Below are 57,671 nucleotides of genomic sequence, written 5' to 3'. Positions count from 1 at the left end.
TTAAGTGTGGCCATTACCACATTATGACCTATGAGCGTACCATCTCCAATTTCAATTCCACCTTGGTCTTGAAACATACAAGCAGCATTGATAAAAACATTCTTACCTAATTTGATATTTTTCCCACAATCCGTATAAAAAGGGGGGAACATCCTAAAGCTTTCATCTATTTTTCTACCAGTCAATTTTTCCATCAATACTCTAATTTCCTCACTGGTATGATATTTATTATTCAACTCCATCGTGACTTTAAGAGCCTCTTGCGATAAATAAGACATGAATTGATGTTCTTTTGAGCCTGCAATAACCTCTTTTTCAGCCGCCATAGCTTCTAAAAAATTTGCTAACTCCATCTTAACCCCTCCTTGTAAGCGTATTATATACTTCTATCTTTAAAATATAAAATACTTATAATTTATTATTAGATATTCATTTTGTCTATATCTAGACATATAATAACCTAAGGGGGAATCAATATGGAAATCAGAGTTTTAAAGCATTTTGTAGAAATGGCTAATCAACAAAACATGACCAAAGCAGCTAAAAAATTGCATCTTACACAACCAACACTTTCAAAACAATTAAAAGATTTAGAAAGTGAACTTGGTCAAAAATTATTTAACCGTTCCAACCACAGTATCAACCTTACGCCTGAAGGAAAAATCCTTTACAAAAGAGCACTGGATATTTTGGAAATTGTCCAAAAAACCAAGACTGAATTTCAAGCTATGAGCGCTTTTAATGGAGGCGATTTATATATTGGCTGCGCCGAATCTTACGGGATAACCATTATTGCTAAAGCCGTCAAAGTACTGAAACAAAAATATCCCAACATTAAGTTTCATATTTACAGCGGCAACTTCCAAACAGTAGTTGAAAGACTAAATAATGGCCTATTAGACTTTGCTGTAACCGTACAGAGCCTTGACACTTCTTCCTTTAACTCATTAAGTTTACCCTACCTAGATACTTGGGGACTTTTAATGCGGAGAGACAGTCCTTTAGCAGCTAAAAACAACGTAAGTATTGCTGATATTTCAAAATTACCTCTAATCATTTCAAGACAAGGCTTTTCTGACGAGATGCCCAATGATTTAAAAAGCATCCAAGCTCATTTGAACATCGTTGGAACATATGACTTGCTATACAATGCTAGCCTCTTTGTAAAAGAAGGTTTAGGTTATGCCCTTTGCTTTAAGCATTTAGTAAACACTAACGCGAGTGAACTTATTTTCAAAGAAATAACTCCTACTATTTCCTCACCTATGAAGATTATTTGGTCAAGGAATCAAACTTTATCTAAAACCGCTACGTTACTTTTGACAGAACTAAAAAAACTAATCTCTAGTTAAACATTTATATCAACCTAAAATAACCCGCTGAATGTCCAGTAGCTTGGACTTCAGCGGGCTATTTCTACGATTAACTTAGTCTACCTCCGCGCTATTTTTAAGCATAACATCTAATACAACAGTTGCTCATAAGGTAAATCCAGTATATCAAACACATAATACTCTGGTTCCCAACCATACTCGAGCAACAGGTCTAGCACTACCTTTAACTGCTCAGTTTGTGGCCCAGTTAAGCTAAGGTTTGCTTGCATACAGTTAAGTGCTAAGGTATTGGTAACCGAAAGCAATGACTTGTAGTAAGAGTCCGGTCCGTCAAAACTTTCCAAAAATCCAGCCAGATTAGTTACATAGATTAGTTCTAAGTCTATCACCTTTTCTGCAGGCGGATTAAATTTTTTAAAGTCGCTAATATTTCGTTTAACAGTGCTTAAGTTGGGAATTTTACTAGGATTATCAAAAGCCTTTGTGATCCGTTTTTTAGCTTCCTGATACTCATCCTCAAGTGAATTAGCGTTAAAGAACACATCAATTTGCCGACTAGCTGTAGTATTAGTCCGGTACAGCTCAACCAAAAGGTTTTCAATCTCTTTTGGTTGACTGCTGCTGATTTTCTTTCTCAAAGCCGCAATGGTAAAAGCCTTTTTCATGAAACATTCCTACCTTTTCAATGGATTTTGCTTTAGTCAAAATATATTTCTCTTTCTAACTTTGCATCTTTATTAAGCCCGCTTATAAGTTTTAGAATATGTCAAAATCTGAACGACTATGCATCCAAGAATCAGTAGCAAAACATATCCCATCATTTGAGACACATCAAGCTGATAACCAAGTATTTTGGCCTTAAATGAAAATAGATTTTTCATACTTGCTACAAACATTCCCTGGTCTATTCCACCAAGGGACTTATTAATATGACTTAATTGTCCATTAATAAGCACATTTCTCAAAATAATTGTAAGGCGAGTTCTATAATGAACTTAGCCACTTTTTGTAATTTTAATTATTCAGTTGAATAACAAACTCTGATGCATTCTTCTCAATTTCAGCGTTGTACCTTATCACTGTTTCAGCGTTAATATGGCTAACATAGAAATTAGAATCTTAATTTTTATTTATAACTGGCTAATCGGAACTTTAACGGTTCAAAATTCCAATAAATGCTTATTTTACAGGCCAATTTTTTTAAAAATCTGACTTAAAATCTCTTCTTACTGGTTTGGAGAACGTAAATTTATTAGTTGGAGCCACTCCCCAGCGTGGATTGCTATATAAAATAGCTTCAAGCCGGAAAATTTTGTTTATGGGGATGAAAGTTACTAGACTATTGTCACTTCTTAACTCACCGGTATTTTCGTCTAAATCATACTTACTAATTTCAATCAAATCCAAAAAAAGTATCCCAAAAGCCTATGTACTGCTTTTCGTCATTTAGCGTAACCCTTACCTTTTGTCCTAAAGGTGGACACTTTAACTGATTTAACTCACAAATACATCTTTTGGCAATTTTTCCTGCTTTATTGTACTGAATAAATTCCACAAACCACTTCTCCATAAAAAAATAAATCATTATAATCGCACCCTATTGTTAGGGTACGATTCACAACTAGCAAACTTTAATCGCTCTCTATCCGTTCCAGCACAGCCACTCTTGCTATGTGTTGTTTGCCTTAATCAAATACCGAAGTAATGCGATTTGTTGCTACTTTCTAGGGATGAATTTCTACAGCAATTTAACTAAGATAAGTGCTAACTCACCATATCCAAGTTCGAACAAACTCCCTATTTGCTACATTTCGTCAATTAAATCACTATCTCCAAAAACAAAATTGGTTTTACTTTCAAGGACAAAGGTGTGCAATTTTAGCTACCACCGTTCAAACAATCGGTAACCTGGTCTTCCAAGATAAATTCTTCCTGATTTAATTCCGCTAGCCGTTGTTTAATATTGACCAATAAATCTAAAAGTTCTTGCTTATGATTTGCTAGGGTAACCTTGTTAAAATAGCAAGCCTGCTCATGGGAGTTAAATTCATAACATTCATCCCAAAACTCTGAACACCGAGTATTCCATGATTTTAAGTCCGGGTCATTATCAACTAACTTAATATCTGTCATTGGTTGACCGGTAAACGGGTCCGAAGGCCAAATAGGACCGTGCATAAATTCAAACATCAATTTGATTTTCTGCATTGTGTTTCCCCTTTGATTTGTAAATTAGGCCCTAAAATCAGTACTCAGCAATTTTAGCTAGCACCCTTTATATTCAGTAGCCTAATTCTCATCTGGAGCCTGTCCATCATGAGCTAACCATTTACAATCTGTCACTTCAAAGTTAGTAAATGTCGCTTTAAAAGACGATTCTTCCGGTGAACAAGCGTAGATGCCAAATTGAATTTCATCATTAGCTTTCGCCATGTGACAAATCCGCATCTGCTTATACTTAACGCCATCTTCTGAACATTCTAAACAAAAATCATCTTCCCGACGGCTTAACCGATACCACATTTGTTTGATATTAGCATCAATCTCAGTCGTTGCCCAATCTGAGTAACCATTGTTGGTAACTACACTGCCTAGGTGCTGAAATTCTTCATTCTCATATTCAATTGATGACTTCAACCAATTTTCGGAATTTAAATACATAACTACACCACATTGATCGAAGCGGACCTTACTATCGAATTCTGTTTTTACTACAAAAGAGAAGTATTTATCTGTCGTTTTAACTTGAAGAACTGGAGCGTTGTCATTTCTAAAATGGTAATAAGTACGTTGCCATAAATCGGTGTGGGGATTGGTAGTAATTTCAATTTTATCATCTGTAATTGTGTACGCTTTGGGTTTTCTGGTCCATTGCCATTCACTTGTTTTGATTTTCATTGTTATTTCTTCCTTTTGTAATTCAAGTATGCTGTGAGTGTACAATCTTTATTTACCATTTTCTTGCAAAAAATTTTTTAGCCGATAATGCCAATAGCCCATAGAAATCGTAGTCGCGACAAAAAGAATGACAAAAAGATAGTGCAACCAAATTAACTGATGGGCCAACGAATAGTCAGTTGGCGCAATTGCGGCAATAAACAGAACTAACCACGCCGCCTGGTGCCTTTTAATGATGCGACGATACTGTTTTTCACGTTCAGTCCGCAAATCATCACTATTTACCTCAGCTCGTTCTTTCATAGCGCTTACCTACCTCTTTCAAGTAATAAAATCACATTAATTATATCACGTGGAATCCGCACTTGCTTGTAGTAACTTGATCAAAATCTACGATTTATTCTCACTAAGAACAAAACTTATTAAATTAGCTTTTCTCGCCACATATGAAAAAGTGCATCTGTCTGTGAACATTGGTCCACAAAAAGATACACATTTGGTAATTTTATAAACGACGTAATGACGCGGTTCCTGGCACCCTACTTTACTCGTTCCAGCACCGTCACACTCTCAACATGCAACGAGCGGGGTGGATTGATGTCTTTTACATTGTCGGTAGTCGGAAACACGTCATCGGCACTTTTTGCACTATCGGTAGGCGGGAACATATCGACCTAATCTTTGCAAATAATAATAGTACCTTCCATAGCATAATAATTTAATGTCACTCGGGGATATTCATTTGCGAAGTTTAAAATATACCTATGATATTCTTCAATACCACATGGATGAACTTCAAAAACTCTATAAAACTCATTTGTCTCTAATCCATTTTTTAGCTCTGCATACCCCACTATGCCATCTTCTTCGCTGCCTTTTTTCCTTATAAAAATCTTTTTAATTCTAAAATCAAAACTATATATCTCATCATTTGGTTTTACTAACAACGGTAATACTTTTATTTCATTAGGTAGCTCATTTATGTCATTCTGAACATCAATAAAAAATGATATATATTCAACAGCATGAGATTGAGCATTTTCTTTAATAACCTGCTTAAAAGTAATGTTTTGAATTCTTTGACTATTATTTAGACAATTTGGCAACTGATTCTTAACCTCAGTAAGAATAGCTTCTGCAGTTTGTTGAACATAATCATTTACTTCTTTAACCTTATCCAAAGCATTCACCATCGGATAAAGTGTACCATCATATACGAAATCTTTAATAAAGAACTCATCTTTAGAACCTAAAAGAAAGCTGGTCTTAATCGTAACAAGAATTGTCTTTATATGCTTAATGTAGTTATCAAAAGCTTGCAAATATAAAAATGTTGGATTAATTTTATTCGCATCCAATAATACCTTTAACTTTGAAAATGATGCAACAGTGCCTAGCTTTCTGTTTACTTTTCCTATTAACCGCCTATCCGTAATATCAAAGGATTCATCGCCAAACAAAGCAGCATTAATAATTTGAAACATGATGTCCATACTCATTCTAGCATAGTGAAAAAACTCTACTATGGTTTTCCTTAAAAATATACCATCATCAATAGTTAAACCTGCAATTTTTAGATCTGTACAATGCAAGTCACTTTCCTTTACTGATGCCGAACCGGTTTCAATTGCCTGTTGTAAAATCTTTGACTGTTGTGTTTTTAACGAATCCACTCTGTTTTTATGAACATTTACTAACAGTTGGTATGACAGTTCCATATAAGAGAGCATCTCTCTTAAACTATCAATATATTGCCATGTGTCATATACTTTTTGATGTGCCAATTCTTTTTGAAACTCTTTAAGATTTAAGCTCATTTTATATTTCCTCCTCTTCGCATCCATCAAATATAAATAATTGGTTAATCGGCAAGTATCTCCTTAAAAATCTTGTTATATCAATATCTCCAACAGTCACTCCACCGCAAAGTGAACCTTTGAAAATATGTACCTCACCTTTGGTATCTGTAATTTTCATTTCCCAAGTTCCTATATCGGTAGCATAGCAAGTCAATTGATCGCTATCTAGATACTGGGAGAAAAGCTCCAATATTTCCTTAACTACGGGTTTCCCAATATTAAACTGTTGCTTTCTAGAAATCTCGAACCGACCAAAACCATTTCCATATTTATATCCTGTAAACCATATTCCACCATTAGCAGATATGGTCAAATGCTGTTCTACTTCGTCATCAGGAAGTGGTTCTGGACCGAAGCATATATTATTTGAAATAATTCTTACTTTTTGTATCTGCAATTGGAACACCTCCTCCGTAACTACTTAATACTTCTTCGGAAACTTTTCTTTTCCAAGCTGCCATAGGTATTTGTCTATGTCTTTTAGGTTATAGGATTCAAGATTATAAAACTTACTGAATTCCAGCAATATTTTTTTGAATTTAACATAGTCCTTTATGTCGTGATTATTAAAACTATAAAACCCATCAACATCCCGAAAATAACGAAGAAGCCTATCTACATAACTGTCATAGATAGGGAAGTCCAGGGGTTTATGATGGCTACAATATTTTGTTGCAAAGGAATAAAAATTTTTTACCGTACCGTTATCCATATCGACTCTTGCTATTTCATTTACTAAAGTAATATCACCCGCCGCCAGTCTTTCATCAATATCTAAATCGATGATGTGCTTTGCTACTTTAAATGGTGAGAATATATTTGTACTGTAAAAGTCATTTAAGACCGATACTTTTACAAGAACATCATCTATATCTTTATTGTCAGGGTAAGTCTGGTAAAAGAGTTTGTTTAAAGCACTTTCCTGTAATGCGTAGTTTTCTAATTGCTCCCAAGCTAATAAATACCTATCCACTTCCTCACAACTTGGCCGCAATACATCAGGTCTTGCGTCTTTTGCTTTTTTGGTTCTAGGAACTTTTTCAATAACCATTTTTTCAATCTTGGGAGGCTGATTTGTCTTAGCAAATTCTATGTAGCCGCCTACACTTCCATAGGTATTGTCGATAAACTCCTTAAATATTTTGAATGTACGCATATAGCCATAAGAATTCCTTCTAGGGTTCTTGTGGGATTTTTCATTGCTGAACTTAATTTCTAATAGTTCACGTGCTTTTCTTAAAGAATTATCGTCAATAAATATATCCCAAAAATCCATGCCAATGTCATGGCGATAAGGATAAAAGGAATCACTGTAAATTACACTTTTATCTTTCAGATGTTCATAGTTATCATTTAAATATTTCTTGAACTGCTTCCTTAGTGCTTCTATGTGTGAATTGCCGATTCTATTCTTCAATTTTTCTCACCCTCAGCAAGCCTTAAAGTATAACTACTGCCTTTCTTTTCTTTAATAATCTTTCCATCTTTAGCAAGCCCATCTACCGCCTTACGTATAGTGGCTTGTGGTACCTCTGGAATTAACGGGTAAAGTTTGCGTTGAGAAATACCATTATCGTTACTAATAATATCCAATAAAATCGTATCAAGCCGACTCTCTTTCTCAAAACGAATTTTGTATGTATCATAATTTTCTGTAAGCTCTATAAGGTAATCCTTAGTGCTTTGAATGTAACTAAAACAAGGATCTTTAGAATTGTGACAGTGTTCCCACATATCATCAAAATAGATTTGACCGCCTTTACTCTTTTTATAACAGTAATTCCTAAAAGCTTCGAAAGCATCTATAGCTTTATGACATTGCTCAATATTCTTATCTATAGAATCCAGCGTACCTACTTTAGCTGTCTCAGAATATATGGCATCCTCATATTTCTGGATTGCCGATGCCCATTTTTGTGAGAAATTAAATGACAACTCTTCTTCCTTTTCTGTTCTGTGGAACTTTGGATTTATACTTTTTTTCTCATCGGCTATAGCTTTTTTCAAATCATGCTCTAATTGATCTACAGAAGTCCTACCTGTCTGCAAGATTTCTTTATTCCCGCTTATTGCTGCTTGAACTTTATCATCATACTCAGCTTTCTTCTTATTACAGCGATTACAAACTCCATCTTTCCACTTGTGACCAAACAGCCTACATATTAATGACAAAACGATCCCCCCCTCATGAATAGTTAAATTATTTACAAACCTTTTCGTACCTCTGCTGGTTAGATGAGGTCTTTTCAATTGCCTTTATATTACCTTCCATTTTATTTACGTAGTTTAAAAATAAAGTCCCAAGCAGAAGTCGATCCTTTCTGGGTATTCTATTCCATACATAACCCTTGAACAGATCTTTAACAAGAAAGACTTCACCTTCATTCAAGTTTTCAGTTTCCTTAATAGCTTCTTCTAGTAACTCATTAACATCACCCATGTTGTCATCTCCTTATCAATAACAATATCAACAACATTGTTAATAAGATTATATGCCTTTTACCAATTCCAGTCAATGAAAGAAAACCACCTATCAAGAGAATATATCTCCTGAATGGTGGTCATTCATGAAGGTTATGTTTATACATCTACTTCTACACCAGATTTAAATTCAATAGTTAGTTTGTCATCATAAACCGTTATTTTCTCTATAAGTCTCCTTACTAGTTGCTCATCATACTCCTCAAGGAGGGTGGATTGTTCATTTAGGAATTTTTCCATCTCTTCTAGTCTTTGCTTGGAACCTTTTTTGCCTGCTTCTTCTGCTAAAGCCTTATGTCTTTCCTTTCTGAGCCTGTAAATCTCATCAGCTATATCGTTATAATCCTCTTTGGAATTGGCCAGTCTCAAAAGGTCTTTTTGTAATTCCTCTAGCTTTTTATCTATCTCGGAAACAATATTATTGTCCGTTTCACTTATCACTGTTTCTATATTTTCCTTTAAGATAGTTAAAAAGCCATCCTTTTGCCCTATTAGTTTATTAATTGCCTCCACCGTAGCAAGGCCTATCATATCCTCCAGCACGGTTCGGGAATGACAAGTTAACCCTGTATTCTCAAGTCTACTGACGCATCTCCAAACAATTGATTTTTTACCTCGGTTATTCCAATGAACTCTACGGTATATTTCGCCACACTCACCACAGAAGATAATTTGTGAAAATACATGATTTGAACTAAAGTTTCTTTTCTTTCCGCTAGTACTTATATGTCCTCTACTTCTACGAACTAACTCTTCTTGTACCTGCATGAAAATTTCACGCGGGATAATGGCTTCATGGTTATTCTCTACATAATACTGAGGTACGATTCCGTTATTCACAACCCTCTTTTTTGTAAGAAAATCTACCGTATAAGTTTTTTGGAGCAGTGCATCACCAATGTATTTTTCATTGCTTAATATTTTCCTTATAGTACTGGTATGCCACCTTTTTTTCCCCGCACCTGTAAGTATGCCATCAGCTTCAAGTCCTTTTTTGATTTTATCCATACTGGAGCCTTCAAGATACTCTCGGTAAATCCTTTTAACTATTTCAGCTTCCTCCGGCACAATTACTAATCGCTTATTTTCATCTTTGGTATATCCTAAAAACCTAGAACAATTGACCATTACCTCTCCCTGTTGGTATCGGTATTGATAGCCAAGCTTTACATTCTGGCTTAATGACTGGCTCTCTTGTTGCGCCAAAGATGCCATAATGGTAAGCATAATTTCACCTTTGGCATCCAGTGTATTGATATTTTCTTTCTCAAAATATACCGCTACATTTTTATCTTTAAGTTTCCTGATGTATTGTAGACAGTCCAAGGTATTTCTAGCAAATCGGCTTATTGATTTGGTAATAACCATATCAATTTTCCCAGCCATGCACTCATCAATCATTCGATTAAATTCATCACGATTTTTTGTATTTGTACCGCTGATACCATCATCAGCAAAGATCCCTGCAAATTCCCACTCTGAATTTTTCTTAATAAATTCAGTATAATGTTCAATCTGCACTTCGTAACTACTAGCTTGTTCATCACTGTCGGTAGAAACTCGACAATAAGCAGCAACCCGAAGTTTTGGTGTTTCATCTTCTTTTCGATTGTTGCCCATGCGTTTTATTGCAGGTATAATCATTACATTTTTACTAACTGCCATCTTACTGTCCCTCACTTTCTATTAAGCTATAAACATACTCCGCTTGTGTAAAAGGATTTGTATACTTCTGAATTACTTGTCCTATGGTAAACTTCTTAGAAATAGTAGGTTTGTCTTCTTTCTTGGGTTCAAAGATTCTACCTAGCTTTTTCGCTCTCTTTACCCTCTCTGCTTCTGCTTTTTCGTAGGTCTCTTTATCAATGATGGCAGGGTAATAATCATCACCAAGATAACGTTCGTTTCTTAGCATCCTTCCAGCAGTTCCATGATAAGCATCTATTCCAGCAGTCTTTGCTGCGACCGATAAAGAAAGGCCTGATAAGTATCCCCTATACAAACTCCTAACCTTTTCAGCTTTTTCTTCATCGATAACTGCTCTACCATTCTCTATCCTATAGCCGTAAGGCGTATGTGCCACTTTTCTCACATCCTTTCCCTTAGTGTGATTCCGCATTTTAAAATGAAACCTATCTCTACTCTTGAGAAGACAATTATTTTTTCAACATAATCATTAAAAAGTTGGTCGTTAAAGTCACTTAACATTTCAGCCTTATTTGTAAATTTTATTAAGTTACTGACTTCCTGCACCTTTGATAATTCTCCATTTAAGGCATGAATTAATGCTTCTTTTTGCTCCATATAGTTGTTTGCTTCCATTTGCAGTTCATTGTTTTCTCGATTAAAAAGGGCAGGTTCTAGATATCCCTTCGCCATAAGCTTTACAAGCAGTTCTCTCTGTTCCGCGTTTTTTTCAATTTGCTTCTCTAATTCCTGAATTCTTGAAAGGTTATCAGACTTGTTCATTCCACGTAAAGCCTCTAATAGTGGTTGTAGAATAAGTTTTCTGCCGAAAATCAGCTTATTCATCATCGTAACAAATGCCTTCTTTATATCCTCATCTCGAATAAACTGCATGGAACATTCTGTTATCTGCTTTAAGTGTTTGCTACAACACCAGGCTACGTATTTTCTTGCACCAGATGAATGAATTCGCCTTTTAAAGGTACTACCACATTCCGAGCAAATAATTTTTCCAGAGAAAGAATACCGGTTTTGGTATTTATTGTTACGCTTTTCTATGCCCTTTTCTTTTGCCCTTTGATTTAAGGCAGCTTCTACTGCTTCAAATACTTCATGGCTGATAATTGCCTCATGGTGATTTTCTATTAAATATTTATTTTTCTCACCATAATTGGTGCGCTTATTAAATCGGGAATCTGTATAAGTTTTTTGCAGTATAGCATCCCCAGTATATTTCTCATTTTTTAATATCCCTCGAATTGTAGTAGCAGTCCAACGAGCACCTCTTTTAGTAGGTATACCCATTTGATTAAGATCATCTGCAACTTTCTGTGTACCTTTGCCCGATAATACTTCTGCGAAAATATACTTCACGATTTCTGCCTGCTCAGGGTTTACCACCATTTGACCATCAATGTTGTCATAACCAAATGGTGGGTATGAAATCTTAAAAGTTCCGTTTTGAAATCTCCTTTGAACTGCCCATTTGTTGTTTTCCGAAATGGAAATGGACTCGCTTTCTGCAAGTCCACTTAATATAGAAAGCATCAACTCACTTTCCATTGATTGGGTATTGATATTCTCTTTCTCAAAATAGATGTAAATACCCAGGTCCAACAGTTTACGAACCATCTCTAAACAATCCGTTGTGTTTCTTGCAAACCTACTAATGGACTTTGTAATAATTAAGTCAATCTTCTTGCTTTCGCAATCTGATAGCATTCTAAGAAGTTCTGACCGGTTTTCTTTTTTAGTCCCACTGATCCCCTCATCATAATACAAGCCAACATATTCCCATTCTGGGTTTGCCTTTATGTAAGTCTCATAATGGGATTTTTGTGCTTCTAGGCTCACTAACTGTTCATCACTGTCCGTAGAAACACGACAATAAGCAGCTACTCGTAATTTTGGCTTGATAATTGATGTACCCTTATTCCCGTCTATTTTTGTTATCTTTTTCATCGACTCACCTCCTTTTTGGTAGGTCACATATTACCTCTGAACGCCCAGTATATCAAGGAATATCGGGCATTATCTGTGCTAACATAGGTGAGAAAGTTTCGCGGTTTAATAGCATAATTTTGTTGAACTCTTCCTTTGAAATAAGACCCTTATCAAGCATTTGATGTAATAGCTTTTCCGCCCTATAATAATCAAATTCTCTTTGAAGAGCCTCGGCACTTAGATATTTCCTTTTTGGATTTAATAGTAGATCCTGTTTATCTGTAATTTTAGTAATCTGCATATAGGTAACCTCCATTTCTACAGGTAGACCCCTGCACCTATATGCAAAAATCCCTAATGATTCGAACCCCTAAAGGTCAAAAAAAAATGACCCGAAGAGCTATTACACTCCTCAGGTCATAGGTAAAAGTGTTAATCATACTTTATAAACGCATCCGTAAAGCCAGCCTTTTTCGCTTTGGCAAGCTGGGCCTCTGCATTGGCTTTTACGGAATAAGCACCGATTTGAACGCGGTAGTATTTCTTTTTCTCTGTTTCTCCAGATTTAGCTCCTTCACTTAAGAGGCTTTTTACATCTGCACGAAATGTATCCATGCTCTTTCCATGCTTAGGAAACCAGTTTTTCGGATCACCATGATTACTTGCGATTCCTCTTTGATAGCCTTCATAATGGCCAATAATATCTTTTTCAGTTAGATTGTATAATTTGCAAAGATAAACACAAAGCTCTACCGCTTCTTTATAAACCGCATTAAAATACGAGGCATCGGTCAATCCATCCTCGCATATTTCAAAACCAATATGTGTATCATTTGCACTTCCTCCAGCATGCCACCCTCGATGGTCCCATGGTAGAGTTTGATAGGTAGCAATTGAACCATCCTTAAGTTTTCCAATGAAAGCATGGACACAAACCTGTTTTCCATCGGGCCTATCCTGATTCCAGTGATTATTGTACTGATTTACACCTAATAAACCATCATCCGGCCCAACATATCTACGAAGATAAGGATTGTTGGCACCGGTGCTATGAACCATGATACCTTTCGGTGTAATCTTTTTACCTGCCTTATAACAAGCATTTTCAGTCAGAATAAGTTTTCTTAGATTCAATATTCCTTACCTCCTTTATTATGCAACTGAACAAGGATATCTTTTAATTTTTCTGGTATTGGTAGTCCTAATCGACCAGCATTTTCTAGCATAGATACACCTTCATTGGAGCAATAGAAAAAGATGATAGCAGTCCGAAGCACGCTCCCATCTCCGATCAGATTTGTATCAATCAAATGTCCAACTCCAACTAGAATAAAAATAAGTACTTTTTTGAATATGCCCTTAAACCCTATTTCACTTGATAGTTTCTTTTCAACAATGGCACACATGACACCGGTGATATAATCAGCCACCATTAATGCCACTAATGCATATAAAAATCCATCAAAACCTCCTAAAAACCATCCTAAAAGTCCACCAAGTACAGTAAACGCAGTTTGTATCCAACTCCAAATTTCCTTCATTATTTTTACCTCCTTCATGATTGGTGCATATATAAAAAGAGTGTCTGCATTATCGCAAACACTCTTGGTTCAGTGTGTTAATTATATTTGTTTAGGTAAGGCTTCCCATAACCTCATATCCTCCTGTCCCAGAGACCATATCGCAATCCCCCTAAGCTTCCATCGATACGCTGCCTCATTTGCCCAATAGACTAGGCTATCCACGTCTTGGTAGTAAAGAATTGAGAAGCCATCAGCATCCCCGAGAAATAGGCGTGAAATCCATACATTAATGTCCTTAGGCACAATCTTTACTGAATAGTCATTTCCACAGACCAATGATAAAAGCTCTGAGTGAAAAAAATCATAATCCATGGAAATATCCTGACTTCTTGTTGAAGCTTCCTCCACATCACTGTTAACTGTAAAAACCTGAAACTCACTATCCCATGTAACACCAGTTCTTTCTAGTCTCCCATACTCCGTTCTAGTTCCATCTGGGAAGATTACATCAAATCTTTCATAAGGTTCATAAGTCCAGGCATCTCCTAATCTTATTAATTCACATAGAATACGTCCATCCGATTGAATTCCGGCATAACCACCTGAATAACCATCAAGCGACGCTGTGAATCGCAAAATACTACTTGCTCCAGAATAAACCCTTACAGAATTACTACGTATCCTCATTTCAATGGTGTACATTCTTGGATTTGAGCGAAGATCTGATGATGGAGTTTTAGAAATTTCGGTTGCATAGCTTCCGATTAGAGTAGAACCATTATATAGTTCAATACGCTGTGAATTAATATTTAAACAGCAAAAGAGTTCTCCACAAAAAATGCCAGCTCGACCACTTCCATCTGAAGGAAAAGCTAATCTCGCTCTTAAATGAACATCTGAGAAACCATTATATTTCCACGCCAACCTCCCATGTCCATCAAGCTGTGAATAAGGGCGAGTAGCTGGATCATTCTTGTTCTGCCACACCTCCCACTCTCCGCTTAATGTTGTCCAATAGCTGGATGGAAGCGGATTTTCATCTCGAAAGTCCTCATACCAAATTAGTGCTGAATCAGGCTTTCTACGAAGTACTTCCGTTGTCAATTTAAATCCTCGATCGGGCTGAACCATTAAACCGTTCACATCTTTAAACTGGCGAGGGGATAACATGAAGTCAGCCTCTCCAGCAGAAGGCTCTTCACTAAAGCTTGAACATACCCGAAATCCATAGAACTGTACTCCTGTTACTGAGGAACTAACTGTGACAGTATGAGTTCCAGCTGAAAGATATACACTCGAAGCCAAAGAGCTCCAGCAAGTTGTTCTCCAATATGGCCACCATAACCTACTCTCACTAAATACCTTATTTATTCCGTCAAGCGAAACATGGATAGTATTCTTGTCCCAAAAAGGAAAAGAAAAGCGAATAGCTACATCATAAAAACCAGCAGATTCTATTTCAAATTCGTAGGTGGCTTCACCTTCATCTCCAAGTGTAATAAATTGAGATGAAACTGATACATTACCAAAATAATTATCAGGTGTTCCACCACTACGGTCTATAAAGATTGTGCCAAATTCAGTTTTTTGTTGCTTACTATAGGCGGTCAAATATCTGCGACGACTATAGGATTCCTCAAGTAATGGGTATGTTCTTGAAACAGCATCCCAGCCTTCCATGTAGTCATACACATGTGGTAACGCCCAAGGAACCTTATCATAATCATCCCAATACGCAATGATTGGAATCATTGGTTGAGGTGGCCCGTCATCAGTAAAGTTATATCCTCCTGTCATCCAAAGCTTTGCTGCATAATAAGTGTTTGAAATCCCACGATATGTTATTCCAAGGTTCTCTGGTGTATCATGTATCCTCCAGTTCCAGCCATAGGCGGGCAATCCCAAAAATATTTTTTCAGGATTCATAACCCGAACAGCATAATCATAAATACCTTCCAACCAATCCCTCGGAGAAACCGGTCCCGGAGCAGAACCAGCCCATGCCATGCCATAACTCATAATCGCTGCCGTATCACAGTACGGATTTAAGTCTTCATAGACACACCAATTTTCGCCACCAACCGAGCCTTGTACTCCCGTCATTCCTGGTAAACAAATATTAACGAGTTTAGAAGAATCATAGGCTTTGACAGTATTATATATGTCACGAAATAGGGCATTGGCAGCATCCTTGTTCTCGTAGCCACCTCCACGTTCCAAGTCTATATCAACCCCTGCACACCATGGATACTTTTCCATAATGCGAATGATCTCAGTAAGAAATTTATCCTTCGCACCACTGGTATTATTTCTAAGGGCAGTAAAAATAGAAGCTGTACCATGATTCATAATAGTCAGTAGCCATTTGATATGAGGCCAACGGTTAATATAGGTAAGCATACTGGATATGCTTGTTCCTGTTTCTGTTATTGTCCCGGTGATATCCACTTCAAAAGTAAAAATACCCACCGTATCAATTCGATCACCATAGTCTCGTAATGCTTGATACATGCGGGTATTCCCCATGAAACTCCAGACCATACAACGCTTACCTTTTAAATAGTCAATCAAAGGCGCTCACTTCCTTCCTGCATTTCTTGAAACTCAAATAATACCCGGGCTGATTTTCTGTCTTCTAGCTTTATCACATGTTTGCTATCACCGGATGCTGTATATTGAAAAAAACCTTCCTTATCAGTTGGGTTTCCGTTCTTTAAACACTGCCTAGTTGATGCTAGTAGCGAAAAGGTATCACCTGGACTAACTGCCTCATTAAATATCACCTTGTGCGCCCCTGCTCCTTGAGACAATTGGATACTGCCTGCAGCCATATTTTGGTTTGGATAAATATGACAGTCAAGGCCAGCGGAAGTTGAACCCAGATTGAAGAGAATAATCGTCTCTCCGCTTCGAACTACTCCATTATAAAAGCGAACAGGAACAATTGTCTCATTCTCTCGATATTTTTGCAGCATGCTCTCTGTGTTAGTTGTATAACCAGTAAGGTGATTTCCTTCCTGTGCTTGAATATCAGTAAAATATACCGTACCTGTACAATCTTCAAGAAGTAAATTCACTGTTACGCTTACTACTCGTTTATCCTCTTTACAATGAATCGTCTCGGTAAATCTGGTAAATGCAACTGACATTTACACCACCTACCCATCCAGCGTCCATTGTATTTCTGACACATGACCAACCCAGCCCGTAGCAACAGAGCCACCTTGCAAAAGCATATCCGTAAAGAATACCTCACCAGTACAATCAGTAATGAAAAGACGGATGGTAAGCGACTTTATCTTGCCAAAACCTCTCGGTGTAATAGCATGAGCTGTCTGTGAAAAATAAGCCATATCGCTACCTCCTTCCTAATAGAGATCAATAAACCTAGTTTCTGTCGAACCGTCCTCATATTCAATGACAACTTCAATTCCAACTTTTCCGTTTGGCCCTTTCTGTAGATTTTCCGATGCAATCTGCGCTGAAAATGTGTAACTCTTTCTACTAGCAGGATACACAGTCTGTGATAGACTTTTTGTCATTCCTAAAACTCCCTCAGCTTTAAAAGAAGCTGATCCTGATACCCCATTATTAGGGTCCACTGTAAAACCTGAACTTAACCAATAGGTTAACCCGTCATCAGCTCGTGAATTTCTTAGATGATTAAAAGGAACTAAGTCTTTTACTTCCTGACGGTCAAGAACATCAGCTGAAGATAAAATATCAGCAGCTTTATCCCAAACAGCAGATGAATCCCCCAGTTCTCTTAACGTTGTTGATAGCTCCAGCACTGTTTTCCATGGTTCTTGGAGATTATATTGTCTGCGTACCACACGAGTTTTGACAGATAAATTCAAATCTCTATCATCCACAGTTACTATATCACCTAGTTTCCATGCCTCATGCTCATATCCTGTCAACACTGATAAGTCCATTGCAGAGAGAACATATGAGATTCGTGGCTTCGCATACTGAGCTAAGCGCATATTAGCGAACTCAAGCAGCTGATAAGGGTTGCTGATTGATGAAGCATCCAGCGTTCCTACTCTAACTTCTGATGAATAGTTATAATCCTCAACATACTCTTTATTACCATTGATAGAAGCAAATGTTATACCATCTTTTCCATAAGCATAAAGGCGAGTGATTAGACTTCTAGTATCCACTACGCGCTGTATACTTTTCATGTTCTTTCTATAGCAAAATAATGCCCCACTATCAGTACCTCCAAATGTCAAGAGATGTACCAAACGATTGGCACTATCGAAAATCAAGTCGCCTCCATGAATATTCTGTATTGTTCGTAGGATAGCTAATGCATTCTTTTCTGTTGATTGCCATGTACGTTTAGTATTTACAGTTACGTTTCCTAATGACCAGCCAGTATTAAGTAAGGCATAGCGCATAGGGACTTCTGGTGTCTCTGCAACAAATTCCATGGGTTCTTTTTCAGCACTAAAAGAAAGATCATAAAATGCTGCTTCCGCATATACTTGAGTTACAACTCTTCCATCGGAGCTTTTCTCATCTGTTATAGTTCGAATACGATAAACATCATTAACAATCTGCACCTGTTTTTCATTGTCTAATGTCTCTCGCTTGGAATCATGAAATGGCAGTTTAAACTCCAGAATATCAGCGCCATTTACTTCACTTGTTACTACAATATCAAAGGCATTTTCTAACACTGCTTCCCAAGCCCCGTTAGTATCCAACACAACTGGTCTTGCAAATCCAAGTCTCTCATAAGGAGGTTTTGGTATATCATGTAGTTGTATTTCAAGAAGTTTAGGAGTTCTACTGGTGTCTTGAGTAGATAATGTAATTCGATAACGAATATATTCTCTGTTTGGAGATTGTAATTCCCCACTTGTTCCAATAGCCTGCCATTCAGTCCAACTAGACAAATCATCTGATGTAGAAGTTTCAACTAAGCTTATCGATGTTATACCTGCAATGTATTCACTTGTAACTGATACTCTACCCGTTCCAGAAAGCCCACAGGCAGCTGCTATCGAATAAAACTGGCCACTTTGTGCATAGACTCCGCTTGTTGCTTTTAGTATGACAGAACCAGGGTCCACAAGAGCATCAACATCAGCAGTGCTGTCTCCACCGTTTGCCAAAATTGAAGATTTAAAATAGAAAATAAGATCCTCCATGGTAAGCGAAGAATCTTTTTCATAGAACCAGTCATCAAATCCTCCTGCGTAATAATAGGTATTTGCATGCATCCCCATCACAATGTCCGCAACACAGGATTGATTTAAGTCTCCCGTGAATGTTCGAACTGGAGATTGCCAGACAGCCCCATCACTTCGATCGCAAAGTAAGTTCTGTACCCTTTTGCTGTTTACCTCAATGATTGATGCAATAAAGTACCACCCGTTATTCTTTAGGGGAATAGTAGGTGTTTCTGTCTGGTCATATATCAGGGAGCCGGAAGAATTATACAGCATTAATCGCAACCTTCCCTGAAATAAAGAAACATAAAAAATTGGTTGGCCAGGGCCTTGTCTAGTATTGAAAATCGGGATATACGTCTGCCCCACAGAATAAGTAGTTGGGTTTATCCATCCACCAACAACAATCTTTTCACCTAAATCACTAAAAAAGCTACCATCATTGGTAGCCACTAAATGCGTCTTTTCACTTGTTGGATTAATGATATTCTGCCTAAAATATCTTCCTAATCTACCAGATGATAAGTTGGCTGATGTGCCTGACCATCCGGATACAAAGAAGTTTCTGTTATGACCAGAATCATCTGCAAGCATGTTATTGCTATCTGGTGTAGCTTCATTAAATCGCCAAAGAGCAACTGTCTTCTCGCTTACAGGAAACTCACCTGTAAAATCTGTCTGTGATGTTAAGATTGATTTAATTGCCACAAGCTCACCTCCATCTGCTTTTAGCCATAATCTTCAGCTCCGAAAAAGTTGCTCCCGCCACTGAAACTGTTATTTCATTTTCACCTTTGTGCAGTATAGGAAAGTTAAGCTCATCCAAGCCTGCAAGCCCATTTCTAAGTGTATTTCCGTTTGCATCGGTTATTTTTGCAGTTACTAATCCACTATCAATGACAAGCACTTCATCTGCTGCCAAAGCCCCAAATACTCGTAGTTCTTTGCCATTTGTCGTAATAGAAATGTAGGTGGATGATGAGCTGCTGATTATCCCCTTAAGTTGATAAACCGGTTCTGAATCCGCATTCCCAGTTAACCTTTTAATTTCATGAGCACCAACACTGGAAATCGTAAATTGTTCATCTATCAGTGCATAGGCGTGTGGATCTGGACAAATAAATTTTAATTCAAAGGCTCCAGCAGTTCTAAGTAATCTCTCACAATCTACTTGTTCAGTAAGCCGAGCATAAAAGTATCGATCGGGAATATCCTCTAATACAAGCTGCTTGAGACCATTCATTGGATTAAGCCATTCTGCAATAGAATCTAAAACGCTCACTAAATCTGCAAAACTCTTTTGAGGATATACATTACAGCTGATTGTTATGATCCGCTCTGAACTATCACAACCAAAATCTGCAACTCCCGCCTTTCCTGGAACAACCTCATACGAATTTCGTAGAGCGGGCGATGCCTGCCACCTTGTAAGTTTTGCTTTTATCTTCATATTTTTTGAATTGATACCATTATAAACGAAGCCCATACATCGCCCTCCTTTATGCAGTTATAAATCTTCCTTGAGCTCGTGATCCTGTTTGCATTAAATTATATAGCTCCTGTGAAATCTTCCGAATGTCGTCCTCACTTCGAACAATCATCTGCTGTATCGTAATTAATGAACCTTCAAAAGTTCCATAGCTGCTACTAATGCCAGCTCCATTCATATTCAGATTGGAGTTGATGTCAAAATCAGTTGGGATGGCATTTTGCATATCTTGACTAACACTATTCATTGCTTTTTCAAAACCAACCCCAATACCCTCTCCAAGGTTTTCACCTATACCAGCAAATAATGTTGATGGTGAATGAATGCCAAAGAAATTTTTTATTTTATCGACAACCCCACCAAAAAAGCCTGAAATTTTATCCCAAAGCCAGGCTCCAGCATCAGAGATACCCTGCCATAATCCTTTGATTAAATTGGTTCCAATCTGAGCCATTTGCCAAATTGAACCTGTAAATCCTTTAACCAGTGCTGTAATAATTTGTGGTACAGCTTTTACAACCTCTACAATAATCGTTGGAAGGTTTTTAATCAGTGAAACTAACAACATGATCCCCGCCTGAATAATCTGAGGTATGCTACCAATAATAGCATTCACAAGAGATGACACAATCTTTGGTATAGCAGTAATAACAGTCGAAATGATCTGTGGAAGATTTTGAATCAGTGCTACTAACAATTGCACTCCGGCATCAATAAGCTGCGGGATTGAGCCCAAAATCGCTGTTATTAACCCGTCGACAATTTGCGGAATTGCTTCTACAATTACTGTGATGATTTCTGGTAAAGCTGAAATTAAAGATGTTAGAAGTTGAATACCCGCTTCAATTATTTGAGGTATTGCACCAATAATAAAATCTACTATCCCAGTAATAATGACCGGCAATGCTGCAATCAACACTGGAAGAGCATCCAAAATCCCCTGAGTTAGTCCAAGTACAAGCTGAAGTGCCGCCTCTAGGAGCATTGGTAGGTTATCCAAAAGTGCCTGCACAATTTGTATCACTGCTGATACTGCAGCTGGAATTAACTGTGGCAGTGCTTCTGCAATTCCACTGACAATAGTTCCGATCATTTGTACTCCTGCCGTAACAAGTGCCGGTAAAGTTTCAATGATTCCATTGACTAGTGTCATCAATAGTATGACAGCAGCCTCTGTTATCTTCGGTAATGCAGAGGTAAGTCCTTGAACTAGAGAAATAATTATTTGAGAAGCAATATCCACTACAATTGGCAACTGCTCAGAAATAAATTGAACTGCTTCTTCTAAGATTCCACCAAAAGCATCAATTAAGCCTTGAACACCATCTTTCTCAAAAGCTTGAGATAATTCATCAATCCAACCATTAACCATCGGAAGAACAGTTCCAGAAAGCATGGTTGTTAACCCTTCAGCAAGCTGCCCCTTTAACGAAGCAACTCCATCCTCAAGAGTTGCCATTTGCCCAGAAAAAGTTTTGGATTGTGCTTCCATTGAACCATAGAAACGCCCACCTTCTGATGTTGCTGATGCAAATGCCTCCGCAACCATGTCTGCTGAAATTGCCCCTTTTGACATTTCCTCCTTGAGTTCACCGATGGATTTTCCGGTCTTACGTGAAATTTCCTCTAATGGGTTAAAGCCTGCATTAATCATTTGCATTAGGTCTTGCCCTGTTAACTTACCGGTTGAGGACATCTGTGCAAATGCTAAAGTTAAACTTTTGAATTTTTCGGCATCCCCCTGAGATATATCACCCAACTGTTTCATTCTTATTTGAGCTTCTTCTGCAGACATTCCAAAGCTCATAAGAGTTTGGGCTGATTGAGCAAGATCTTGCATTCCAAATGGAGTAGCCGCTGCTTCCTTTTTCAGATCATTCACTAACTTTTGTGCTTTTGCCTCATCGCCCAGCATGGTAGTAAACGATGCAGTATAACTTTCCATTTGAGCGTTGTATTCAACGCCATCCTTCATCGCACCCACAAATGCTTTTCCTATTCCCGCAATAGCCGAGCCTAATGCTTTTACTCCACCGATTATGGCATCTGATAGCAGATTTGCTTTAAGTACATCTCCCAAAACAGAGGTTTTCTTAGTGGCATCATCCATTTCATTGCCAACATCATCAACATTATCAGCAAGTTCATCGGCTGCATCAGCAGCATCTTCCATGTTGTCAGCACTTTCATCTGTAGCATCGGAATGATCACGCAAACTCTTATTGTTATTTTCAAGTTCTCGTTCCATGCCATTGAGCTCAGCCAAAGCTTTATTTAATTGAATCTGCCAATTTTGAGTTCTACGATCATTTTCTCCGAAAGAAGTGGAGGCATTATCTAGTGCAGATCGTAGTGTCTCTATCTTTTCTTTTTGTGCATCGATCGTTTTTTCTAATATTTCATTACGCGCTGTTAAGGCTTGGATGGACTTATCATTTTTATCAAACTGGGAGCTGATTAGAGCCATCTCACTACCTAAGACTTTAAATGCCTGGTTAATATCACGAAGTGCATTTTTAAATTCCTTTTCGCCTTCCACTCCGATTTTTAAACCGAAATTATCTGCCAAGATTACCTCCTCCTTTCGTTGAAAAATCAAATCCCATAAGGAATAATGTCATCGATATAAAGTTCCCGCTTCGGTTTTGACATCCCAAGGAACTGCTTATGACACTCCCATAAATCCATAAGCAAGCCAATAGGTGTAAGCCATGTTTCCTCTTCAGTGCGATTTAAATGAACAGTTCCGTAATATAAAAGCCGGGTAAAGAGTTCATTCTCATTTACCCGGTTTGCACGTTTTTTGAGTCATCTTCAGACTCAATATTCCTTTTTGTTCCCTTGAACATAGCTTCTGTTAGAGCACTCTTATATGTCGCTAGTTCCAAAGGAGAAGTAAGAAGCTCAACTTCTTCTTGAGTAAGAAGCGGCTTTTTGTTATCTGGATTTCGCAGGTTATGAATGAGCAGGCTCTGATTGGCCATTAAAGTTATCAGCCAGACTATTTCATCCAGTGCCATTTCGAAGTTCTCAGACTTCATCAATTTTTCACCCAAATTTTCAAGGCCACCATATCTACCCGCAATTTCTTTCGTGGCTTTAGTAGTAAGAATAAGTTCATACTCCTGCCCGCCAATATTAATCATTGCACTTCGTTCTTTATCCATTTCAATTCCCCCTTACTCTCCAATTCCACTAGAAGCTGCGAATGTGGGCTCATACACTTCGTTGAACCAGCTATTAATAACCGTTGAAGTTACCCCTTCATCACCCTCGTTAACTTCCGCCTTCCATGGATGCTTACCTTGACCATCTAGCTTATTTCTTCGAAGCACTGTTCCTTCGATAGTTGGGGTTGAAAAAGTGATACTATCGCCTTTTGTCGCTAAGTTTGTTGCAGGAATTCCAAACTTCACACGATACAGCCAAAAGTATCGGTATTTACCGTTTGCTTTTTGTGCTCTGAAGCCAATCGCAACTGGAGCTCCACCATCCTCACTGGTTGAGATGAGCACATGATTGTCATCAATGGTAGCTCCTGTTAAATCTCCGGCAGCTGCTACACCTATATCATCAATACCGAGTGTAAGGGTACCGCTTTTAAATTCTTTTACAATCTCAGCAGCACCATCATCTGCATAAAGAGTTGCCTCAGCAAGCTCAACGGAAAGTTCTGCACTGATTGCTTTTGCCAGCGGTTTCGGTGTTTCATAGGTTTCATCACCGTTTATGTCTTCAGTGATTTTTGCATAATAAAGCCTATCAAGACCTATCGTAGCCATTTCTTATTCCTCCATTTCCAATTGAAATTCATATGATTTAGCCACATCTATGGCATAATGGTGATAATCGGTATCATCCTCATGTCCAATGTACCGACGGTCCGTTATAGTAAAATCCGCACCCAAAAGAGTGCGGACAATAGTGTTTTTTATAGTTGTATAATTTCCTTTTACAAATAAGGAAAGTCTAGCTTCCTGTACTTCATATCCTGGTGCATTATCAGCATGAACTTCGAATAAATCAATAAGTGGTGTAATTACAATATAAATATCAGGAGGAACACCAGAAAACCGTCCTGTCTCTACTGGAATATTGCACATATCTGCAATGAATTTGAGTTCATTTAATATACTCATAAGTTTTCTACCTCCTGCTCAAACCTTTTCTTCATAGCGTCAATACATGCTTTTCTTGACGCACTTCTTGCAGGCTTTAAAAATGGTTTTGGTGGCTGACCTGATTTTCCATATTCAATAATATTGGCTATCTTGGCATTACTTTCGCCATTTCTTCGTGGCTCCTTGAAACCCACCTTCACGTTAAAATTTCCATTCCTATCTACTTTTGCCGGAGACAGTCCCAGGGAATTGACAAGCTCACCAGTAGACCGACTTTTCTCTTTTGTTCCACTACCAACTACAGCTTTCAAATTTGACATTACCTTTTCTAAAACAATTTCTCCGCCTGACTCAAGTACTTTTGGAATAATTTCATCCGTCTTTTCTCCCAGTCTTGATAGTTTTAGAAGGAACTCCTCAGGCATTTTAACTTGTACTTTAGCCACTTGACCCCACCACCTTTTTTGCCAAAACTTCAATATACATGCCTCTGCCTTTTACATCTTCAACATTTGTAATCTCATAACGACCATCACTACACACAATCACCGTATTGGTAGACACCTCAACATCAGGTATCTTACGAAAGCAAAACAGAGCAGTCGCTTCAGAAAATACTGCTCGATTGGCCCATTTTTCATTACCATGACGTTCTTCTTTATAAGCACGAACAGAAGCAAGGATGATATCCTTAGATTTACCGAAACCTTCACTGTCTCTCGTTGTTTCAACGGATATGATATCAATAAAGGTGTTCATCTTACCAAAACTCATACTCTACACCTTCCAATCTCGGTCAAGTCTAAGCAGTAAATTTACAGTGTTCCAAACTTGTTGGCTTGCCTGGACGTTATCAGCAAAAAAGCCGCCAGTACTGCCATCTCGACTTTCATAGAAGTGAGATGATAACATGATGACGGCTTGCTCTGTAGTTGGTGGCATTTCATTTTCAGAATAATGTCCTTCTGGTAGATGCTGATAACTCTCGGCATAAGCGATAGCGGTGTTGATATACATTTGAAGAAGCTCATCATCGCGTTCATGCTCGAGAATTAAGTTAGCTTTTACTTTTTCAAATAGAGTCATAACCGTCACCATCCTTTTTTTAAGGCGTATCCGCAGTCATGATTCCTGCGGCTTTAAGCTTACTTAGTAAGGCATTAAAGTCTGTCACCAAAGCTTCTACAGTTTCCGCAGTACTTGCTGGTTGATTATCAAGAACAGGGAGCCCAGTTACTTTGGCTCCCTCTTCAATTACAAGCTCTCCACCTATAACTGTCTTTTCCCCGCCTTGTTCGGTGTAGTTCTTTGCGTTATAGCTCATCATTTACACCTCCCATTAAGCCTTCTGCTGAAGAACTTTGATGGCTTCAGGTAAGATAAGCTTTCCATCTACACGCTGGCTCGCAAGGAAACCAACCTGCCCTGTGGTTGCAAAAAGCTCGTTTAAACGTTTGAAAGAACGTCCCTGTCTATCGGCAATCCAATAATATCCGAAATCACCGAAGGCAATAGTTTTAGCTCCAGCTTCAATAGTAGGAGCATAAGCTGAAGTATAAACCGGACGATTTAATAAAGTATCTGGAGTACCTGCTGTTAAAGAAGGCTGCCACAGATATTGACCTTGACCGTCTTTCAGCTTACGGATTGCCTTTACTGTTGCATCATTCATCAGGAATACCGCGTTCTTTCTATATGGCGCTTTTAATGAGTAAACAAGATCGATAATCTCATCTGCAGTAATAGCAGTTGCAGACCCTGCTGTCACTCCAAGCTGTGCTCCGCCTGTTGCGTTGAAAATACCAGTAGGTTTTCCATCTCCGTCTCCAACTAAAAAAGCTTCTTCTTCCTTAGCACCGATTCTACGGGCAAATTCAGTGGAGATATAATTCTCCAGATCAAATACACTGTCATTGAGAAGTTCATCAGAAACTTTAATCATTGTACCCAGCTTGTAAGCACCAATAGATGTCTGACCGAATACAGAATCACTCTCATCAAACTCCTCACCTTCGTCAAGCCAAGCAGCTGTGCCTTTGGTCACCACAACCGGGATTTTACGATCACCACTTGAAGTTTGAATAATCTTTGCAAGTTTACGGAATACATTCTCTTCCTCAAGAGTTTGAACCAAGGTGCGCTCAAATTCATCAGGAACAAGGTATCCTCCCTCAGAATCAGTGCCTACAGATAAGGCGTTTAACACATCATGACGAGGGTTTTTGCTACGCATTACGTTCCAGAATGCTTTCCTATATTCATCACTGGCTCTTCCGGTCTTTGTATCCATCCCTGGAACAGCTGGCTTTCCAGTAAGAGGCATATTTACTGGCTTATTAAGCTCTGCTTCAAGAGCCTCTTGACGTTCCAATCTTGCTATTTCCTTACCGAGATTAATAATGTCTTCTTCCATTTTGTCATAGGTTGCTGCATCTTCTGCGGATACAAGCCCATCACTACCACGCTTTGAATCAAGAAATGCCTTTGCTGCTTCCCATGCTTTTGCGCGTTTTTCACGCAGTTCAAGAATTTTACTCATTTTTATTCCTCCTAATATTTCAATAAATTAAGCCGCTCATAAAGCAGCTCTACTGACTGTTTTACAACTGGTTTTTGAAGTTTATTCATTAGTGAATTGGTCACTGCTCTTCTGCTGAATACAAAGCTGTCTTGTAGTGAACTCTCTCCTGGTTTGAACATAATGTCATCTGCAAAACCAAGCTCAACTGCCTTATTGGCGTTTAGCCAAGTTTCAGCATCCATCAGGTGCGACAACCTTGTTCTAGATAAGCCGGTTTTAAGCTCATATGCATTGATGATGCTCTCTTTCACTTCATCAAGCATTTGGATTGCTTTTTGCATCTCCTCACTATCGCCAATAGCTATGGTAAAGGGATTATGGATCATCATCAGTGAGGTAGGAGACATTAAGACTTCCGTCCCTGCCATAGCGATGACAGAAGCAGCTGATGCAGCAATACCGTCAATCTTTACAGTGACGTTTCCTTTATAATCCATTAGCATGTTGTATATCTGAGATGCTGCAATACAATCACCACCAGGAGAGTTAATCCAAACTACTATGTCTCCTTCACCACTCATTAGCTCTTCTCTAAAAGCAGCTGGGGTAACATCATCCTCAAACCAACTCTCCTCGGCAATTGCACCGTTTAGATAGAGGGTTCGTGTCTGTGTATCTGTGTCGCGAACCCAATTCCAAAATTTCTTCATTCAGGTTTTCCCTCCAATCCTTCTTTATTTGCGAAAATACCCGCATCTTCAAGTTTGGTCATATTGCCATTGATTAGATATAAATCTCCTCCAAGCTCTGGTGGGATTCGATCAAGGTTCTCAAGCTCCCTAATATCATTGGCACTCATCCAGCCGTTCTGTCTCGCGGTTGCATACCCATTCATTCGAGAAACATAATCACCTCGAAGCAGTCCATCTACATTGAACTTGGCAAAATAAAGTTTCTTTTCATCTGGCCTTAAAAGTGCTCGGCTGATGGTCTGCTCCCAACGAATCACCCAAGGATCTAATGTGTATTTCACAAACTCCAGTGACTGTTGCTCAATATTAGAAAAGCTCGATTTTTCCAAGTCTCCTACCATATGTGGAGGTACGCGGAAAATTCGAGCGATTTCATTAATCTGAAATTTTCTTGTTTCTAAGAACTGAGCTTGTTCTGGTGAGATACCAATAGGCTGATACTTCATTCCTTCTTCAAGCACCGCTACACGATGAGAGTTACTGCTTCCCTGATAGGCTGCATTCCAACTATCCCGTACTTTTTGAGGGTCTTTAATGGTACCTGGATGCTCAAGTACCCCTCCTGGAGCAGCTCCGTTAGCAAAGAATTTAGCTCCATATTCCTCACAAGCAATTGCCATACCTATAGCATTCTTAGCCATTGCAATCGGCGAATAGCCCACTAGTCCATCAAAGCCTAAGCCAGGTATATGAAATACATCACTTGGTCTAAGTGTGACTGTCATACCTTTCATCGTAGGTGCTTCATCAGAATACTTAGTATAAGTATAATAAAGAGCGCCACTGGAATCCCGATCCACCGACATTCGATTAGGCATTAACGGATATAGTGCTATGACTTCGCCTTTGCCATTTCGAATAATTTGTGCATAGGCATTACCCCATAATAAAAGATGAGTCATTAACGTTTCTCGGAAAACGAAAGAACTCATCTCTGGATTCGGCTCATCATGTAATAAAAAATACAGTGGATGAGAAAGTGCTTTCTCCTTACCACCGCTATCAGTGTATTTATATAAGTGAAGGGGAAGTCCTGCCACAGCCTCCGCCAGTATTCTTACACAAGAATAAACCGCAGTCATTTGCATTGCTGTATGCTCATTTACTGGTTTACCGCTTGTTGTCCCACCGAAAAAGAAGCTGTAATTGCTTCCTATGGTCCGGTTCTGAGGTTTATCACGAGCTTTGAAAATATTCGAAAATAATCCCATCTGCATCACTCTCCTTAAAATTGGGCATGAAAAAAGCACCTCGCATTTGAGATGCTTTTTCAAAAATCATCATTATAACTTTACATATTCTTCTGCATCTGAACCATTATTTCCAAGATGCTTAACATCTTTAATAGTTCCATTTGCAACATTGTCATATAACCATCTTCCAAGTAATGTTGGTGGCGTTTCTATTAAATCTCTCAGAAAAAACCTCTGACCAGAAGGTAAAGACTCTATTTTCTTTACCATTCTTTTATAAAGATCTGCATAAGTACTTTTTCCGCGTAAAGCTCTTACTTTACATAATTCAGCAATATTTGGATAACCTTCTGATGCTGCCTCAGAAATTAATTGTTCTTTTTCAGCATCACTTATTGTAAATTGTACTCTGTAGCTCATTTTTACCTCCTTTTATAGACTTATGTTCAGATTTCTGTTCACAAGTCTATAATATCAGAGATTATTTTCTTCTACAAGTAAAAATTTAAAAAATGCATTGATTTAGATTAAAGAATCAATAAACCTCTTCCATCATAAACAGAACTTCCTGATCCTCCTTTGCGAATTGCTCTGTCAAGAGCCATAATAGTAGCGACAGCTCCATCGATTCTTTCAGTTGATTTTTCTTTATCCGGCTTGATATTCCCAGCAGGATCAGTACGTATAAAGATGTTATCCATCATCCATCGCAAAACCGGATGTCCACCATGGGCCAGTTTCTCCTCTAAGGTAAGCTTCATTAATTCCTTTGTAGGTGGACTCATATCTTTAAATCCCTGACCAAAAGGAACTACCGTAAATCCTAGGTTTTCTAAGTTCTGAGTCATTTGCACAGCACCCCAACGGTCAAAGGCAATTTCTCGAATGTTATATTTCATCCCAAGTTCCTCAATAAAACTTTCAATGTAACCATAATGCACCACATTTCCTTCTGTAGTGTGTAAAAAGCCTTGCTTCTCCCATACGTCATAGGGCACATGATCACGCTTTACCCTTTGGTCCAGATTATCTTCTGGAATCCAGAAATAGGGAAGTATGATATATTTATCTCCCTCATACTCAGGTGGGAAAACAAGAACAAATGCAGTAATATCAGTGGTAGAAGATAAGTCCAAACCACCATAGCATACACGCCCTACAAGGCTTTCTGGGTTTACAGTATATGCACATTTATCCCACTTTTCCATAGGCATCCAGCGTACCGACTGTTTAACCCATTGGTTTAAACGGAGTTGTCTAAACAGGTTCTCCTCTGCTGGATTTTGCTTTGCACTTTCACAAGCAATATAAATCTTTTCTATGTCAACGGTAATGCCCATTGAGGGGTTGGCTTTCGCCCACACCTTTGGATCAGTCCAGTCATCATTCTCATCAGCACCATAAATAACTGGATAAAATGTAGGGTCAACCTTTCGCCCTTCTAGGATGTCTTTAGCCTTTTGATGCACTTCGTAGCAAATAGAGTGTGTATCATTTCCGGCAGTCGTAATTAAGAAATACAGTGGCTGCTTTCTTGCATCACCAGAGCCATGAGTCATGACATCGAAAAGCTGTCTATTTGGCTGAGCATGAAGTTCGTCAAATACCACACCATGCACATTTAGTCCATGCTTGGTATACGCCTCTGCAGATAAAACTTGATAGAAACTACCTAGAGGTTTATAAACAAGTCGTTTTTGCGATAGTACCGGTTTAATTCTTGCTTTCAGAGCTGGGCATTGTTCTACCATATCAACTGCTACATCAAAAACAATGGAAGCTTGCTGTCTGTCAGATGCACATCCATATACTTCACCACCATGCTCAAAATCACCACAAGTAAGCAGTAAGGCAACCGCTGCTGCTAGCTCAGACTTTCCTTGTTTTTTAGCGATTTCGATATATGCAGTATTAAATTGACGGTAGCCATTAGGCTTTATAATGCCAAACACATCTCGGATAATTTGTTCCTGCCAGTCTATCAGTTCAAATGGCTTCCCATACCATTCTCCCTTGGTATGCTTTAAGCAATTAATAAAAGACACCGCAATGTCTGCAGCGTCCTTATCATATACCGAACCATCCGCCTTAAAGATGGTCGGCTTATATTTTTTTAGTTTACGTATAGCCGCCACCTCCCTATGGATACAAAAAAGGAACCCCCTAAGAGTTCCTTAATATTCTATAAAGTTGATTAGGTTATTTTGTTTTTTCTTCCCCTGTCAGAATAAAATGGACATACGCTTCTTTATTCTTTTCAAGGTAATCTACTAGCTCATTATAGCCTTCTTTTAAAGCAATGCTAGTCACAATCGGGATATCAAACATATTTGTTTCACCTGAATCTCGAATGGCAAGTATTTGTTTTTTTATGGTTTGGTACATTCATTATCCTCCTCAAAAGAATCCGCTACCGCTTTACGCAGAATCTCCACATCAAAACCTGCACTTTTATAGCCGTCTAGAATGGTCCTGTAATAATAACAGCTTGGCTGGCCTAATGGCCTTCCTTCATTCATGATGTAGACCATAGCCTGAACAGTTTTACCATTCAATCTCACTTTAATGGTTTCTTTACGATATAAAAATGGCCATCCTTCATAGCGGTCAAGAGCCGCTTCATCTGCCGGTGTGATATCCCAGACTAACACTGGAACACTTTCGCCTTTGAAAGGCTCTATGGTTGCCACTGCTCCCGCGTGTGATCCTCTAAAAAGCAGCCGATAACCTTTTATTATACTTGCCCCAACTACCTTGGCTGTGGGGCATCTGTTTGCCATTTGCTCCAGATTAAGATTAGAACCATAGGCAAGATATAGTTTGTTACTCATTGCTTTCCTCCTTCCTAGTTTAGGGCCTTAGGGCAGCTCAAGCCGCCCGAAACCGCCAAGCTGCATAACCTGAAAGCGCTGCTGTTAAATGCTCTCTGCAGTTTTTGAACTCTTCTCCTATAAAACCAATACGGTTTAGGTAGGTTCTCATGGCAAACTTTTCATTTTCTACTTGAGGCTTCTTCGCAGAGGCAAATTTTTGTGTTAAAGCTTGGTTGTTTAAAGCTAAGGCAAGAACAATATAGCTTCTTACCTTGCCTGCGTGCAGCTCGCTGTTAAAGCCTCTTAGCTCAACCGTATGATTCCCAGTAAAAAAGCTATGTAGATTAAGGAAATGGTATCTACTATTGTGATAATGTGTACCCCTGCTTTCGCTGTAGCCTTCATACCAAATGTCCTCAATCTGTCTCATGGTTGTTGGCTTTTTGTGGTTCATCTTCTCAACTAAAATGCTATCCATCTTCTTGCAGTAGCGCATTCGCTCTGGCGCAATCTGTAGTGCTTTATAAAAAAGATCGTTTTTACTTGCAATGATATTTATAAAGTTTCGAATACTTCTTGGGGTATGTTCAGCACCGTCTAGATGAATGTGAATGCCGCAAGATGTATTTGTAAAGGCTCCAGCTTTGCGAAGCTTTCTTACTAGCTCCTGCAAAGTTTCAATGTCCTCCCGGTAAGTTAGGATTGGGCTAACTAGCTCAACGCTATAATCTCTACCTGCAGCTACTTTTCTTCTACCTTCTTTTCTTTGACAGTGAATGCTCCCATCATACATAAATCTCCAAACTCTACCATCTGGAGTTTTTACCTTCTTAGTGTCGTAGTAAGTCCCGCCTTCACTATAAGTGCCTTGCAAAAACTCTGCAGCAACTCTGGCTGCCCTTTCCCTTGTAATCCCTGTAAATTCAATCTCGATTCCGAATTTTGCACTTAACATCGTACCTCACTCCTTTTAAAGTGTGTTTATCCTTTTGGCATGTACATATATCACTCTAAAAGGGTTAAATAGCAAGACAATTATTCGATATAAGGAGCATAATTTACACAGTTTTTCTTTACTTTTTCAGGATAAAACGTGTGCTTTATTCTTCAATCCTTCTGCAGGAATCCTCGCCATATACAATACCTAATGAGCTTCCAGAGTCCCAATTCACATGGATGGTTCCAATATCATCTACACTAATGACAGTTCCTCTCGTCCCAGGTTCCAGTTTGGTATAGGGATCATTCATCTTTACTAAAACCACTCGTGTTCCAGGCCTATAGATACTTCTGAGTTGTTCTAAGACATTAGGGTTAATGGTTTTCAAATTCCATCTACCTCCTCCTGCTTAGCAACTACACTTTTAAATGCAGAACTTCCGTTCAGTTTGGAAAGGAGTATCTTTCTTGCGGCCTTGTATTCTTCACCGATAAATCCTAACCTTAACAGAAAACAACGAAAGGCATACTTTTCATTATCCACTTCCTTAGCTGTGGCAGTGATTCTCTTCTGTTTTTTTGCCATATCACAAAGGGCTGTAATGAAATGCGTGTAAGCTTTAACTTTCTCAGCATCTTCATCAAAGGAAAACCAAGGGAATCGTAGAGTTTCCTCTGTTTGCTCAATAGGTAATTCCTCTACTCCAAGTGCTTTTTTAATGAGATCTCCTTTGCTTTCCAGAATCTTTTCCAAGTTACTTAAGGCAATGTCGGTGAAGTTTTCCTTAGGTATTTCAATTACCAACAAATCTGTATTATCTGTAAGCCCCTGTTCCAGGCCTTCTGGTTTCACATAAGTAAATCCTCGACTATTAAGTTCATCAAGCAGTTTGACCGCTTTTTCGCCCACAACACCCTCATCAAAAATAAGAGCACCTTCCTTATCCACTTCAAATCTGCCTATTTGATAAATAAATGTTGGTGCGCCTTTGTATTCAGGCTTTTCACCTAGTACTTCTCCAATCGCAGTAACGAGGGCCTTTCTCTCACCACCAGTACGATTAAATTCAATTTTCATCCTACATACCACCTTTCTTATTTGGTAGTACCATATATCACTCTAACGCTACACAATAGCAAGTTATTTCTGTGCAAAAATGAATTTAAAACTTGCTCTATCAATCTAATTCATCAGAAGATGTGGCTGCCACATTAAATGGAATCTTCTCTTTTTCTCGAATGACATATACCTCTTTATCTGTTCCAACCTGCTCGATGTAACGCTTCACAATAACATCGCAGTACTTTTCATCCAGCTCGATGGTATAGCAAATTCTATCGGTCTGTTCACAGGCAATCAGCGTCGAGCCAGAACCTCCAAAAGGATCAAGTACGATACTATTAGTAAGGCTAGAATTCATAATGGGGTAGGCAATTAAAGCAATGGGCTTCATAGTCGGATGATCTGCATTCTTTTTCGGCTTATCAAATTCCCAAATGGTTGATTGCTTACGGTCTGAATACCAGAGATGCTTCCCCTTCTTTTTCCAACCGAATAGCACCGGTTCATGCTGCCACTGATAAGGGGATCTTCCAAGAACCAATGACTGTTTCTTCCAAATACAAGTACCGGAAAGATAAAAGCCTGCGTCAACAAAGGCTTTTCTAAAATTAAGTCCTTCTGTATCAGCATGGAAAACATATATACTTCCATCTGATGCCAATACCGATTCGATATTCTTAAAGGCATCTAATAAAAATTGATAAAATGCGTCATTGGCCATATTATCATTTTTGATTTTCCCAGCGGTTCCTTCATAGTTGACATTGTATGGGGGATCAGTTACCACCAGATTGGCGACCTTTCCTTCCATTAAAATGTTATATGTTTCTTTTTTTGTGCTGTCTCCACATACCAGTCTGTGCTTACCAAGTATCCATACATCTCCTAAACGCGAAACAGCGGGCTTACTCAGCTCGCTGTCCACATCGAAATCATCTTCTCTTATTTTGTCTTTCAACGTATCCTTGAAAAGATCATCTAGTTCTCCGGGGTCAAAGCCTGTCAGCGATACATCAAAGTCTGCAGCATTTAAGTCTGTAATGAGAAGTGCTAGTTTCTCCCTATCCCAATCTCCATTTATTTTGTTCAATGCAATATTGAGGGCTTTTTCCTTTTCCTCATTCATCTCAACAACTACGCAATCCACTTCTTCCATACCCATGTTCAGTAGGATTTTCAACCGCTGATGGCCACCAACTACTCTGCCTGTGGTCTTATTCCAAATAACCGGTTCGACATATCCAAACTCCTCAAGAGAGCGTTTAAGTTTCTCATATTCTGGATCTCCTGGCTTTAAGTCCTTTCTAGGATTATAATCAGCAGGGATTAGTAGCTCCGTTTTAATCTTCTCTATTAGCATACTTTTCCACCACCTCCCTTAACTTGCTGTATCTATTAACATCCTCCCAAGGAAACAGGTAGCTGTTAAAATGCCCGTAAACCGCTGTATCCGAGTAGAGGATATTTCTTAGATGCAGCTTTTCAATAATTGCTGCTGGTCTAAGGTTAAAAACCTCCTGAGCTGCAAGGGCTAAAATCTCATCAGGAACTGTTCCGGTTCCAAAAGTATTTATAGAAAAAGCTACAGGATTTGCCTTGCCAATGGCATAGGAAATAGCCACTTCACATTTCTCTGCCAAATCACACCACACAATATGTTTAGCAATATACCTAGCCATGTAAGCTCCGCTTCGGTCAACTTTGGTCGGATCTTTCCCACAAAGTGCTCCGCCACCATGTGATGCAAGTCCACCATAAGTATCCACCATGATCTTTCTTCCAGTTAAACCTGTATCTGCAGCAGGTCCTCCTAATACAAACTGTCCAGATGGATTAATAAGAATTTCTGTTTCATCATCAAAAGGGAAATCCTCAAAACACTGCCATAACACATTATTTAGAATATCTGATTTTAACTCTTCCTGAGTTTTATTCTTTTCATGCTGAACTGACACTACAATGGTCTTAACTCTCACTGGAACATCATCATTATACTCAATGGTCACCTGTGCTTTTCCATCGGGAAGGATACCTTTAATAAGTTTACCTTTCCTTGCCTCATCTAGTCTCTTTACAATTCGATGAGATAAGACAAGGGGAAGGGGAAGCATTTCTCTAGTTTCTATTGTGGCATACCCATACATGGTCCCTTGATCTCCGGCACCGACAGAACCATATTGTTCGTTTACACCATTTCGTGCTTCCAGTGCAGTATTTACACCAGCTGCAATATCAGGACTTTGATTGTGTACATATACATAAATCAAAAATTTCAAAGGATTATAACCCACTTGTTTTAATACATTCCTGACAATGTATCTGATATCAATTTTCTCGCTGCAGGAGATCTCGCCCGCCACGATAATTTTCCCTTTAGTAGCCATAACCTCACACGCTACGCGTGACGCTTTATCTCTTCTAAAGCATTCATCCAAAATATTATCAGCAATAATATCGCACAGTTTATCAGGATGTCCTGCACATACACTTTCTGCTGTTAAATATCTCTTACTCATCTCACATCTCCTTATTATTATTTACCTCTACGGGCAGTCAACAGTCGTTCCATCACATCATCCTGTGGATTTGTACCGGAATACTCTGTCGCACAGTTTTCACGAACAATCTGATATATTTCCATCCAGAGTCTGTTGGTTTGACTCATAAAATTATGGCTCATGGAAACGTATGGACTTTGGATAGCGTTGCCAGTAGTTGGATGCTTAGCAAGAAAACCAAACTCACTTATTGCTTCCTCACACTGTATCCACCTAGCAGCACTCATGGCATATCTTTCTAATAGCTGTGGTAGAACTAGATGTGCACACCCTCGCTCCTCAAGCCATTTCCACGTAAGCTCATAAATTTCGCTAGCTACTAAGGTTTTACCATCCTTTTGTACTGCTGAAAGCATAGCCCTTGGCTGTGGCATCTCCTGCCCTTGAAGTTCTGCGGTATTTTTAAATTCAATAACTTCCAGTTTTCTTTTTCCGGGATTTCCCTCAGCAATTTTATCTATAAGTGCTTTCTTTTTCTGGCCAGATCCAATACGGGCACCACCTCGATTTGTACCATCTTTGGCCATTAACTCACCTCTTTTCTTATTAAGGGGGTATTACCCCGTTTGAAACTGCGACTTTTTGCACGAAGCCCCACGCCCGTTGCACATTTAAATAGCTGTGGAGATATGACTCCCCCTACCGGGTTCCCCAACGGTCTCCATCTCTTGCTGTGATAGCTGAGTGACAAGGAGTACAAAGAGCCATTAGGTTGCTTTCATCGTGTGTCCCACCTCGTGCCAAGGGAAGGATATGGTGCACTTCAGTTGCTGGTGTCAGCTTTCCTTGTCTTTTACACTCTTCACATAGTGGATGGGCTGTAATGTAACGGTCACGTATTCTTTTCCATGCACGACCGTAACGCTTCCTCGTTTCAGGATCTCTCTGATATTTTTCATAACGAGAAGCTTCCTTTTTGGCATGCTCCGGACAAAAACGTCCATCTGTCAGTTCCGGACAACCAGGAGAAGAACATGGTCGTTTTGGTTTCTTTGGCATTTCGTACCTCCTTTGGACATGCAAAAAGCCCCCGCGGTATTTCCACGAAGGCTCTCTACAATTTTTCACAATACCATTGTATTATGGATTTCTAATAAAATCGTCCATGATATTACTCATTACTTTCCATAGAGTAGTAGCGCAAGATGCTGAAGCGCTCGATTCTTTTTGTTGTATGCAGAAGAACGTTCAATATTAAAGTGATCACAAATGTTATACACTGCATCAATCTGCTTTTGTTCATCATCCAAATAAAACTCCTTTAACACATACTGCTCATCTTCTGTTAAAGCATCCCATGCCGGTTGAAACCAGTCCATGTATTCCAGTGCTTGACGATAACGTTCTTTCAATACATCAATTTCATTGATGCAGGCAATGAGCCTTTTCTCTCCAGCTTTTGGATCATGGGTCGATGGCATGCCATTGATAACTGGGGAAGCTGGGGAACTCATTTCTTCGTTGAGGGTTGCAATGTCCTCATCGGTATGTTCTATGATGTACTTCATACTGCTGTAATCTTTTAGGGCGTTAATTGCCGCTGCTCTTTTATCTAAATATTGCCAGACAATGTTCATTTTATCAGACCTCCTTTAGTGTGGCTTTAACCGCATCTATCAGTGCGGATTGAGTATTGTTTTTATCATTTAGGGCTTTCATTACACGTTCATCAATGGTGCCTTTGGAAATCAAGTGATGAATCACTACCGTTTCTTTTTGTCCTTGCCGCCAAAGACGGGCGTTGGTTTGCTGATAAAGCTCTAGGCTCCAAGTTAGACCAAACCATACAAGAGTTGAACCTCCAGCTTGCAAGTTCAGTCCATGGCCTGCTGATGCTGGATGGATAGCTGCAATAGAGATTTCTCCATCATTCCACCTCTTAATAGAATCGCTAGTGGATAACACCTCAACCTCAAAACGCTTTTGTATTCGTGACAAATCATGCTTAAACCAATAAGAAATTAGAACTGGCTTGCCATTAGCAGCTTCGATTAAGTCTTCCAGTGCATCCAGCTTACGGTCATGTATATAAAGGACTGTGCCATGATCATCATAAACTGCTCCATTTGCCATCTGCAGGAGCTTTCCTGAAAGAGCTGCTGCATTTGCTGCAGTTACTTCTTCACCTTTAACATTTGCAATTAAATCCCGCTTCATCGTATCGAGGGTTTTCATTTCTTTTTCAGAAAGCTTTACAGGCACTTCGTTTATAACTAAGTCCGGCAACTTCAGGTAATCTGTCCCTTTCATGCTAATAGTTATATCAGATATAAGCTTATAAATTTCTTCTTCTGCTCCTGGTTTTGGTTTGTAGGAGAAGATCACTTGCTGATTACGCTTATCTGGTACAAAGTAATCCTCCCGATACCTACCAATAAACCTACCTAATCGTTGTCCCATATCTAATAAGCGATACTGTGCCCACAAATCCATTAATCCGTTGGAGGATGGGGTTCCAGTAAGTCCTACTATCCTTTTTACCTTGGGTCTAACTCTCATTAAGCTTTTAAATCTCTTAGCTTGATGAGATTTAAAAGAAGACAACTCATCAATTACCACCATATCAAAGTCAAAAGGAATTCCACTTCTTGTAATGAGCCATTCTACATTTTCTCGATTGATGATGTAAACTTGTGCTCTTTCCATAAAGGCAGTTTTTCTCTTTACTTCAGAGCCAACTGCTAAAGTATATTTAAGACCCTTTAAGTGATCCCACTTTTCAATCTCTGCAGGCCATGTATCTCTGGCAACTCTTAGCGGTGCAATAACCAGAACCTTACGAACAAGAAAACTGTCCAGTGTTAAATCAAAGATGGCAGTTAAAGTTATGACACTTTTACCTAAACCCATATCTAAGAGCACTGCTGCTATAGGATGATTGAGGATATACTCAGTGGCATAAACCTGATACTCATGAGGCTTGTATTTCATGAAGTATCCCTCCAATCTGATCTATATGGTCCAGGCAGAATACCAAAAAACCAAGTGCCTCTAACTGTCTTTTTCGCTTTTCTTGTAGGGGTCTTAAGGTTTTACCAGGTGCTTTAACCTCTACAAAAGCTAGCTTTCTATTAGGTAAAAGAATCAATCTGTCTGGCATTCCATCAAAACCTGGTGATGCAATTTTAAGTGCAATACCACCTATATCTTTCACTTCTTTTACCAGTTGCTGTTCAATCTTTTTTTCTCTCATATATCCTCCATGTTCCCTAAATCCAAAAAGTCTCTATACGCGCGTATATACGCGTCTGCAGGTAATTTCTTCTTTTTGTCTTTAGGATTATTTTTAATAATAATTATTGGAACAATGGAACAGGGGTTATAAAGTAGCCTACCTTACTAGGGGCTGCTGCCTGTTCCGATGAGATGTACCAAAAGACCGTTTTTGTTCCACCGGAACAGCTGAAATCTGTTCCAAAGAAAAAATTGTTCCATGTGTTCCAAACTGAATTACTCTTTTGGAACATAAACCCACTGTGGTCCATAAAGCGGGATACGTTCTTTTTTAACGAGACCTGTCCAGCCTCCAATACTCGCCATAATAGCTGATATTTCATTACCATCTACTCTTCGAAGGTTGGCTCGATCCTTTCCAAAGCATTCACACCAAATTTCCATATTAGAAACAGATTTTCGTTTCCAAACACCAACCCTTTGGCTTTCACCAAACTCAGTCCCGTTGATATAGGCTCGACGTTCATATAGATCCATGGTGTCCCAATCCTCAGGTAAAAGCATATCAAGGTACTCTCTAACCAAACCTTCTCGCTCATCGGACTCCATAGCTTCTCGCTGTTCTTCTTTTGCAAGCTTTTCAAGGCTAGCATCAAGGTACAATTTCTCTCCAGCCTTTACATAGGTAAGAGCCTCGGCCCATATCTGCAGAATTTCATCCTGCTTTAGCTGCCAAGATTTTTTTGTGCCATTTCCCGGGGTCTTTACCGGCCAAAAACGACGGTTTCCTGTGGTATCCCGTAAATAGCCTTTTTCAGCATTAGTGGTGCCAAAAAAGACACATTGTCTTAAGTGAGGAGTAGCTCTCTTGCCAAAGCTAGCTCGATAAATATCATTCTGGCGAGATAAGAAGCTTCTAAGTGTTTCTACTTCTGCTTTTTTTAGTCCAGCCAGCTCTCCAATTTCTAAAATCCAGTAACCTTGTAACTTTTCTGCGGCGGTCTTATCCTTGGTATCTGACAAGCTCAAACTATCAGAAAACCAGTCTCCACCTAACTTGGCTATAAGAGTACTTTTTCCAACTCCCTGCGGGCCATTTAAAACCAACATGGAATCAAACTTGATGCCTGGAGTCAGTACACGAGAAATCGCTGCACATAAAGTTTTTCTTGTCACAGCTCGAACATATGGATTATCTGATGCACCTAGATAATCGATTAGCAAGGTATCTACTCTCGGTACCTTATCCCATTCAGGGAGTGCTTCAATAAACTCACGAATCGGATGATAAGATCTATCGTCAGCGACCTTCGCTACCGCTACATCATAGTTTCTTGCAGAAAAGGTTCCGTAGTGGGTGTCAATGTAGCTGATTAGCTGTGCATCATCTGCATCTCTCCAGAACTTCGATGGATGCGGCCAAGGAACATCACCTTTAATTTCGAGACTATCAGATAGCTGATTAAACACTATGCTTTTTAGGTTGGGATCATTTTCAAGTATCAAAATCAAATTTCTAAGAGTATTTTTAACCGTTCCTGTCTTATCAATCTCCAGCTGCTTTTCCCAATCTTCATCAATAAACTCTTTTTCAACCTGAGCCTTTCGTTCTTCAGCAAACTGCTCTTTTACCCGTTCATCCTCTAATGCCAAATCTGTCATGGCTCTAAATGAAGGTAGTTTACTTGGCGGTGTATTTTCTGTCACCTTTTCATCTAGTTCCCGAAACTTATGCACTCGGACCAAATCAAATGCGTTTAGCAACATTCCACATGCTGGATCGGTAGCATGATGGCTATAAGCAAATTTACCATCATAGATTACCAAGCCTGCTGAAGAATCTGCTGGAATATAATCAAATCGTCCATTCATGGTACTAGGTTCATATACATCAGGTAGAAATTCTTCGATGGCTTCTTCAATGTTATAGGCTCTGCAAAATGCTCCTATAACCCCTTCTTTAATTAATGGATCTGCTTGTTTAGTTATTTTCCTTTGTACAACCTCAGATTGTCGACTTGAGACTGGCCACATTGAAGTGTCCCGCCAGTCTACATATTTTGATAGATAGATATCTGGGTCCAATAGTTCACCGTCTTTCTCTTTAAATACAAACTCTCCATCTGACGGTGTAGAAGGCCAATACATTAGTCTTGAAGGTTCATAAGTGGTGTCATCGAATAAATCAATCCCAATCTCCTTTGCAACCATCCGACCAAGGGCTGGGTATTCATCCTCTGTTACTTCTCTTTTAAGTGGAATAATAAGTCTTAATCTTGGTGCATCTGGTGTATGTTTATGGGTAGAATAGATGCAGCATTTGAAATCATGTAACGCTTCAATTTGCTCCCAAACCTCTGGTTTGGCATAATCCATATCTAAAGTCAGAAGGGAACGGGAGAGGACATAACCATTTCTGCGTTTTCCTTCACGAAGGGCTCCTCCCACAAATCCTCCTACATCTTTTATTGAGTCCTGTTGAGCGCGACTCATTTTCCGAAATTCAGATACCGTTTCTGTTGTTCGTATGGTAGATTTAACTCGTGAGATAAAGTCCTCCCATGTGATATCATTGTTCTTCCACTTTTTATCCATTCGGCTGTTACCAACCGCTATCTTCATAGCTTCTGCACCTCCTCGCAGTTTTCAGAAAAATACCGGATAGGTATACGATGCTTCGATGCTTTATTTATCTCTGCTTGCATCCCTTTTGAGATATAGCGACCAAATACCCACAGCTCATCACACTTTCTAAGCCATACCATGCCAAAGTATAGTCCTAGTTTTCTTTGTTCAGGATCGCCATCATCTAGCACTTGAGGGTATAGCAGATGAGGAGCAAAAGGAATGGTTCCTTGCTTCACTGCAAACTTCAGGTATTCTCTAGCTTTATTCAGATTTTTTTCTATGTCTCCAGCAAAAGGAGAACAAATAAAAACGCAAGGTTTATAGTTTTTTGCCTTTTCTTCACGCATGATATTTTCCAAGGCTTCTGCTGCAGTTGGATCTGGATAGCCTTCAGCGTTATATCTATCCATAAGTTACATCTCCTCGAATTCGGACTCTTGTTCAATCAATGGTAAAATGCCATGATCCTTAAGAAGCTCATAAATGAACAAGCGTCCTTTCTGAGTCCAGTAAGTATGAACCTTTGAATGCATCGTCCCATCATTTCCAAGATAAGTATGGGTTTTTGTCGTCGTATATCCATGTTGAGCATACTTTTGATATAGAAGCCAGATTTTTCCTTGACGGAATTGAACACCTAAATTATGCAGATACTCATTAAACCAGCGCCCTGATTTTCCATAGTCCTTGGCTATTGTTGTAATAGACACCGCATCCTTACAGTTGAGTACCACATCGTAATAACTTGCTTTAGGTTTCATTTCTGCAATTTGCTGTTCTTGAATGCTAATGGTAGTAGTTAACTCAACATTTTTAGCTCTTTCCGCTTTAAGCTCCTGTAGTGCCTGAATCAAAAAGTCTGGATTAGCAAGTAACTCATCTGTAGCATAAAGTCCATGCCTTCTGATTGAAGGAAGCACCTCATGGGTTACCCAGCGCTTGAACTTTTTAGCTTCTGGCTTACGTGAAACCAATATCACGCTATAAAGACCACTTTCATTGATAATAGATACTTCCTGTTTTCCTCCAGGGGTGTCGATAATATCGACTCCCTTTTCATCACTGTCCAAACGAGCCATAACATCACGACTGTTTCCAATCTCTAATACTGAACATACATCTTTTAGAACCCACCAAGGATTTCCATCCTTCATTACTGTTCTTACTGTGTTGCCTTCATAGTTGAATATAGTTAATTTGTTCATATTGAACCTCCTGCTTATAGTAGTAGAGCAATAAAACATGCCCTCAGCTATAAGCAAAAAATGAGGAGGTTTCGAACCCCCTCAAATTAATCTTTTTTATAGAAATTGCATTCGTATCCATCTGCACGAAGTAAAAGTCCTTGAGCCCAAGTTGGTGTCTGATTCATTAGAGTACATATATCAGTAACGGTTACTTCTAAAGGGACTTCTAAAACTACCTCATCATGGACATGCATTACAATATCAAAACCTTTTTCATTAAGCTTCCTCATGGCACAGCAAAGAATATCTCTTGAAATAGCTTGCACAATATTCTCGACAAACTTGGGACCATAACTTTCAATGCGCTCCCATTTCTTTGTGGCACCAACTCCTTCATAAGTCACTGCTTCACTGCCAAAGCTGTTAATACCCATTCTTGGTTTAACATAAGTAAGTTGTCTGCCAGAAGGAAGCCATATTAATAGCATCCCGCTACGATACTCAAAACGGATACGATGAGTTTCAGTTCTGCACCTTTCTGTTACAGCTTCTTTGACAGCACGATCAACATCCCACCAAAGTCGTACAATATTAGGATTTGCATTTCGCCATGCGTAGACCAAAGGTTTTAATTCTTCTTCGGTAAGACCCATATCAAGTGCACCCATTGCTTTTAATGCACCTACAGAACCACCATAACCTAAGGCCAGCTCCGCAATTTTTCCTTTTTGTCTTAGAGGACTGCCTTTTGTGACTTCTTCTAAGGGGACTTTAAACATCTGGGAAGCAGATGCTTCATAAATCTTTCCATGAGTAGCAAACACTTCGTTTCTCCATGTCTCGCCTGCAAGCCAAGCAATAACTCTAGCCTCTATTGCACTAAAGTCAGCAACGATAAACTTATATCCTTTCTTTGGCACAAAAGCGGTTCGAATTAATTCAGACAAAACTCCCGGAATAGAGTCATACAATATTTCCAAGGCATCAAAATGGCCACCTCTAACCAATCGACGTGCCTGTTCCAGATCCGACAAATGGTTCTGAGGGAGATTTTGAACTTGTATAAGCCTTCCTGCAAATCTACCGGTTCGATTAGCACCGTAGAATTGTAGTAGTCCCCGAGCTCTTCCGTCAGTGCATACGGCATTTTCCATTGCGGTGTATTTCTTTACACTGGATTTGGCTAGTAACTGTCTCAGTTCCAGTACTTCACTCAGATGTTCTGGAGCTTCCTTTAATAGTGCCTTAACTGATGCCTTATCAAGACTGTCTGTTTCCAGACCCTTTTCCGATAGCCAGGACTTCATTTGAACAACTGAATTAGGATTATCAAGATCAGTTAGTTCTTTTAGTCTGCTTGTTAGCTCTTCTCTTACTTTTTCATCACATTGAATCGCTTTTTTTACCAATTCCAAATCTAATTGAATACCCCGATCATTGATTTGCTGATCTAGAATATAGTTATTCCATTCCTCTTCAGGCATAGGAAATTTTTGAAGCTTTTCCTGTATAGAAAGTTCAACTTCAACGTCTCGAAGATTATATGCTTTGAAGCTATTCCACTTCTCTGGAGCATGTTCAGGTAGATTTCGTGTACGACCACCATTAGTTACTGTTGGTTTGCATGGAACTGAAAAATATCGAATGAGCTCTTTACCTTTTGTTAGCTTTTTCTTGTCTGCTCCTGTTACGATTGCTGCTCCTTCCAAAGATAAAGGAAGCCCAAGGTACGCAGACCAAACCATTGTGCAACGCCAAGAATCAGGTGCAAGGTGTATACCAAAGTACTTCGATAAGCAAATCCGCTCAAACTGCGCATTAAACGCCCATTTGGTAACATTATTATCTAGAATCGCTTGCTGTATTTCTTTAGGTATTTTTTCGCCACAAGCGAAATCTACTACTTGAACCGGCCCAGCATCCACACTGTAACCGAAAAGTAAAATCTCAAAATCCGGTGCTTCAGCGTAACGATAGACCCCGCTTTTGGCGAGGTCTACGCTGCTATATGTTTCTATATCTATACTGAGGGTTCTCATGATAAAAAGTCATCATCCACATCAGTGGCAAAATCATCAGCTGCATTAGTTCTGCCACCCAAAGGTTCACCATCACGGATTTTTTGAATATTTCCAAGTCCACAGGCTATACCTTTGTTTCCATTGGAGTTAAAGGCGTAGAAGTTGATACTCACTCTTGCATAGACACCAGAGTATACTTCAGAACGATCAATGATTGGATTGACGTTTCTATCTACAATTTGTGGAGGGGTATTGCTATTGGCATTGATAAAATAGCTATTTGCATAAGCTTCATCATCTGGACGATCAATATCTCCGTCACGTAGAGGAAGCTTTAACGCCGCTTTATTTGGAATCTTACCACCGAATTTACCTTTACCTTCTTCTATTGCAGCATTCACCGCTTCATTGATAGCACTTAAGGTTTTAGTATCACTCTTAGGAATAATCAGGCTCACACTGTATTTTTCAGCACCGCCATTGATTGATTTAGGTTCCCACACATTAGCATAAGAAAGTCTGACAACTCCTGTAACTACTTTTGTTGGATTTGTTCTTTTTGCTGTTTTTGACATAATTTTTATACCTCCATAAAATCATTTTTTGCTGATGATGTGTTCATTTCAGGACGCTTATCTGAAACTGGAACTAGCGTCGGTTTGCCTGGTGGCTTCATAACTAGCTCACCAAGGATTTCATTAAATTTTGACTTGCCCATCAATTTTTCCATTTCGGTAATGGTAATGAGACTTTGCTTGTATATATCTCGGTATCCTGCATTCTTTGCTGCTTCTGCGACTGCTTCTTCATCTTTATATTTACGGTTGGAGCGACCTTCGACTACTTTAAACCCTGGCCACTTCTTTCCATGATTAACTGCTGCATCCGTCGCATAGGCTATAATCTCATTTGCCCAGTTAGTGAGATCACCGATAGAAGATAAAATGTCAGCAATCTCTTCATCAGATAAAAGTGGTGGTAGAGCAAACTCAAACGTAGCCAGTTTCATTTTTGCTTCTGCTCTTGCTCTACATTTCACAGCTGCTCTGCAAAATTGACACCATTCACCGGGACAGTAGTTGCCGTCACCATTGAAGGCTAATTCAGCTTTAGGTTTTAAAACTTCTTCAGCCCACTGATACAAGTTTTCTTTTGAGACTGTGGATGTACTGACATTTTCTCGACGGGGTTGATAAATTGTCATTGAAACCATCTCGATATCATAAATGCCATCAAATAGATCCAGTGCACCAAGGGCATAAAGTTTCATTTGAGGATTGTCTTCTGCGCTGACTAAGACACCCTGACCGTACTTAAAATCAATAATGTGAAGAGTTCCATCAGCTATAATTAAACAATCCCCGGTTCCAAATCCCTCAGGTACATACTTTGAAAAGTCAAGCCGCTGTTCTATCAAGATTAGGGGATCACTACAAATTTGCTTAGCTTGCTCAATCACTTCAAGTACAAACTCCACGTAACCATCGGTATAATTGTCCATCTCATCTGAGTCGTATGGAGAGACCGGCTTTTTTGATCTCATCTTAAGTGCCTTTCGGAGTTTGTGTTCACTTAATGCATGAGCTGCTGTACCTTCAGCTGCAGCCTCACCACTGTTGTCATCAAACTCCTGTTCTAGCCTTGCCGATGGTGTACAGTTCATCCAGCGATGAGCCCCTGACGCGGAGAGAATTGCATGTTTACTCATTTCAACTCCTCCGCATCAGCAAGAATGGCAGCATACTTACTTGGATCAATCTGACTAAGTTTTGATGCACCATACTTTTCTAGAAGACCTCTAACTTCAGCAGTAAATCCATCATGACTTTTCTCCGCGAGCACCGCTCTTACTTCTTCTAAGGTAATTTGCTTTTCTTCAGACTGTTTTTCATGTTTTGGCTGCTCTGACTTTTTATCCTCCTTAGGCTCATTACTTCCAAGGGCATCAGCTACAGCCTGAACACTATCTGCCAGTGCTCGAAGATCTAACACTACATCAAGAAGGAGCTTAATCTTACTCATGTCCTACACCTCCTTCCTTTATTTCCTTAATTTCTACCGTCTCAACTGAGTCACCTGGAGTAATTACTAACAAACTGGCTTTCTTTCCAAATAGGAAATCAAGCATTCTAGTTCGGATAGTCTTACGACTACTTTGAATGACGGAGCTTTTTTCGCCATTTGGCTTTGCCACATTAATAGTGACTTTATGTTTTAGGCTCATATTCCCTCTCCTTTCCGGGGCAATTTATCTCCCCTCACCGATAAGCGAAAAAGAGAGTTCTTTCGAACCCCCTTTCAGAAAAGATTTTTTAATAGATTCTTTAGAACCCAATTAGGATAGAATTTTTCTAAGTCTTTCATGAAGCTTCTTAAGGCGGCCTCGAATGGCAGCTTCTGTCACACCTTCTTCTGCTGCAATGTCAGTGTTGGATCGTTTCTCAAGATATACTTTTTGGAAAAGTTCTTTCTGTTGTGGTAAAAGAGACTCCATTGCCTTTGTTAACTTATCCAGCGTATCTTGATGCTCTACCTCATCTTCTGCTTGTATGATTAGCTGTTCTGGATTAGCAGTATCATCTGCAAGATACTTATTGCGGTCATGGGCTGCTTCCTCTTCACCATCATGATAAGCATCCAGATGTGTTGTTACCCGATAATCATAGCGGCGCTGCTCGTCCACTTCGTCATCATCCATAGTGTGTAAAAGCTCGATGTCCGCTTCGGTTACTCCATTCTCACCTGGAATAACCACAATCTTCGTTCCTTCGGATGTGTAATAAATGTAGTTAGTTCTCTTCTTTTGGCTAGTTTTGTACGCTCTTGACATGTTTTTGCATCCTTTCCGCCGGATTGCATTGGCGGCAAAGGATACAAAAATAGGTCTGTGCTTGAAGTACACAGACCCTTTTTCCTGAAAATGAGCGCAATAAGGTAAGGTACTTCTATTGCACCGCAACAATCTTTACAGATTGGAGCGAAACAATATGTATCCTTTGCCCTTATTGCAAATCAGGCATTTGATATTTTTTTTAGACAGAGTGATTTTACATAGAACTTGTCCTCGGTCTATAATTATTTTATTGCACCCTAAAAAGTAATTGAATTTGATAAAATATATATTACTTTTTTAAAAAATTTATATTTATATGATTGTTAAACTTACGAAATGTTGATATAATAAATTTGTATTATTTTTATTGTTATTTTCTTATAAATTATTTTATTGATATTACTTTTATTGTTATTTTTAATATAAACGAGGGTTAATATATGGAAATGAAAAAAGAAGATTTTTTTGAAAATAATTTATTTAGATATGAAAGCTATTCTTGTGACTGTGTCAAAGATATAAAACATATCGCGCCTGGAGTAGAACCTTTAATTACACTTAAACTACAAAGCTTACCAGCAAGAAAAATTCGCTTCGCCTTCGCTGCAAAAGAAGGTCTATTACGTTTGGCAAATACTGGTTCCATAGAAGAAAAAAATATCCTTGCATCATTAATTTCTTTGCCTAACAAAAATATTGACCTTCTTTTTGAATTCTTCAAAAATAATGGATTTTTGTTCCCTATTAGCGATTCAGAGTATGAAGCTATTGATGCTCATACAATGTTAGAATTAGTCAATCGAATTAAAGCAACAGTTAGACTAATGAGCGCAATTGAAGAATCTCGAAAGAACTATCATGATATATTGCATTTAACTTTATATCTGCTACTTTCAGATCCAGTCTCAATTAATGTAAAGAGTCTAAGAGAACCATACTCTACTTGCAGACATCCATTTTATGATGAAATAAAAAATGCCCCCTATCTACATATAGTAGACAGAGGGCAAGAAGCTTTTGATAAAGATACCTATACAATTAAAGATACAATTTATCAACCGACATATGAGCTGGACATAAACGATTATAATGATATCATGGGTGGTTATATGTCATCCAAACCTGGTTTTAATAGCGAACTCTTCAAATCGGTTGTTAATCTATACTGTAATAAGCCAAATGCAAATCATTCTATTCGATTAATAACGGATTTTCTGTTTCATTACCAATATGAAGTAGGGATTATTAAATCTTTTGATTATGATAACGGTATTCAATATTACTCACAACCAGATATGTCGAAATTCAATGACAAAATGAAAAAGGCTCTTATTGAAATTGCGCGATTAACAATTGGTGAAGAAATCAATAAAAACTTAGATAGTATTCGTCCACAGTATAATGTTTCTACTATGTCTCCATCTTGGTGTGTAAATTCCCTTATGGGAGCAATCTACTTTTCGATATTTTATATGAAACCTGGATTAGAATTATATAGACTATGTGCAAACCCAAACTGCAACCAATATTTTTTGGTAAAAACAACATCCGTGAGGAATAAATATTGTTGTCCGGAATGTGCAAACGCAACTGCTCAGAGAAATTACCGAAAACGCAAAAAGGAAAGGCAACAATAGAAAATACCTCTGCTCATAGATATGATACTATGACAGAGGTATTACAATTTATTCTGAACTGGTTTGAGGAAGTACACCATTATTCTCAATTAAAGCTTTTTCTATTGATTCAGCTAATGCTATTATGCTTTTTTTTGAATTTCCCGTGTAATGATACATTAGATATCGAGTATCTACAACAATTCCTTGAATTCTTTCATAATAAAAGGTATCTCCCTTCCAATCACCAACCGCCTCACCAATATTACCAAATGGAGCAGTAATGCCAAAGTAATTTTTAGCAGCATTAAATGGCATAATAAAAGCATTATATAAGGATTCATTTGGAAGATTTCGCTGCCTTTGTATATACTCTCCATATGTAATCTGTTTGTTAATAGAGGATGAATCCGGTAAATGATCTGGATTTCCTGAAATACCATATCTATAGTATTTTGCATCTAATACATATATCTTATCATTATGTATCATTATACTATCTGGTTCTAAAGGGTATTTTTCTTTATGCTTGCCTTTCTGCAAGCGCCATCTTGTTCTAGGAAAATAATCCTTCTTATTTTTGATTCCAAACACACGATCTATCAGCTTTTCCCAAACATTTTCAAAATAATCTGTACCAAAATAAAACTGTTTAACTGATGGCTTTTCATCCATATATTCTAGCATTGCTTTCATAGATCTAAATAATTTTTTATCCTTGTCGTTGTATGTAGTAGCTAGCTTATCATTTAGAGCAATTATAAAGCGCTTAATATCAAGGGGAATTTGTGGTGGTTCCGGCATATAGGGCGTAAATAGCCATCCTAATTTTGAAAAACTTTCATATACACAATGCCTATGTATGTGAGTTATTAACTTGTTTTCATTTGGAGTTGATTCTCGAACAGTATATTGTATATACACAGGTGAAAAATTGGACTGTATTAGCGCCCTTTGCCTTTGTATTGTTTTTGCCCAATCGATATTTCCACGGTCTCTTGTTTTATATATAGGTTCAGTTTCCATGTAATAACCATTCTTCTCCATAAAATAATATATAACTTCCAAATAGGCATTAATAGGAAAATCAACCGATTGAGGCGCCTCAAACTTGTTCATAGCAAGCACTCGGTCAGAGCTATCTGTAAACTCAGCCAAAACTTGAAATAAATGAAGTATATCACGTTTAATATCTGTTTCATTTTCTGGCAGATGATAGCCAACAGGGAAATAGACTACTACATCATCTGAATCAGCCTTTATACCGACAAAGCGATCTCCCTCTTCATTTGTATTTACGTGGCAGCGTTTACGTATTTCAGAGCCTATTACCATGTTGAGTCACCGCCTTTAATTATTTTGTCCATCTGCATTAGGTGAAATAAATGCATCATATACATTTTCTTTAAATACTTTAAAACGGTCATTTTTTTTCTCGCTTAAAAATTTTCCAACTACTGCTTCTAAACTGTTATACTGGCTAACCTCAAAAATATCTTCACGCGAAAATTTAAATGCATCGTCCCAAAGATATTTTAATACCTTTTCTGGAAAACGACTGTTATTTTGTCTAGCTTTAATACGCTCTTTTTCACTAATATTAGGATTATCAGCGTTTTCATCATAAACCAAATCACTAGGATGAACAAAATATACCCCTAAACGCTTATCCTCAGACGATGTCATTCGTACATTTTTATCAAGTATTATTTTATTAATTGCAGTACAAAAGTTTTTCCATGTTACAGTTGTGTCCAAAATTGGATGATTAGCAAAGTCCGCATCCGCCTTATCAAAATTATTCTCTATCATTCGCATTTCCCATCTACGTTGAAATGCGGTATCTAGTGTAAAAACATTTTGATCTGACGTATTCATTGTACCTATTATATTTAGATTTGATGGGATACGTACTTTACGTGTCTCATCACCATATACAGCTTTAGCAATATCAGTATTTGAAATACCATATTCACTTGTACCTGTCTCATCCCTATCAAGTAATTGAAAAATTTCTCCAAAAATAGCAGGTGCATTACCTCTATTAATTTCTTCAATTATAAGGAAAAATTCTATTGTAGGATTTTCATAAGCTCTTTTTAGTAGTCTTGTAAAAGGGCCTGGTTTAAATTCGTATTTTACTATTCCATTTGAAACATCAGGTAGTATTTGACCTACGAAATCAGAATATGTATAATCCGGATGAAAAACCAAACGCTCAAGCCTATCTTCGTCATCGCAATATTCTTTTTTTATTGTAAAACTCTTACCACTACCAGGGACACCGTAAAGCAATATATTTCTCCCCTTAAAGTTAGTATTTACTGGTGGCTCGTAGTTTGAAGACTTAATATTACGTTTTTCCATAATGGCTTTAATATTTTCATCAATTTTACTATCGATAGATTCATCAAAATTATTACTCATCATTTGCCCCCCATTCTTTTAGAAGCTCATTAATTAGTTGTTTATTCTTTTCGTTTATAGTGATCTTCATATTTTCTTTTTTTCCTTCAATTTGGATTAATTCCACATACGCGAAGTTCCCCAAAATATAAGAATGTGATAATACATTTTCAATAATCTTTAAGTCGGAAACTTTTAATGTCCTATTCCTAATATTGGTTAAATATTTATCGAATTCCCGTTCTGCCTCAGGATCGTTATCTGAAGTAATTATCGTGTTTAGTAGGTACCACTCCCAGTAAGTTAAATAATCATATTTTTTCAATGCTTTTAATAAAATAATAGCTGGATGGAACTCATTACCATCTTTATCTCTGATAGTGTACTTTACTAAAATCTTTAAATAGAATAACTTATATATTTCTTTAATTTTCTCTAATTGTTCATAAGAATCTTTTGAAGGCTTTTGCTTCAATAGTTCTTCACTTTCAAATAACCTTATAAGAACTTCTCCATTTTCAGAATAAAGATTAGATTTGTCTGGTATTGTCCGTTTATTTAATGCGCCAGGTTTTAATATATCAAATTCTTCCATCATTCTTTTTATGGTACGAACCTGTCCATCCGATATTCCTAGTTCATTACCTATAAATTTCTGTAAACTTCCACCCCATGTTCTATTCCGAACTTTCTCAGGGTCATTTAGTATTTTGATTACCCCCATAATCTGATGTTGTAAAGTATCACTAATAATTCTCCCTTCGTATTTCCATCCAGATAGATTCAAGCTTATTCCCCCTTTTTAAGAACTAATACATGATCTAAATTAATTTTTCCTCCCTTATTTCCTCTTGGTATTCTTATATAAGGGTTTTGTATTAAATAATTAAAATAGGTTTCGGTTTTAAAACCAACAAGTTCTGCGATTTGTTGAATAACCTTCCAACTTTCAACTTCCACCTTACGTATTGAACTATTTCCAATAACAATCATATAATGGCCACCCGGTTTTAGATACTTATAAGTATTTTTTAGATTACCTTCCATATCTTCAAAGAACTTCTTAACTATTAGCGCTCTTTTCTTGTCCTTCTCAAAGATTTGACTGTAATACGATTTAAGGATAGTGCTTTTATCTAAAATTTCGAGTCTTTTTTCTTCTTCTGTAATCTTAATTGATTCAGTTCCTACATAATCTTTCTTTTTCTCTCTTAGCTCATTTTCTGTCATTGTATCTAACCAAAGGTTTTCCAATCTCATTGTCCTAGCATAATCAAATGCATTTATATATGGTGGCGATGTAACAGCCAAATCAAATAAACCATCAAATTCAAAATTTAAGGCATCTCCCTTGATAATGCGAGCTTTCTTTGTCAGTCCAAGACTACTAAGTTCTCTTATTCCTTCAAAGTATTTAGTAAATGTAGATGAAAACTCTTTGATAGTCTCTGGTGGGTTCTTTTTAATTTTATTAGACACATATGGCTTCGGAGAAACGTCATCAGCATTTGATACTCTTTTAATAATTGATACAAAACATACATTGAAAAAGTCACGAATATCTTTGTCATCAATTCTATCAATGTTCTTTTTAATTCCGGATAATTTTACAATTGCATCTTCCGTAAACCAATGGTCTAAATTATTAATACCAGGAAGTTTTTGAGGTTTTTGGCTCGTATCTATATTTGTAACAATTCTATTAAACTCATTGGTTATTTCCTCCAACTTATCTTTAGTAAACGGAGTAGTTTTTACTTTTATAATCAATTTTGCAATATTATCAATCTCAGTTCCATAAGCCTCATAATCATTAATTACACTTTCTAATAGCGTTGTACCGCTACCTGCAAACGGGTCAAAAACACAAGCATCTTCAATTCCAGTTAAATATTTTTGAATAGCCCATCTTGGAATCTCTGGAATAAAACGACATGGATATTTAAAGAATGAATGTGTATATGTGTTTGGATTAGCTTGAGCAATTATATATGACCCTCCAAACTCTATATCATTTGGTAGACTTTCAACAATGATGTGATTATTTACTTTATTAGACATACAACACTCTCCCTTAAATATTTCCCATATTCTTTAGTAGATTCGTACTGTTGGGAACTGGTGATAATATATCTATCAACTTCAATCTTATCTACTTTAAATCCAATTTTTTGAGCATATTCTGCTAAAATTAAATCTGTCGGAAACACAACTCCACCATAAGAGGAATTCCCTACAACAATGGCACAAAATCCATTATCCTCAAGTACAGCATAACTTTGGTCTATGACCTTAAACATATCAAGGTAGTACAATTGAAGCATCGCAGGAATTCTCTTATCCCATAACTTTTTTGTTGCTAAAGAATTAAGTAATTCTTGTGTTGATTCAGATAACTTCGTTGTATCAACATTCTCCAAATTCAATTCACCATTTAAATGAGATCGTAATGATTTTTTCCTTAGTTTTTTTAGATCCTCATATGAATTTACGAACCCTCCAAACCAAAGCTCCAATTTATATATTTCTGTATAATCAAAACAATTTGCATAAGGTGGTGAAAAAATAATTCCACTTACTGACCCATCTTCTACATAATCTCTTGCATTCATGCATGAATCGTTAAAAATTTGAGCCTTAAAAGTTATATCATTAGTAGCAATATCATCAAATATATTAGTGTAGAAAGTATGCAATTCACTCCTTGCATCATTTACAGTAATAATACGTGGCTTTACATACTTTCGTTTCTTTAATCCATTTCCACCTTTTCGATAGTTTGATAATGGTTCAATACTTGAAATCCATCCCAAAATTAGCAAGTTTTTAACTTCATCACTATATTTTCCCTCTAATATGTTTTCTTTAACATTCATTAGGTAATTTTCTACATCAGGGTTAAACACGTTTTTGCTTATGGATAACGCTGGCAACTTATAGTCTCGCTCATACTCAACGTTCAAGACTTCTTGTGATGCATTCTTAAACTCTAAAGCGATCTCGGTGCTGTAATTTTGTAGTTTACATTTTGATAAAAAATATGAAAATGGATTCACTTCAAACCCAATGCCATTAAGTCCTAATTGATTAGCAGCAATAATTGTACTACCGCTGCCGAGAAATGGGTCCATTATTGTTCCTTTATTATTTTTGTTATATTCATTTATCAATTTTCTTACTAGTTCCAGTGAAAAACCTTCTTTATACCTATACCATCTTTGTCTTGGCCTATTTAAATCATCGGAATAGTTTAATAAACTAGAATATGTTGCATTTTCACTTTCTGGATATATAACTTTAAATTTTTGCTCTAACTCTCTATACATTGTTGTCCCTCTGTTCTTCTGCCGAAAATTCTACAATATCCTCAATATTGCATTCTAATGCTGCACAGATTTTTGCAAGTGTCTCTGTAGAAACATTTTGATTTTTTCCAAGCTTTGTTATAGTTCCTTTGCTTATACCTGCTTTCTCTTTTAAATCTTGTTTGCGCATATCACGATCAATTAATAGTTTCCATAACTTTTTATAACTTACTTGCATTTCATCACTCCCTAGCATAACCAGCATTCTATCACTAAAATATTATTATACCATTCAATTCCTACAAAGTAAATCATTTTTCCTATTTATTTAGGACATTTTCCTACAATCGTGTTCTTTGTTAAAATGATGAATGATAGTTAATATTATTTTTCTTCCTTACTATCTATTTTTAATGACTGTTAATATCTTTTTAATTATCTATCCTGTCTCCTCAACCCCTATAAAAAATCTAAGCTGTCAACTCAACCCTATTATTTTCATGGCAGTTGATATGTTTCCCCAATCAATAAAAATAAAGGTTTCCCAACATTGATATCTCCGGCAAAGTAGCCGAAAGGAAAACTCAATGTCTGGAAACCTACTATTTATCAATATTTCGATTAGTACCTATTTTCCCACCCTTGTTATCAATACCACGCACTCAACGTGTGTTGTCTGTGGGAACTGATCCACGGGCTGGATGGGGGCTGCGACTTGGTAGCCCTTAGCGATAAAGGACTGTAGGTCACGGACTAGCGTGGCGGGATTGCAGGAAACGTAGACAATCTTTTTAGGAGCCATGGCGGTAGCACTAGTGATTAGGCTTTCAGTTAGGCCCTTTCTTGGCGGGTCAACCATGATGACATCTGGCTTGATGCCTTGGGCTTGCCAGGTAGCCATCCAACTTTCGGCTTCACCAACCTCAAAGGTTAGGTTAGTTAGCTTATTGACCGCAGCGTTGCGCTTAGCGTCAGCAATGGCTTGGGGGACAATTTCAACCCCATAGACCTTGTTAGCATGGCGGGCCATACTTAGGGAAATGGTCCCGATTCCACAGTAAGCATCAATAACTGTTTCCTTACCAGTTAGACCGGCTTGCTTAATAGCGGTTTGGTAAAGTCGTTCCGTTTGGGTGGGATTGATTTGGTAGAAGGACTGGGTCGAAATCTTGAAAGTCAACCCATCAAGTTGATCCTCGATTTCGGCTTGGCCGGCTAAAAGCTCAGTCTTGCTTCCTAAAATGACGTTGGTTTTAGCTTCGTTCACATTGTGTAAGAGGCTAACCACGTCTGGGCAAGCAGCCATGATGTCACGTGCAATTTCAGGTGCGTGCGGTAACTTCTTAGTCCGGGTAACGATTACCACCATCACCTGCTTCGAGTAGTAGCCCCGGCGTACCATTAGATGGCGCACTACGCCCGTGTGACTTTTTTCATCATAGGCACTTAACTGATATTTTCTTAAAATATCCCTGACCGTGACTAGCACTTGGTCAATGCGTTTGTCTTGAATGTAGAAATCTTCTAAGGAAACAAAGTCATGACTGCCTTGCTTAAAAAAGCCAATTTCTAGTTGGCCTCTAACCTGGCGAACAGGAACCTGTGCTTTATTCCGGTAGGCATAAGGTTGGGCCATTCCTAAAGTTTGAGCCACTTCAAGTTGATCCAGGTGCGCTTTAGTTAGTAAATCCTTGATTAATTTTTGCTTGAAGGCTAGTTGAGCAGGGTAGCTTAAATGCATCAGCGGTGCAATCCCTGTTTGGAGGTACTTGGCCTTCGTTTTGACCCGGTCGCCTGAAGTCCTTAGCCACTTTAAGGCCTTGGCATAACCAAAATGTTTGCCTAATTTTTCAACCTTAACTACAACTTCCTCACCTGGTAAGGCCTCTTTAATGAATAACGGGTAGCCTGCTACTTTAGCAACGCCTAACCCTTGGTAGGTTAAATCTTCAATCCTTACGGTCAACTCTTCTTTTTTATAAACTGGTAACTTTAACTTCGCCATAATTGTCCTTTCTTCCGCACATAATCATTAATTACATAAGTCTTATTATAAGTTACAAGCCAAAAGAAAAACAAGCGCCAAGAGGCACTATGTCCTGTCAAGTATACAGTTTAAATATATAAAATAGACTATGCGGTCT

At 38.2% G+C, this 57,671-nt stretch carries 64 protein-coding genes (1 of these 64 running past the window's edge); 2 read left to right on the top strand and 62 right to left on the bottom strand.

Features of this window, described 5'->3' with window-relative positions:
• Positions 1-353 carry the 5' portion of an LbetaH domain-containing protein gene (locus FC14_RS01320; RefSeq protein ID WP_420890253.1) on the bottom strand. The gene continues 70 nt to the left of window position 1, outside the view, so 353 of the gene's 423 nt are visible here — the first part of the coding sequence; its start codon is at positions 351-353; the stop codon falls past the left edge of the window.
• A 123-nt stretch (positions 354-476) separates the two neighbouring features.
• On the opposite strand from FC14_RS01320, the gene FC14_RS01315 reads away from it, so the two are divergent.
• Positions 477-1,352, top strand: coding sequence for a LysR family transcriptional regulator (locus tag FC14_RS01315; RefSeq protein ID WP_056975894.1), 876 nt, complete (start codon positions 477-479; stop codon positions 1,350-1,352).
• Positions 1,353-1,462: 110 nt separating this feature from the next.
• On the opposite strand, the gene FC14_RS01310 is transcribed toward FC14_RS01315, so the two are convergent.
• The 54 genes from FC14_RS01310 to FC14_RS01035 form a co-directional block, all read right to left on the bottom strand.
• Complete coding sequence (locus tag FC14_RS01310) at positions 1,463-1,999, bottom strand: hypothetical protein (RefSeq protein WP_056975892.1); 537 nt, start codon at positions 1,997-1,999, stop codon at positions 1,463-1,465.
• 1,213 nt (positions 2,000-3,212) lie between these two features.
• The gene (locus FC14_RS01295) at positions 3,213-3,542 is read right to left on the bottom strand and encodes a hypothetical protein (protein ID WP_056975886.1); all 330 of its coding nucleotides are present in this window, start codon (positions 3,540-3,542) and stop codon (positions 3,213-3,215) included.
• A gap of 81 nt (positions 3,543-3,623) precedes the next feature.
• Positions 3,624-4,232 (bottom strand): DUF1349 domain-containing protein, encoded by a 609-nt coding sequence (locus FC14_RS01290; RefSeq protein ID WP_056975884.1) that lies wholly within the window; start codon positions 4,230-4,232, stop codon positions 3,624-3,626.
• Positions 4,233-4,280: 48 nt separating this feature from the next.
• Positions 4,281-4,535: a hypothetical protein gene (locus FC14_RS01285; RefSeq protein ID WP_056975882.1), complete on the bottom strand. Its 255-nt coding sequence runs from the start codon at positions 4,533-4,535 to the stop codon at positions 4,281-4,283.
• Between the two features lie 371 nt (positions 4,536-4,906).
• The gene (locus FC14_RS01280) at positions 4,907-6,049 is read right to left on the bottom strand and encodes a hypothetical protein (RefSeq protein WP_044036492.1); all 1,143 of its coding nucleotides are present in this window, start codon (positions 6,047-6,049) and stop codon (positions 4,907-4,909) included.
• 1 nt (position 6,050) lies between these two features.
• Positions 6,051-6,488 carry a hypothetical protein gene (locus tag FC14_RS01275; RefSeq protein ID WP_056975879.1) on the bottom strand — a complete coding sequence of 146 codons (438 nt, stop codon included), beginning with the start codon at positions 6,486-6,488 and terminating at the stop codon, positions 6,051-6,053.
• A 24-nt stretch (positions 6,489-6,512) separates the two neighbouring features.
• Positions 6,513-7,508 carry a hypothetical protein gene (locus tag FC14_RS10845; RefSeq protein WP_235804488.1) on the bottom strand — a complete coding sequence of 332 codons (996 nt, stop codon included), beginning with the start codon at positions 7,506-7,508 and terminating at the stop codon, positions 6,513-6,515.
• Positions 7,505-8,263 carry a hypothetical protein gene (locus FC14_RS01265; protein ID WP_044036489.1) on the bottom strand — a complete coding sequence of 253 codons (759 nt, stop codon included), beginning with the start codon at positions 8,261-8,263 and terminating at the stop codon, positions 7,505-7,507. Before FC14_RS01265 ends, FC14_RS10845 begins: the two co-directional genes overlap by 4 nt.
• A gap of 28 nt (positions 8,264-8,291) precedes the next feature.
• Entirely contained in the window at positions 8,292-8,531 is a 240-nt protein-coding gene (locus tag FC14_RS01260) for a single-stranded DNA-binding protein (protein ID WP_056975877.1), read from the bottom strand.
• A gap of 140 nt (positions 8,532-8,671) precedes the next feature.
• Positions 8,672-10,237: a recombinase family protein gene (locus tag FC14_RS01255; protein WP_056975876.1), complete on the bottom strand. Its 1,566-nt coding sequence runs from the start codon at positions 10,235-10,237 to the stop codon at positions 8,672-8,674.
• A 1-nt stretch (position 10,238) separates the two neighbouring features.
• Positions 10,239-10,655, bottom strand: coding sequence for a recombinase family protein (locus FC14_RS01250; RefSeq protein ID WP_004103225.1), 417 nt, complete (start codon positions 10,653-10,655; stop codon positions 10,239-10,241).
• Between the two features lie 5 nt (positions 10,656-10,660).
• On the bottom strand, positions 10,661-12,220 hold the full coding sequence (locus tag FC14_RS01245; RefSeq protein WP_056975874.1) for a recombinase family protein: 1,560 nt from the start codon (positions 12,218-12,220) through the stop codon (positions 10,661-10,663).
• A gap of 52 nt (positions 12,221-12,272) precedes the next feature.
• Positions 12,273-12,503: an SHOCT domain-containing protein gene (locus tag FC14_RS01240; protein ID WP_004103221.1), complete on the bottom strand. Its 231-nt coding sequence runs from the start codon at positions 12,501-12,503 to the stop codon at positions 12,273-12,275.
• Positions 12,504-12,634: 131 nt separating this feature from the next.
• Positions 12,635-13,336, bottom strand: a complete 702-nt coding sequence (locus tag FC14_RS01235; protein WP_009052873.1) for an N-acetylmuramoyl-L-alanine amidase — start codon at positions 13,334-13,336, stop codon at positions 12,635-12,637.
• On the bottom strand, positions 13,333-13,743 hold the full coding sequence (locus tag FC14_RS01230) for a phage holin family protein (RefSeq protein ID WP_004103217.1): 411 nt from the start codon (positions 13,741-13,743) through the stop codon (positions 13,333-13,335). The genes FC14_RS01235 and FC14_RS01230 overlap by 4 nt, the downstream gene beginning before the upstream one ends.
• 81 nt (positions 13,744-13,824) lie before the next feature.
• The gene (locus FC14_RS01225; protein ID WP_056975872.1) at positions 13,825-16,296 is read right to left on the bottom strand and encodes a glycosyl hydrolase family 18 protein; all 2,472 of its coding nucleotides are present in this window, start codon (positions 16,294-16,296) and stop codon (positions 13,825-13,827) included.
• The gene (locus FC14_RS01220) at positions 16,293-16,874 is read right to left on the bottom strand and encodes a hypothetical protein (RefSeq protein ID WP_009052875.1); all 582 of its coding nucleotides are present in this window, start codon (positions 16,872-16,874) and stop codon (positions 16,293-16,295) included. The genes FC14_RS01225 and FC14_RS01220 overlap by 4 nt, the downstream gene beginning before the upstream one ends.
• Positions 16,875-16,883: 9 nt before the next feature.
• A complete protein-coding gene (locus tag FC14_RS01215; RefSeq protein WP_009052876.1) occupies positions 16,884-17,078 on the bottom strand; it encodes a hypothetical protein in 195 nt (64 codons plus the stop codon).
• Between the two features lie 15 nt (positions 17,079-17,093).
• The gene (locus tag FC14_RS01210; RefSeq protein WP_056975870.1) at positions 17,094-19,616 is read right to left on the bottom strand and encodes a phage tail spike protein; all 2,523 of its coding nucleotides are present in this window, start codon (positions 19,614-19,616) and stop codon (positions 17,094-17,096) included.
• A gap of 4 nt (positions 19,617-19,620) precedes the next feature.
• A complete protein-coding gene (locus FC14_RS01205; RefSeq protein ID WP_056975868.1) occupies positions 19,621-20,394 on the bottom strand; it encodes a distal tail protein Dit in 774 nt (257 codons plus the stop codon).
• Positions 20,395-20,407: 13 nt separating this feature from the next.
• Positions 20,408-22,966 carry a phage tail protein gene (locus FC14_RS01200; RefSeq protein ID WP_056975866.1) on the bottom strand — a complete coding sequence of 853 codons (2,559 nt, stop codon included), beginning with the start codon at positions 22,964-22,966 and terminating at the stop codon, positions 20,408-20,410.
• Between the two features lie 214 nt (positions 22,967-23,180).
• The gene (locus tag FC14_RS01195) at positions 23,181-23,564 is read right to left on the bottom strand and encodes a hypothetical protein (protein WP_009052880.1); all 384 of its coding nucleotides are present in this window, start codon (positions 23,562-23,564) and stop codon (positions 23,181-23,183) included.
• A gap of 12 nt (positions 23,565-23,576) precedes the next feature.
• Positions 23,577-24,179, bottom strand: a complete 603-nt coding sequence (locus FC14_RS01190) for a major tail protein (RefSeq protein WP_009052881.1) — start codon at positions 24,177-24,179, stop codon at positions 23,577-23,579.
• A gap of 3 nt (positions 24,180-24,182) precedes the next feature.
• Positions 24,183-24,536: a hypothetical protein gene (locus FC14_RS01185; RefSeq protein WP_009052882.1), complete on the bottom strand. Its 354-nt coding sequence runs from the start codon at positions 24,534-24,536 to the stop codon at positions 24,183-24,185.
• A complete protein-coding gene (locus FC14_RS01180; protein WP_009052883.1) occupies positions 24,533-24,964 on the bottom strand; it encodes an HK97-gp10 family putative phage morphogenesis protein in 432 nt (143 codons plus the stop codon). Before FC14_RS01180 ends, FC14_RS01185 begins: the two co-directional genes overlap by 4 nt.
• A complete protein-coding gene (locus tag FC14_RS01175; RefSeq protein ID WP_012268680.1) occupies positions 24,957-25,292 on the bottom strand; it encodes a head-tail adaptor protein in 336 nt (111 codons plus the stop codon). The genes FC14_RS01180 and FC14_RS01175 overlap by 8 nt, the downstream gene beginning before the upstream one ends.
• Before the next feature lie 3 nt (positions 25,293-25,295).
• Positions 25,296-25,604, bottom strand: coding sequence for a head-tail connector protein (locus FC14_RS01170; protein WP_009052885.1), 309 nt, complete (start codon positions 25,602-25,604; stop codon positions 25,296-25,298).
• A 19-nt stretch (positions 25,605-25,623) separates the two neighbouring features.
• Entirely contained in the window at positions 25,624-25,842 is a 219-nt protein-coding gene (locus tag FC14_RS01165) for a hypothetical protein (protein WP_012268679.1), read from the bottom strand.
• 15 nt (positions 25,843-25,857) lie between these two features.
• Positions 25,858-27,057: a phage major capsid protein gene (locus tag FC14_RS01160; protein ID WP_056975865.1), complete on the bottom strand. Its 1,200-nt coding sequence runs from the start codon at positions 27,055-27,057 to the stop codon at positions 25,858-25,860.
• A gap of 11 nt (positions 27,058-27,068) precedes the next feature.
• Positions 27,069-27,749 (bottom strand): head maturation protease, ClpP-related, encoded by a 681-nt coding sequence (locus FC14_RS01155; RefSeq protein ID WP_056975863.1) that lies wholly within the window; start codon positions 27,747-27,749, stop codon positions 27,069-27,071.
• Positions 27,746-29,002 (bottom strand): phage portal protein, encoded by a 1,257-nt coding sequence (locus FC14_RS01150; protein ID WP_095899805.1) that lies wholly within the window; start codon positions 29,000-29,002, stop codon positions 27,746-27,748. The genes FC14_RS01155 and FC14_RS01150 overlap by 4 nt, the downstream gene beginning before the upstream one ends.
• Before the next feature lie 72 nt (positions 29,003-29,074).
• A complete protein-coding gene (locus FC14_RS01145; RefSeq protein WP_041160356.1) occupies positions 29,075-29,404 on the bottom strand; it encodes a hypothetical protein in 330 nt (109 codons plus the stop codon).
• A 107-nt stretch (positions 29,405-29,511) separates the two neighbouring features.
• Entirely contained in the window at positions 29,512-31,110 is a 1,599-nt protein-coding gene (locus FC14_RS01140; protein WP_056975976.1) for a terminase large subunit, read from the bottom strand.
• Between the two features lie 73 nt (positions 31,111-31,183).
• Positions 31,184-31,369 (bottom strand): DUF5049 domain-containing protein, encoded by a 186-nt coding sequence (locus FC14_RS01135; RefSeq protein ID WP_009052891.1) that lies wholly within the window; start codon positions 31,367-31,369, stop codon positions 31,184-31,186.
• A complete protein-coding gene (locus tag FC14_RS01130; RefSeq protein WP_056975861.1) occupies positions 31,354-31,815 on the bottom strand; it encodes a gamma-glutamylcyclotransferase family protein in 462 nt (153 codons plus the stop codon). Before FC14_RS01130 ends, FC14_RS01135 begins: the two co-directional genes overlap by 16 nt.
• 37 nt (positions 31,816-31,852) lie before the next feature.
• A complete protein-coding gene (locus tag FC14_RS01125) occupies positions 31,853-32,752 on the bottom strand; it encodes an amidoligase family protein (RefSeq protein WP_056975859.1) in 900 nt (299 codons plus the stop codon).
• A gap of 145 nt (positions 32,753-32,897) precedes the next feature.
• Complete coding sequence (locus FC14_RS01120) at positions 32,898-33,125, bottom strand: DUF4314 domain-containing protein (RefSeq protein WP_039652078.1); 228 nt, start codon at positions 33,123-33,125, stop codon at positions 32,898-32,900.
• A complete protein-coding gene (locus tag FC14_RS01115) occupies positions 33,122-33,814 on the bottom strand; it encodes a virulence protein (RefSeq protein WP_042679859.1) in 693 nt (230 codons plus the stop codon). Before FC14_RS01115 ends, FC14_RS01120 begins: the two co-directional genes overlap by 4 nt.
• Before the next feature lie 100 nt (positions 33,815-33,914).
• Positions 33,915-35,159, bottom strand: coding sequence for a site-specific DNA-methyltransferase (locus FC14_RS01110; RefSeq protein WP_056975858.1), 1,245 nt, complete (start codon positions 35,157-35,159; stop codon positions 33,915-33,917).
• Positions 35,140-36,315, bottom strand: coding sequence for a methionine adenosyltransferase (gene metK / locus FC14_RS01105; RefSeq protein WP_156655709.1), 1,176 nt, complete (start codon positions 36,313-36,315; stop codon positions 35,140-35,142). Before metK ends, FC14_RS01110 begins: the two co-directional genes overlap by 20 nt.
• 17 nt (positions 36,316-36,332) lie before the next feature.
• Complete coding sequence (locus tag FC14_RS01100) at positions 36,333-36,884, bottom strand: P27 family phage terminase small subunit (protein WP_009052899.1); 552 nt, start codon at positions 36,882-36,884, stop codon at positions 36,333-36,335.
• A gap of 112 nt (positions 36,885-36,996) precedes the next feature.
• Entirely contained in the window at positions 36,997-37,356 is a 360-nt protein-coding gene (locus FC14_RS01095; RefSeq protein ID WP_009052900.1) for an HNH endonuclease, read from the bottom strand.
• A 119-nt stretch (positions 37,357-37,475) separates the two neighbouring features.
• Positions 37,476-37,934 carry an ArpU family phage packaging/lysis transcriptional regulator gene (locus tag FC14_RS01090; RefSeq protein WP_009052901.1) on the bottom strand — a complete coding sequence of 153 codons (459 nt, stop codon included), beginning with the start codon at positions 37,932-37,934 and terminating at the stop codon, positions 37,476-37,478.
• 4 nt (positions 37,935-37,938) lie between these two features.
• A complete protein-coding gene (locus FC14_RS01085; protein ID WP_056975854.1) occupies positions 37,939-39,288 on the bottom strand; it encodes a DEAD/DEAH box helicase in 1,350 nt (449 codons plus the stop codon).
• On the bottom strand, positions 39,269-39,550 hold the full coding sequence (locus FC14_RS01080; protein WP_009052903.1) for a VRR-NUC domain-containing protein: 282 nt from the start codon (positions 39,548-39,550) through the stop codon (positions 39,269-39,271). The genes FC14_RS01085 and FC14_RS01080 overlap by 20 nt, the downstream gene beginning before the upstream one ends.
• Before the next feature lie 257 nt (positions 39,551-39,807).
• Positions 39,808-42,153, bottom strand: a complete 2,346-nt coding sequence (locus FC14_RS01075) for a virulence-associated E family protein (protein ID WP_056975852.1) — start codon at positions 42,151-42,153, stop codon at positions 39,808-39,810.
• Positions 42,150-42,569 carry a DUF7768 domain-containing protein gene (locus tag FC14_RS01070; protein ID WP_009052904.1) on the bottom strand — a complete coding sequence of 140 codons (420 nt, stop codon included), beginning with the start codon at positions 42,567-42,569 and terminating at the stop codon, positions 42,150-42,152. Before FC14_RS01070 ends, FC14_RS01075 begins: the two co-directional genes overlap by 4 nt.
• A gap of 3 nt (positions 42,570-42,572) precedes the next feature.
• Complete coding sequence (locus tag FC14_RS01065) at positions 42,573-43,364, bottom strand: phage antirepressor (protein WP_033860812.1); 792 nt, start codon at positions 43,362-43,364, stop codon at positions 42,573-42,575.
• Positions 43,365-43,450: 86 nt separating this feature from the next.
• Complete coding sequence (locus FC14_RS01060) at positions 43,451-45,385, bottom strand: DNA polymerase (RefSeq protein WP_056975849.1); 1,935 nt, start codon at positions 45,383-45,385, stop codon at positions 43,451-43,453.
• Positions 45,382-45,942 (bottom strand): DUF2815 family protein, encoded by a 561-nt coding sequence (locus FC14_RS01055; RefSeq protein ID WP_021400962.1) that lies wholly within the window; start codon positions 45,940-45,942, stop codon positions 45,382-45,384. Before FC14_RS01055 ends, FC14_RS01060 begins: the two co-directional genes overlap by 4 nt.
• A 5-nt stretch (positions 45,943-45,947) precedes the next feature.
• Positions 45,948-47,075 (bottom strand): DUF2800 domain-containing protein, encoded by a 1,128-nt coding sequence (locus FC14_RS01050; protein ID WP_056975847.1) that lies wholly within the window; start codon positions 47,073-47,075, stop codon positions 45,948-45,950.
• On the bottom strand, positions 47,072-47,389 hold the full coding sequence (locus FC14_RS01045; protein ID WP_056975845.1) for a hypothetical protein: 318 nt from the start codon (positions 47,387-47,389) through the stop codon (positions 47,072-47,074). The genes FC14_RS01050 and FC14_RS01045 overlap by 4 nt, the downstream gene beginning before the upstream one ends.
• A complete protein-coding gene (locus tag FC14_RS01040) occupies positions 47,382-47,591 on the bottom strand; it encodes a hypothetical protein (RefSeq protein ID WP_041160340.1) in 210 nt (69 codons plus the stop codon). The genes FC14_RS01045 and FC14_RS01040 overlap by 8 nt, the downstream gene beginning before the upstream one ends.
• Positions 47,592-47,702: 111 nt before the next feature.
• The gene (locus FC14_RS01035; protein ID WP_202812997.1) at positions 47,703-48,269 is read right to left on the bottom strand and encodes an RNA polymerase sigma factor; all 567 of its coding nucleotides are present in this window, start codon (positions 48,267-48,269) and stop codon (positions 47,703-47,705) included.
• Between the two features lie 371 nt (positions 48,270-48,640).
• On the opposite strand from FC14_RS01035, the gene FC14_RS01030 reads away from it, so the two are divergent.
• Complete coding sequence (locus FC14_RS01030; protein ID WP_056975841.1) at positions 48,641-49,837, top strand: CGNR zinc finger domain-containing protein; 1,197 nt, start codon at positions 48,641-48,643, stop codon at positions 49,835-49,837.
• A 48-nt stretch (positions 49,838-49,885) separates the two neighbouring features.
• On the opposite strand, the gene FC14_RS01025 is transcribed toward FC14_RS01030, so the two are convergent.
• The 7 genes from FC14_RS01025 to rlmD form a co-directional block, all read right to left on the bottom strand.
• Positions 49,886-51,151 carry an LlaJI family restriction endonuclease gene (locus FC14_RS01025; RefSeq protein WP_041160337.1) on the bottom strand — a complete coding sequence of 422 codons (1,266 nt, stop codon included), beginning with the start codon at positions 51,149-51,151 and terminating at the stop codon, positions 49,886-49,888.
• Positions 51,152-51,166: 15 nt separating this feature from the next.
• On the bottom strand, positions 51,167-52,243 hold the full coding sequence (locus FC14_RS01020; RefSeq protein WP_056975839.1) for an AAA family ATPase: 1,077 nt from the start codon (positions 52,241-52,243) through the stop codon (positions 51,167-51,169).
• The gene (locus FC14_RS01015; protein ID WP_056975837.1) at positions 52,236-53,009 is read right to left on the bottom strand and encodes a hypothetical protein; all 774 of its coding nucleotides are present in this window, start codon (positions 53,007-53,009) and stop codon (positions 52,236-52,238) included. The genes FC14_RS01020 and FC14_RS01015 overlap by 8 nt, the downstream gene beginning before the upstream one ends.
• Positions 53,010-53,011: 2 nt before the next feature.
• Positions 53,012-54,283, bottom strand: a complete 1,272-nt coding sequence (locus FC14_RS01010; protein WP_056975835.1) for a TRM11 family methyltransferase — start codon at positions 54,281-54,283, stop codon at positions 53,012-53,014.
• On the bottom strand, positions 54,268-55,548 hold the full coding sequence (locus FC14_RS01005; protein ID WP_041160334.1) for a DNA methyltransferase: 1,281 nt from the start codon (positions 55,546-55,548) through the stop codon (positions 54,268-54,270). Before FC14_RS01005 ends, FC14_RS01010 begins: the two co-directional genes overlap by 16 nt.
• The gene (locus FC14_RS01000; RefSeq protein ID WP_041160333.1) at positions 55,541-55,765 is read right to left on the bottom strand and encodes a helix-turn-helix domain-containing protein; all 225 of its coding nucleotides are present in this window, start codon (positions 55,763-55,765) and stop codon (positions 55,541-55,543) included. The genes FC14_RS01005 and FC14_RS01000 overlap by 8 nt, the downstream gene beginning before the upstream one ends.
• 390 nt (positions 55,766-56,155) lie before the next feature.
• On the bottom strand, positions 56,156-57,532 hold the full coding sequence (rlmD, locus tag FC14_RS00995) for a 23S rRNA (uracil(1939)-C(5))-methyltransferase RlmD (protein ID WP_056975833.1): 1,377 nt from the start codon (positions 57,530-57,532) through the stop codon (positions 56,156-56,158).
• Positions 57,533-57,671: the final 139 nt, after the last annotated feature.

It is taken from the genome of Ligilactobacillus agilis DSM 20509 (assembly GCF_001436215.1).
Taxonomy (GTDB): Bacteria; Bacillota; Bacilli; order Lactobacillales; family Lactobacillaceae; genus Ligilactobacillus; species Ligilactobacillus agilis.
Note: the sequence above shows the minus strand (reverse complement) of the source record. Positions and strands in the feature narration are given on the sequence as shown.

Excerpts from the sequence above, each read along its gene's own strand:
- FC14_RS01315 (WP_056975894.1), top strand. The coding sequence starts at position 477 with ATGGAAATCAGAGTTTTAAAGCATTTTGTAGAAATGGCTAATCAACAA.
- FC14_RS01310 (WP_056975892.1), bottom strand. The coding sequence starts at position 1,999 with ATGAAAAAGGCTTTTACCATTGCGGCTTTGAGAAAGAAAATCAGCAGC.
- FC14_RS01295 (WP_056975886.1), bottom strand. The coding sequence starts at position 3,542 with ATGCAGAAAATCAAATTGATGTTTGAATTTATGCACGGTCCTATTTGG.
- FC14_RS01290 (WP_056975884.1), bottom strand. The coding sequence starts at position 4,232 with ATGAAAATCAAAACAAGTGAATGGCAATGGACCAGAAAACCCAAAGCG.
- FC14_RS01285 (WP_056975882.1), bottom strand. The coding sequence starts at position 4,535 with ATGAAAGAACGAGCTGAGGTAAATAGTGATGATTTGCGGACTGAACGT.
- FC14_RS01280 (WP_044036492.1), bottom strand. The coding sequence starts at position 6,049 with ATGAGCTTAAATCTTAAAGAGTTTCAAAAAGAATTGGCACATCAAAAA.
- FC14_RS01260 (WP_056975877.1), bottom strand. The coding sequence starts at position 8,531 with ATGGGTGATGTTAATGAGTTACTAGAAGAAGCTATTAAGGAAACTGAA.
- FC14_RS01255 (WP_056975876.1), bottom strand. The coding sequence starts at position 10,237 with ATGGCAGTTAGTAAAAATGTAATGATTATACCTGCAATAAAACGCATG.
- FC14_RS01245 (WP_056975874.1), bottom strand. The coding sequence starts at position 12,220 with ATGAAAAAGATAACAAAAATAGACGGGAATAAGGGTACATCAATTATC.
- FC14_RS01240 (WP_004103221.1), bottom strand. The coding sequence starts at position 12,503 with ATGCAGATTACTAAAATTACAGATAAACAGGATCTACTATTAAATCCA.
- FC14_RS01230 (WP_004103217.1), bottom strand. The coding sequence starts at position 13,743 with ATGAAGGAAATTTGGAGTTGGATACAAACTGCGTTTACTGTACTTGGT.
- FC14_RS01220 (WP_009052875.1), bottom strand. The coding sequence starts at position 16,874 with ATGTCAGTTGCATTTACCAGATTTACCGAGACGATTCATTGTAAAGAG.
- FC14_RS01215 (WP_009052876.1), bottom strand. The coding sequence starts at position 17,078 with ATGGCTTATTTTTCACAGACAGCTCATGCTATTACACCGAGAGGTTTT.
- FC14_RS01205 (WP_056975868.1), bottom strand. The coding sequence starts at position 20,394 with ATGGGCTTCGTTTATAATGGTATCAATTCAAAAAATATGAAGATAAAA.
- FC14_RS01195 (WP_009052880.1), bottom strand. The coding sequence starts at position 23,564 with ATGGATAAAGAACGAAGTGCAATGATTAATATTGGCGGGCAGGAGTAT.
- FC14_RS01190 (WP_009052881.1), bottom strand. The coding sequence starts at position 24,179 with ATGGCTACGATAGGTCTTGATAGGCTTTATTATGCAAAAATCACTGAA.
- FC14_RS01185 (WP_009052882.1), bottom strand. The coding sequence starts at position 24,536 with ATGAGTATATTAAATGAACTCAAATTCATTGCAGATATGTGCAATATT.
- FC14_RS01175 (WP_012268680.1), bottom strand. The coding sequence starts at position 25,292 with ATGAGTTTTGGTAAGATGAACACCTTTATTGATATCATATCCGTTGAA.
- FC14_RS01170 (WP_009052885.1), bottom strand. The coding sequence starts at position 25,604 with ATGACTCTATTTGAAAAAGTAAAAGCTAACTTAATTCTCGAGCATGAA.
- FC14_RS01165 (WP_012268679.1), bottom strand. The coding sequence starts at position 25,842 with ATGAGCTATAACGCAAAGAACTACACCGAACAAGGCGGGGAAAAGACA.
- FC14_RS01160 (WP_056975865.1), bottom strand. The coding sequence starts at position 27,057 with ATGAGTAAAATTCTTGAACTGCGTGAAAAACGCGCAAAAGCATGGGAA.
- FC14_RS01155 (WP_056975863.1), bottom strand. The coding sequence starts at position 27,749 with ATGAAGAAATTTTGGAATTGGGTTCGCGACACAGATACACAGACACGA.
- FC14_RS01150 (WP_095899805.1), bottom strand. The coding sequence starts at position 29,002 with ATGGGATTATTTTCGAATATTTTCAAAGCTCGTGATAAACCTCAGAAC.
- FC14_RS01145 (WP_041160356.1), bottom strand. The coding sequence starts at position 29,404 with ATGAGCTACAGAGTACAATTTACAATAAGTGATGCTGAAAAAGAACAA.
- FC14_RS01135 (WP_009052891.1), bottom strand. The coding sequence starts at position 31,369 with ATGTACCAAACCATAAAAAAACAAATACTTGCCATTCGAGATTCAGGT.
- FC14_RS01130 (WP_056975861.1), bottom strand. The coding sequence starts at position 31,815 with ATGAGTAACAAACTATATCTTGCCTATGGTTCTAATCTTAATCTGGAG.
- FC14_RS01125 (WP_056975859.1), bottom strand. The coding sequence starts at position 32,752 with ATGTTAAGTGCAAAATTCGGAATCGAGATTGAATTTACAGGGATTACA.
- FC14_RS01115 (WP_042679859.1), bottom strand. The coding sequence starts at position 33,814 with ATGAAAATTGAATTTAATCGTACTGGTGGTGAGAGAAAGGCCCTCGTT.
- FC14_RS01110 (WP_056975858.1), bottom strand. The coding sequence starts at position 35,159 with ATGCTAATAGAGAAGATTAAAACGGAGCTACTAATCCCTGCTGATTAT.
- metK (WP_156655709.1), bottom strand. The coding sequence starts at position 36,315 with ATGAGTAAGAGATATTTAACAGCAGAAAGTGTATGTGCAGGACATCCT.
- FC14_RS01100 (WP_009052899.1), bottom strand. The coding sequence starts at position 36,884 with ATGGCCAAAGATGGTACAAATCGAGGTGGTGCCCGTATTGGATCTGGC.
- FC14_RS01095 (WP_009052900.1), bottom strand. The coding sequence starts at position 37,356 with ATGCCAAAGAAACCAAAACGACCATGTTCTTCTCCTGGTTGTCCGGAA.
- FC14_RS01090 (WP_009052901.1), bottom strand. The coding sequence starts at position 37,934 with ATGAACATTGTCTGGCAATATTTAGATAAAAGAGCAGCGGCAATTAAC.
- FC14_RS01085 (WP_056975854.1), bottom strand. The coding sequence starts at position 39,288 with ATGAAATACAAGCCTCATGAGTATCAGGTTTATGCCACTGAGTATATC.
- FC14_RS01080 (WP_009052903.1), bottom strand. The coding sequence starts at position 39,550 with ATGAGAGAAAAAAAGATTGAACAGCAACTGGTAAAAGAAGTGAAAGAT.
- FC14_RS01075 (WP_056975852.1), bottom strand. The coding sequence starts at position 42,153 with ATGAAGATAGCGGTTGGTAACAGCCGAATGGATAAAAAGTGGAAGAAC.
- FC14_RS01070 (WP_009052904.1), bottom strand. The coding sequence starts at position 42,569 with ATGGATAGATATAACGCTGAAGGCTATCCAGATCCAACTGCAGCAGAA.
- FC14_RS01065 (WP_033860812.1), bottom strand. The coding sequence starts at position 43,364 with ATGAACAAATTAACTATATTCAACTATGAAGGCAACACAGTAAGAACA.
- FC14_RS01060 (WP_056975849.1), bottom strand. The coding sequence starts at position 45,385 with ATGAGAACCCTCAGTATAGATATAGAAACATATAGCAGCGTAGACCTC.
- FC14_RS01055 (WP_021400962.1), bottom strand. The coding sequence starts at position 45,942 with ATGTCAAAAACAGCAAAAAGAACAAATCCAACAAAAGTAGTTACAGGA.
- FC14_RS01050 (WP_056975847.1), bottom strand. The coding sequence starts at position 47,075 with ATGAGTAAACATGCAATTCTCTCCGCGTCAGGGGCTCATCGCTGGATG.
- FC14_RS01045 (WP_056975845.1), bottom strand. The coding sequence starts at position 47,389 with ATGAGTAAGATTAAGCTCCTTCTTGATGTAGTGTTAGATCTTCGAGCA.
- FC14_RS01040 (WP_041160340.1), bottom strand. The coding sequence starts at position 47,591 with ATGAGCCTAAAACATAAAGTCACTATTAATGTGGCAAAGCCAAATGGC.
- FC14_RS01030 (WP_056975841.1), top strand. The coding sequence starts at position 48,641 with ATGGAAATGAAAAAAGAAGATTTTTTTGAAAATAATTTATTTAGATAT.
- FC14_RS01025 (WP_041160337.1), bottom strand. The coding sequence starts at position 51,151 with ATGGTAATAGGCTCTGAAATACGTAAACGCTGCCACGTAAATACAAAT.
- FC14_RS01020 (WP_056975839.1), bottom strand. The coding sequence starts at position 52,243 with ATGAGTAATAATTTTGATGAATCTATCGATAGTAAAATTGATGAAAAT.
- FC14_RS01010 (WP_056975835.1), bottom strand. The coding sequence starts at position 54,283 with ATGTCTAATAAAGTAAATAATCACATCATTGTTGAAAGTCTACCAAAT.
- FC14_RS01005 (WP_041160334.1), bottom strand. The coding sequence starts at position 55,548 with ATGTATAGAGAGTTAGAGCAAAAATTTAAAGTTATATATCCAGAAAGT.
- FC14_RS01000 (WP_041160333.1), bottom strand. The coding sequence starts at position 55,765 with ATGCAAGTAAGTTATAAAAAGTTATGGAAACTATTAATTGATCGTGAT.
- rlmD (WP_056975833.1), bottom strand. The coding sequence starts at position 57,532 with ATGGCGAAGTTAAAGTTACCAGTTTATAAAAAAGAAGAGTTGACCGTA.